Source organism: Aminobacter sp. J41 (genome assembly GCF_000526635.1).
Taxonomy (GTDB): domain Bacteria; phylum Pseudomonadota; class Alphaproteobacteria; order Rhizobiales; family Rhizobiaceae; genus Aerobium.
In genome coordinates this window covers 168,857-225,161 of record NZ_JAGL01000003.1, presented here as the reverse complement: position 1 = coordinate 225,161, position 56,305 = coordinate 168,857, and the positions used below count along the sequence as shown (strand labels likewise).

General features: G+C 63.9%; 54 protein-coding genes (2 of these 54 cut by a window edge). 22 read left to right on the top strand and 32 right to left on the bottom strand.

Annotated elements, in window-relative coordinates; genetic code table 11:
- Positions 1-570, top strand: the 3' portion of a protein-coding gene (locus tag L630_RS0103955) for a 4Fe-4S dicluster domain-containing protein (RefSeq protein WP_024846988.1). The gene continues 192 nt to the left of window position 1, outside the view; the window shows 570 of its 762 coding nt (coding positions 193-762); its start codon lies off the left edge, out of view; the stop codon is at positions 568-570.
- 3 nt (positions 571-573) lie between these two features.
- Positions 574-1,488, top strand: coding sequence for a DmsC/YnfH family molybdoenzyme membrane anchor subunit (locus L630_RS0103950; protein ID WP_024846987.1), 915 nt, complete (start codon positions 574-576; stop codon positions 1,486-1,488).
- A gap of 3 nt (positions 1,489-1,491) precedes the next feature.
- Here the strand turns inward: L630_RS0103950 and L630_RS0103945 are convergent, their stop codons facing one another.
- From L630_RS0103945 to L630_RS0103920, 6 genes are all read right to left on the bottom strand, one after another.
- Positions 1,492-2,439 (bottom strand): lipid A biosynthesis lauroyl acyltransferase, encoded by a 948-nt coding sequence (locus tag L630_RS0103945; RefSeq protein WP_051473089.1) that lies wholly within the window; start codon positions 2,437-2,439, stop codon positions 1,492-1,494.
- Positions 2,439-3,467 (bottom strand): zinc-binding dehydrogenase, encoded by a 1,029-nt coding sequence (locus tag L630_RS0103940; RefSeq protein WP_024846985.1) that lies wholly within the window; start codon positions 3,465-3,467, stop codon positions 2,439-2,441. Before L630_RS0103940 ends, L630_RS0103945 begins: the two co-directional genes overlap by 1 nt.
- A gap of 126 nt (positions 3,468-3,593) precedes the next feature.
- Entirely contained in the window at positions 3,594-4,868 is a 1,275-nt protein-coding gene (locus tag L630_RS0103935; protein ID WP_024846984.1) for a beta-ketoacyl-ACP synthase, read from the bottom strand.
- Positions 4,869-4,878: 10 nt separating this feature from the next.
- The gene (locus L630_RS0103930) at positions 4,879-6,066 is read right to left on the bottom strand and encodes a beta-ketoacyl-ACP synthase (protein WP_024846983.1); all 1,188 of its coding nucleotides are present in this window, start codon (positions 6,064-6,066) and stop codon (positions 4,879-4,881) included.
- 28 nt (positions 6,067-6,094) lie between these two features.
- On the bottom strand, positions 6,095-6,376 hold the full coding sequence (locus tag L630_RS0103925) for an acyl carrier protein (RefSeq protein ID WP_024846982.1): 282 nt from the start codon (positions 6,374-6,376) through the stop codon (positions 6,095-6,097).
- Between the two features lie 137 nt (positions 6,377-6,513).
- Entirely contained in the window at positions 6,514-7,074 is a 561-nt protein-coding gene (locus L630_RS0103920; RefSeq protein ID WP_024846981.1) for a histidine phosphatase family protein, read from the bottom strand.
- Positions 7,075-7,197: 123 nt separating this feature from the next.
- Between L630_RS0103920 and L630_RS0103915 the strand changes: the two genes are divergently transcribed.
- From L630_RS0103915 to L630_RS0103905, 3 genes are all read left to right on the top strand, one after another.
- On the top strand, positions 7,198-8,148 hold the full coding sequence (locus L630_RS0103915; protein WP_024846980.1) for an AEC family transporter: 951 nt from the start codon (positions 7,198-7,200) through the stop codon (positions 8,146-8,148).
- A gap of 91 nt (positions 8,149-8,239) precedes the next feature.
- Positions 8,240-9,697, top strand: a complete 1,458-nt coding sequence (locus L630_RS0103910; RefSeq protein ID WP_024846979.1) for an NAD-dependent succinate-semialdehyde dehydrogenase — start codon at positions 8,240-8,242, stop codon at positions 9,695-9,697.
- Between the two features lies 1 nt (position 9,698).
- Complete coding sequence (locus tag L630_RS0103905) at positions 9,699-10,718, top strand: aldose epimerase family protein (RefSeq protein ID WP_024846978.1); 1,020 nt, start codon at positions 9,699-9,701, stop codon at positions 10,716-10,718.
- On the opposite strand, the gene L630_RS0103900 is transcribed toward L630_RS0103905, so the two are convergent.
- A complete protein-coding gene (locus L630_RS0103900; RefSeq protein WP_024846977.1) occupies positions 10,719-11,639 on the bottom strand; it encodes a sugar kinase in 921 nt (306 codons plus the stop codon). It abuts the gene before it with no gap.
- 86 nt (positions 11,640-11,725) lie between these two features.
- Here L630_RS0103900 and L630_RS0103895 point away from each other — a divergent pair, with 86 nt between their 5' ends.
- Both L630_RS0103895 and L630_RS0103890 read left to right on the top strand, forming a co-directional pair.
- Positions 11,726-12,157, top strand: coding sequence for a FixH family protein (locus L630_RS0103895; protein WP_024846976.1), 432 nt, complete (start codon positions 11,726-11,728; stop codon positions 12,155-12,157).
- A 9-nt stretch (positions 12,158-12,166) separates the two neighbouring features.
- The gene (locus L630_RS0103890; RefSeq protein ID WP_024846975.1) at positions 12,167-13,354 is read left to right on the top strand and encodes a cytochrome c peroxidase; all 1,188 of its coding nucleotides are present in this window, start codon (positions 12,167-12,169) and stop codon (positions 13,352-13,354) included.
- Between the two features lie 4 nt (positions 13,355-13,358).
- Here L630_RS0103890 and L630_RS0103885 read toward each other — a convergent pair whose 3' ends face one another.
- Positions 13,359-13,811, bottom strand: a complete 453-nt coding sequence (locus tag L630_RS0103885; RefSeq protein ID WP_034329277.1) for an Lrp/AsnC ligand binding domain-containing protein — start codon at positions 13,809-13,811, stop codon at positions 13,359-13,361.
- Between the two features lie 139 nt (positions 13,812-13,950).
- Between L630_RS0103885 and putA the strand changes: the two genes are divergently transcribed.
- Entirely contained in the window at positions 13,951-17,547 is a 3,597-nt protein-coding gene (gene putA, locus L630_RS0103880) for a bifunctional proline dehydrogenase/L-glutamate gamma-semialdehyde dehydrogenase PutA (protein WP_024846973.1), read from the top strand.
- A gap of 21 nt (positions 17,548-17,568) precedes the next feature.
- Here the strand turns inward: putA and L630_RS0103875 are convergent, their stop codons facing one another.
- Entirely contained in the window at positions 17,569-17,883 is a 315-nt protein-coding gene (locus L630_RS0103875; protein ID WP_024846972.1) for an antibiotic biosynthesis monooxygenase, read from the bottom strand.
- Positions 17,884-18,062: 179 nt separating this feature from the next.
- On the opposite strand from L630_RS0103875, the gene L630_RS0103870 reads away from it, so the two are divergent.
- Complete coding sequence (locus L630_RS0103870) at positions 18,063-18,278, top strand: hemin uptake protein HemP (RefSeq protein ID WP_024846971.1); 216 nt, start codon at positions 18,063-18,065, stop codon at positions 18,276-18,278.
- Between the two features lie 93 nt (positions 18,279-18,371).
- On the opposite strand, the gene rirA is transcribed toward L630_RS0103870, so the two are convergent.
- The gene (rirA, locus tag L630_RS0103865; protein ID WP_024846970.1) at positions 18,372-18,833 is read right to left on the bottom strand and encodes an iron-responsive transcriptional regulator RirA; all 462 of its coding nucleotides are present in this window, start codon (positions 18,831-18,833) and stop codon (positions 18,372-18,374) included.
- Positions 18,834-19,067: 234 nt separating this feature from the next.
- Here rirA and L630_RS0103860 point away from each other — a divergent pair, with 234 nt between their 5' ends.
- The gene (locus L630_RS0103860; RefSeq protein ID WP_024846969.1) at positions 19,068-19,613 is read left to right on the top strand and encodes a GNAT family N-acetyltransferase; all 546 of its coding nucleotides are present in this window, start codon (positions 19,068-19,070) and stop codon (positions 19,611-19,613) included.
- A 77-nt stretch (positions 19,614-19,690) separates the two neighbouring features.
- A complete protein-coding gene (locus L630_RS0103855) occupies positions 19,691-20,971 on the top strand; it encodes a DUF445 family protein (protein ID WP_144708678.1) in 1,281 nt (426 codons plus the stop codon).
- 3 nt (positions 20,972-20,974) lie between these two features.
- On the opposite strand, the gene hpaR is transcribed toward L630_RS0103855, so the two are convergent.
- From hpaR to L630_RS0103835, 4 genes are all read right to left on the bottom strand, one after another.
- Positions 20,975-21,457 carry a homoprotocatechuate degradation operon regulator HpaR gene (hpaR, locus tag L630_RS0103850; protein WP_024846967.1) on the bottom strand — a complete coding sequence of 161 codons (483 nt, stop codon included), beginning with the start codon at positions 21,455-21,457 and terminating at the stop codon, positions 20,975-20,977.
- A 42-nt stretch (positions 21,458-21,499) separates the two neighbouring features.
- Positions 21,500-23,872 (bottom strand): aldehyde dehydrogenase family protein, encoded by a 2,373-nt coding sequence (locus L630_RS0103845; RefSeq protein ID WP_024846966.1) that lies wholly within the window; start codon positions 23,870-23,872, stop codon positions 21,500-21,502.
- A gap of 14 nt (positions 23,873-23,886) precedes the next feature.
- Positions 23,887-24,915: a deoxyribose-phosphate aldolase gene (deoC, locus tag L630_RS0103840; protein ID WP_024846965.1), complete on the bottom strand. Its 1,029-nt coding sequence runs from the start codon at positions 24,913-24,915 to the stop codon at positions 23,887-23,889.
- Positions 24,916-25,029: 114 nt separating this feature from the next.
- Entirely contained in the window at positions 25,030-26,832 is a 1,803-nt protein-coding gene (locus L630_RS0103835) for an adenine deaminase C-terminal domain-containing protein (RefSeq protein ID WP_024846964.1), read from the bottom strand.
- Between the two features lie 304 nt (positions 26,833-27,136).
- Here L630_RS0103835 and L630_RS0103830 point away from each other — a divergent pair, with 304 nt between their 5' ends.
- Both L630_RS0103830 and L630_RS0103825 read left to right on the top strand, forming a co-directional pair.
- Complete coding sequence (locus tag L630_RS0103830) at positions 27,137-27,526, top strand: group III truncated hemoglobin (protein WP_198019532.1); 390 nt, start codon at positions 27,137-27,139, stop codon at positions 27,524-27,526.
- A gap of 82 nt (positions 27,527-27,608) precedes the next feature.
- Entirely contained in the window at positions 27,609-28,043 is a 435-nt protein-coding gene (locus L630_RS0103825; protein ID WP_034329272.1) for a pseudoazurin, read from the top strand.
- A 33-nt stretch (positions 28,044-28,076) separates the two neighbouring features.
- Here L630_RS0103825 and L630_RS0103820 read toward each other — a convergent pair whose 3' ends face one another.
- From L630_RS0103820 to L630_RS0103805, 4 genes are all read right to left on the bottom strand, one after another.
- Complete coding sequence (locus tag L630_RS0103820) at positions 28,077-28,628, bottom strand: hypothetical protein (protein ID WP_034329317.1); 552 nt, start codon at positions 28,626-28,628, stop codon at positions 28,077-28,079.
- A gap of 126 nt (positions 28,629-28,754) precedes the next feature.
- The gene (locus L630_RS0103815; protein WP_024846960.1) at positions 28,755-29,819 is read right to left on the bottom strand and encodes a TIGR01620 family protein; all 1,065 of its coding nucleotides are present in this window, start codon (positions 29,817-29,819) and stop codon (positions 28,755-28,757) included.
- On the bottom strand, positions 29,816-31,264 hold the full coding sequence (locus L630_RS0103810; protein WP_024846959.1) for a YcjX family protein: 1,449 nt from the start codon (positions 31,262-31,264) through the stop codon (positions 29,816-29,818). The genes L630_RS0103815 and L630_RS0103810 overlap by 4 nt, the downstream gene beginning before the upstream one ends.
- Before the next feature lie 75 nt (positions 31,265-31,339).
- A complete protein-coding gene (locus L630_RS0103805; RefSeq protein ID WP_024846958.1) occupies positions 31,340-31,843 on the bottom strand; it encodes a histidine phosphatase family protein in 504 nt (167 codons plus the stop codon).
- 261 nt (positions 31,844-32,104) lie between these two features.
- Between L630_RS0103805 and dksA the strand changes: the two genes are divergently transcribed.
- Complete coding sequence (gene dksA / locus L630_RS0103800) at positions 32,105-32,521, top strand: RNA polymerase-binding protein DksA (protein ID WP_024846957.1); 417 nt, start codon at positions 32,105-32,107, stop codon at positions 32,519-32,521.
- A 182-nt stretch (positions 32,522-32,703) separates the two neighbouring features.
- Here dksA and L630_RS23350 read toward each other — a convergent pair whose 3' ends face one another.
- The gene (locus L630_RS23350; protein ID WP_245263652.1) at positions 32,704-32,904 is read right to left on the bottom strand and encodes a hypothetical protein; all 201 of its coding nucleotides are present in this window, start codon (positions 32,902-32,904) and stop codon (positions 32,704-32,706) included.
- On the opposite strand from L630_RS23350, the gene L630_RS23345 reads away from it, so the two are divergent.
- The 5 genes from L630_RS23345 (at position 32,891) to L630_RS22375 (ending at position 37,884) form a co-directional block, all read left to right on the top strand.
- The gene (locus L630_RS23345; protein ID WP_245263651.1) at positions 32,891-33,319 is read left to right on the top strand and encodes a hypothetical protein; all 429 of its coding nucleotides are present in this window, start codon (positions 32,891-32,893) and stop codon (positions 33,317-33,319) included. The two genes, L630_RS23350 and L630_RS23345, sit on opposite strands and share 14 nt — an antisense overlap.
- Positions 33,307-33,597 carry a hypothetical protein gene (locus L630_RS23570; RefSeq protein WP_348601511.1) on the top strand — a complete coding sequence of 97 codons (291 nt, stop codon included), beginning with the start codon at positions 33,307-33,309 and terminating at the stop codon, positions 33,595-33,597. The genes L630_RS23345 and L630_RS23570 overlap by 13 nt, the downstream gene beginning before the upstream one ends.
- Positions 33,598-33,855: 258 nt before the next feature.
- A complete protein-coding gene (locus L630_RS0103785; RefSeq protein ID WP_024846954.1) occupies positions 33,856-36,462 on the top strand; it encodes an ATP-binding protein in 2,607 nt (868 codons plus the stop codon).
- A 103-nt stretch (positions 36,463-36,565) separates the two neighbouring features.
- Positions 36,566-36,853 carry a hypothetical protein gene (locus tag L630_RS0103780; RefSeq protein WP_144703985.1) on the top strand — a complete coding sequence of 96 codons (288 nt, stop codon included), beginning with the start codon at positions 36,566-36,568 and terminating at the stop codon, positions 36,851-36,853.
- Positions 36,854-37,071: 218 nt separating this feature from the next.
- The gene (locus L630_RS22375) at positions 37,072-37,884 is read left to right on the top strand and encodes a L,D-transpeptidase (RefSeq protein WP_144708681.1); all 813 of its coding nucleotides are present in this window, start codon (positions 37,072-37,074) and stop codon (positions 37,882-37,884) included.
- Between the two features lie 17 nt (positions 37,885-37,901).
- Here L630_RS22375 and L630_RS0103770 read toward each other — a convergent pair whose 3' ends face one another.
- Positions 37,902-39,215 carry a DNA polymerase IV gene (locus tag L630_RS0103770; protein WP_144708677.1) on the bottom strand — a complete coding sequence of 438 codons (1,314 nt, stop codon included), beginning with the start codon at positions 39,213-39,215 and terminating at the stop codon, positions 37,902-37,904.
- A 66-nt stretch (positions 39,216-39,281) separates the two neighbouring features.
- Positions 39,282-39,590: a DUF3572 domain-containing protein gene (locus tag L630_RS0103765; RefSeq protein ID WP_024846950.1), complete on the bottom strand. Its 309-nt coding sequence runs from the start codon at positions 39,588-39,590 to the stop codon at positions 39,282-39,284.
- Positions 39,591-39,746: 156 nt separating this feature from the next.
- Between L630_RS0103765 and L630_RS0103760 the strand changes: the two genes are divergently transcribed.
- Positions 39,747-40,118, top strand: coding sequence for a response regulator (locus L630_RS0103760; protein ID WP_024846949.1), 372 nt, complete (start codon positions 39,747-39,749; stop codon positions 40,116-40,118).
- Positions 40,118-41,488 carry a PleD family two-component system response regulator gene (locus L630_RS0103755; RefSeq protein WP_024846948.1) on the top strand — a complete coding sequence of 457 codons (1,371 nt, stop codon included), beginning with the start codon at positions 40,118-40,120 and terminating at the stop codon, positions 41,486-41,488. The genes L630_RS0103760 and L630_RS0103755 overlap by 1 nt, the downstream gene beginning before the upstream one ends.
- Positions 41,489-41,834: 346 nt before the next feature.
- Here the strand turns inward: L630_RS0103755 and rpmG are convergent, their stop codons facing one another.
- The 10 genes from rpmG to L630_RS0103705 all read right to left on the bottom strand — a co-directional run bounded on the left by rpmG (position 41,835) and on the right by L630_RS0103705 (position 53,856).
- Complete coding sequence (gene rpmG, locus L630_RS0103750; protein ID WP_024846947.1) at positions 41,835-42,002, bottom strand: 50S ribosomal protein L33; 168 nt, start codon at positions 42,000-42,002, stop codon at positions 41,835-41,837.
- A 103-nt stretch (positions 42,003-42,105) separates the two neighbouring features.
- Positions 42,106-43,302, bottom strand: a complete 1,197-nt coding sequence (locus tag L630_RS0103745) for an MFS transporter (RefSeq protein WP_024846946.1) — start codon at positions 43,300-43,302, stop codon at positions 42,106-42,108.
- Positions 43,303-43,329: 27 nt separating this feature from the next.
- Complete coding sequence (locus L630_RS0103740; RefSeq protein WP_024846945.1) at positions 43,330-44,064, bottom strand: NUDIX domain-containing protein; 735 nt, start codon at positions 44,062-44,064, stop codon at positions 43,330-43,332.
- Between the two features lie 26 nt (positions 44,065-44,090).
- A complete protein-coding gene (locus L630_RS0103735; protein ID WP_024846944.1) occupies positions 44,091-44,525 on the bottom strand; it encodes a DUF983 domain-containing protein in 435 nt (144 codons plus the stop codon).
- A complete protein-coding gene (gene rnr / locus L630_RS0103730) occupies positions 44,525-46,807 on the bottom strand; it encodes a ribonuclease R (RefSeq protein ID WP_024846943.1) in 2,283 nt (760 codons plus the stop codon). Before rnr ends, L630_RS0103735 begins: the two co-directional genes overlap by 1 nt.
- A gap of 6 nt (positions 46,808-46,813) precedes the next feature.
- Positions 46,814-49,438, bottom strand: a complete 2,625-nt coding sequence (topA, locus tag L630_RS0103725; protein ID WP_024846942.1) for a type I DNA topoisomerase — start codon at positions 49,436-49,438, stop codon at positions 46,814-46,816.
- Positions 49,439-49,850: 412 nt separating this feature from the next.
- Positions 49,851-50,993, bottom strand: coding sequence for a DNA-processing protein DprA (dprA, locus tag L630_RS0103720; RefSeq protein WP_024846941.1), 1,143 nt, complete (start codon positions 50,991-50,993; stop codon positions 49,851-49,853).
- Entirely contained in the window at positions 50,990-51,577 is a 588-nt protein-coding gene (plsY, locus tag L630_RS0103715) for a glycerol-3-phosphate 1-O-acyltransferase PlsY (RefSeq protein ID WP_024846940.1), read from the bottom strand. The genes dprA and plsY overlap by 4 nt, the downstream gene beginning before the upstream one ends.
- A 24-nt stretch (positions 51,578-51,601) precedes the next feature.
- Entirely contained in the window at positions 51,602-52,894 is a 1,293-nt protein-coding gene (locus L630_RS0103710) for a dihydroorotase (protein ID WP_024846939.1), read from the bottom strand.
- On the bottom strand, positions 52,891-53,856 hold the full coding sequence (locus L630_RS0103705) for an aspartate carbamoyltransferase catalytic subunit (protein ID WP_024846938.1): 966 nt from the start codon (positions 53,854-53,856) through the stop codon (positions 52,891-52,893). Before L630_RS0103705 ends, L630_RS0103710 begins: the two co-directional genes overlap by 4 nt.
- A gap of 137 nt (positions 53,857-53,993) precedes the next feature.
- On the opposite strand from L630_RS0103705, the gene L630_RS0103700 reads away from it, so the two are divergent.
- On the top strand, positions 53,994-55,616 hold the full coding sequence (locus L630_RS0103700; protein WP_024846937.1) for an acyl-CoA dehydrogenase family protein: 1,623 nt from the start codon (positions 53,994-53,996) through the stop codon (positions 55,614-55,616).
- Here L630_RS0103700 and L630_RS0103695 read toward each other — a convergent pair.
- Positions 55,601-56,305: the 3' portion of an AEC family transporter gene (locus L630_RS0103695; RefSeq protein WP_024846936.1), read on the bottom strand. Its footprint extends 231 nt past the window's final position; the window shows 705 of its 936 coding nt (coding positions 232-936); its start codon lies off the right edge, out of view; it ends in the stop codon at positions 55,601-55,603. The two genes, L630_RS0103700 and L630_RS0103695, sit on opposite strands and share 16 nt — an antisense overlap.

Here is a 56,305-nt window from a genome sequence, read left to right as displayed (position 1 = left end):
TTCGAAGTGCTACCCGAAGGGGCGGAGGTGGCGGCGGAGAGGGGACACACGCGGCTCGTCCACTTCCCGAAGTCATGCCTGCATTGCGAGAACGCGCCGTGCGTGACCGTGTGCCCGACTGGCGCGTCCTACAAGCGGGCGGACGACGGAATCGTGCTGGTCGACGAGGACATGTGCATCGGTTGCGGGCTTTGCGCCTGGGCGTGTCCCTATGGCGCGCGCGAGATGGACATCGCCGCCGGTGTCATGAAGAAGTGCACGCTGTGCGTCGACCGAATCTACAACGAGACGCTTGCCGAGGAGGATCGCGTGCCGTCCTGCGTGCGCACCTGCCCGACCAACGCCCGCCATTTCGGTGACCTTGCCGACCCGAATTCGTCAGTGTCAAAAATGGTCGCCGAGCGCGGCGGGTTTGACCTGATGCCGGAGCAAGGGACGCTGCCGGTCAACAAGTACCTGCCGCCGCGCCCGAAGCAGCGCCTCGAGGACATCAAGCCGCTCGCCGCCACCGACACGTCGGGCGCGAAGGGCTTATTTGCATGGGTTGATTCCGTGCTGGAGCGGCTCTGACGCATGCATCCCGCCTACTCGATCATCTTTTTCACCACGTCTTCCGGGCTTGGCTATGGCCTCGCCGCGATGCTTGGCCTCGGGCTGCTCGATCCGTCGTCCGCCTGGGTGAAGTTCGCGCATGTGCTGGCGCTCGCGCTCATTGCTGGGGGCTTGCTCTCCTCGACCTTCCATCTAGGTAACCCGCAGCGTGCCTGGCGTGCGCTGTCGCAATGGCGCTCCAGCTGGCTGTCGCGCGAGGGCGTGCTGGCGATCCTTACTTTCGTACCGCTCGCCATTTCGGCTTGGTTTGCGGTGTTCGAGAGCACGCACCTGCCGCTGATTGGCCTCCTTGGCACCGCCGGCGCGATCGCGACTGTCTACTGCACGTCGATGATCTACGCCTCGCTGCGCTCGATACAGGCGTGGAACACGCCGCTGACGTCCACATGCTACCTGCTCTTTGCGGGTGCGGGTGGCAGTCTCCTGGCGGCTCTTGTTGCCGCTTGTGCAGGTCAGACAAGCTGGCACTTTGCGCTGATTGCCATCCTGCTGCTGGCGGCAACTTGGGTGGCCAAGACCCAGTGGCGCAATCGGCTTGACGAGGCACCTCTCTCCACGCCGGAAACGGCGACCGGACTCGGTCATCTCGGCAAGGTGCGGCTGTTCGAGCGCCCGCACACCAACGAAAACTACCTGACGCGCGAGATGGGTTTTCGCGTTGCGCGCAAGCACGCGGACAAGCTGTTCAGGATCGCGCTGGTGACAGGGGGCGCCATACCAGTCCTGCTACTGCTCGTTTCGCTGCTGTTGGGGCAGGGCGCGGCGGCAGTCGTGCTGGCGCTCGCCGTGCTGTTGCATGCGCTTGGGGTGCTGGTGGAACGCTGGCTGTTCTTCGCCGAGGCACGGCACGCCGTGATGAACTACTACGGCGGCTAGGGCCTACTTGATTTCCCAGCGCTTGTGGAACCACATCCACTGGCCGGGATCTTCGCGCACCCACTGTTCGACCACGTCATTGAGAAGCTGAGTTGTCGCGGCGACGTCGACGACGCCCTTCTCGTTGCGCGGTAGCTCAAGCTTTTCCTGAAGCTCCAGCCGGAAGCGATTGCCGGGGAGGCGGATAGAGCGCGCCGGATAGACGTCGCAGTCGTACTGACGCGCGAGCTTGCCAATCAGCGGGCTGGTCATGCACTCGCGCCCGAAGAAGGTCGTGCGCAGGCCGCGCGTAAACTTCTGGTCGACAAGCGCGCCGATATTGCCGTCGGCTTCCAGCACGCGCGCGAGCGTGAACGCCGCGCCGGTGCGCGAGGCTACCATGTCGCTCATGTGGTTCGAGCGGGTCGAAAACAGGTACTTTGCGATGTAGGGATTGTTCGGCGCGCGGAACAGCACCGAGATCGGCAGGCCATAGGCGGCCGCCGCGATCGGCAGCAGCTCGAAATTGCCCATGTGCGCGGTGAAGACGATGTGCGGCCGGTCGCTTTCCTCGCGGATGCGCAGGAAGATCTCCTCGCCGATGACCTCGACGCGACCCGGCTTTTCCTGGCCCGGCACGTAGTCGAACAACTGGTCGATGAAGATGTACTCGCCGAAAAGGCGGGCCATGTGGCCCCACATGTCGAGCGCGAGCGCCTCGACCTCAGCTTCGGTCTTTTCCGGATAGGCTTTGCGGATATTGTCGAGCGTGATCTGGTGGCGCTTGGTGAGCGGCCCGATGCGCTTCGCAACCCTTTCGGCGAAGGCAAGCGCCTTTTCCGGCGGCAGCAGGCGCAGCATGTAGAGCACGCTGCGCGCCAGCTGCGCGATCAGCCAGTACTGGGCAGTCTTCAGGCCCCGCAGGGTACGCGCAATGATGGGCCGCAGGAGCGGCGCGAGGCCGCCCGACATCAGGCGACCCGCAGGATGATCTTGCCGAACACGTCGCGGCCTTCCATGCGCTCAAGCGCACGGCCGATCTCGTCGAACGTGACTTCGGTGTCGATGACCGGGCTGACGAGGCCGCGAGCCATCTTCTGCATGGCATCGGCCATGTTTTCCATGCGGCAGCCGAACGAGCCAAGCAACTTCAGCTGCTGCTGGAACAGCTGCATCAGGTTGATCTGGGTCGAGACGCCCGAGGTCGAGCCGCAGGTGACGAGGCGGCCGCCGCGCTTGAGCGAAAGCATCGATCCCGCCCAGGTGTCCGCACCGACATGTTCGAAGACGACGTCGACGCCCTTCTTCTTCGTCAGCTTGCGGACGACGCCCTCGAAGCGGTCCTCGCGGTAGTTGATGACGTGGTCGGCGCCGAGCGCCTTCGCCTTCTCGATCTTGTCGTTCGAGCCGACGGTGGTAATGACCGTGCAACCCATGCGCTTGGCGAGCTGGATCGCGGCCGAGCCGATGCCGGAGCCGCCGGCATGGATAAGGATCGTCTCGCCGGGCTCGAGCTTGGCGTTGTCGAACAGCATGTGCTCGACGGTGCCGAAGGTGACCGGAGCAACAGCGGCACCGATCTCGTCCACTCCCGGAGGAGCGACGACCAGCAGGCGGGCTGGCAGGTTCACCAGTTCCTGCGCAAATCCGTCGAGATGAAAGCCGTGGACGCCGCCGACATGCTCGCAGAGATTGTCGCGCTTCTCGCGGCAAGCACGGCAATGGCCGCAGGTGCGCGCGCCGTAGATCGAAACCAACTGGCCGGGCAGGAGGTTGGCGACGCCGTCGCCGATCGCCTCGATGACACCCGACGCTTCGGCGCCGACCACGAGCGGCATCTTGCGCTTGGCGAATGCCATGCCGCGCCAGCCCCACACGTCAATGTGGTTGAGCGCCACCGCCTTGATCCGCACAGTGACTTCGCCGCGTGCCGGCGGCGGGGGCAGGGGCAGGTCAACGGCTTCGAGACGCCGGTCCTCGACGAGTTGCAATGCGCGCATGTTCTTTCGTCCTCAAGCAGCTCGGCCGATGCGGAACAGGTCCGCATCCGGAATTGCGATGATCAAGGCAGGAGGCGACGGCGCCTCTAATGGGCGCGATCGCTCCAGCCAAGTGATTGCAAGGGCCTAGCCGGGTTCGCGTGCCATGACAAGGCACGCGTTCTGGCCGCCGAAGCCGAAGGAGTTCGACAGCACCGTGCGAACCTCGGCCTCGCGCTTCACGTTCGGCACGACGTCGAGCTCGATGGCGGGGTCCGGATTGTCGTAGTTGATGGTCGGCGGGATGACGCCGTTCTGCATCGTCAGAACCGAGAACACGGCCTCGACCGCGCCCGCAGCCGACAGCGTGTGGCCGATCATCGACTTGTTCGACGAGATCGGCAGCTTCTTCATGCGCTCGCCGAACACGGTCGACAGCGACAGATGCTCCATCTTGTCGTTTTCCGGCGTCGAGGTGCCGTGGGCGTTGATGTAATCGATGTCGTCGGCCGAAATTCCGGCATCGGCAAGCGCCGCATTGACCGTAGCGATCGCCGGCGAGGCATCGGGCTTTGAGCGCGTGCGGTGGAAGTCATCCGCCTTTTCGCCGCAGCCGGCCATGATGCCAAGGACCTTTGCCCCACGGGCGAGCGCGCTTTCGAGCGACTCGAGCACCAGAGCTGCCGAGCCTTCCGCCAGTACGAAGCCGTCGCGGTCCTTGGAGAACGGCTTCGATGCCTTCTCGGGGAATTCGTTCTGGGTCGACAGGGCGGAAAGCAGCGAGAAGCGGATCAGCGCCTCGGCGGTTGCCGAGCCATCGGCGCCGATGGCCAGCGCACGGTCAGCTTCGCCACGGCGGATCGCCTCGACGCCAAGCTGGATCGCGGTGGCGCCCGATGCGCAGGCGGTCGAAAGCGTGATCGGCAGGCCGCGCGCGCCAAAACGGTCGGAGAGGCGGTCAGCGATTGCGCCGAACTGGGTGCTCTCGAAGGTTTCGCTGCGCAGCTGCTCGCGCGCCACGGCCAGGAGCCGCTCATAGGGCGGCAGGTCGTGGTTGGCGCTGTCATAGAGCGAGAAGCGGTCGCGCCAGTCGAGCTCGACCGGTGGCGAGGCCAGGAAAAGCGGGCCGCCGAAATCATTGGTCGAGAGACCCGAGCCGGAGATGGCTTCCAGCGCCGACAGTTCCGCGAGCTCGTAGGTGAGGGCGCTGGCGCCCTTGTTGCTCGACGGCAGGAAGTCGACGGTACCGCAGATCGTCGTGTTGAGGTGGTCCGTCGGGAAGCGCGTGATCGGGTGGATGCCCGAACGTCCGGCGGTCAGCGCAGCCCAGTTGTCTTCAACGCCCTGTCCGAGCGACGTGACGACGCCGATGCCGGTGATGGCAACGATAGGGCGGCCGAGGTGGTCGGTGGTCTTGGTCATCGGCCGTCTCCTAAGCCGCGACGACGAGGGCAGCGCCCTCGAAACGATGATGTCCAATGGCGGTGGCAAGCGCAGCCTTCGGCGCGCCGTCAAGTTCCGCCTCGTTCTCAGCGTCGAATGCCGGATACGACGCGCCGTTCTTTACCGCGAGCGCGGCAAGGGCGACCGCGAAGGGGAACTGCGCTTCGCGCAGATGTCCGGTGAGTGAAGAGAAGCCGCGAAGCGCGAAATTGCCGGCGGACTGCAAGGCCCGGCGCTCGGCGCCGGTCGCGACATGGGCGCCGGATGCACCCGAAACAGCAAGCATCTTTTCTGCCGGCAGGTCGAAGCGGCGGACAAGGCCGGAGATCGCCTCGTCGAGGTTGCCCTCAGCACGGCGGGCGCGGCCCGATGCGACGTCCTGGATGACAGCGTAGATCTTTGCGCCACGAGCTTCGGCGTGGGCACGCGATTCCAGAACCAGGAACGCAGCGCCCGAGCCGGAAATCACACCCCCGCCGTCGTTGCTCGCACGCGACCACACAGGCTTCCATCGCTTACGGTGCAGGAAGCCACCCAGTTCATACGTCAGCAGCATGTCGGGATGCTCGGTCTGGAACGCACCACCGACGAGGGCGTGCGTCGACTGGCCGGCACGGATGCGGGCTGCCGCCGTCTCAACGGCCGCAACGCCTGCGCCTTCCTCGCCCATGAAGGTGCGGGATGAGCCGGTCACCTTGTGAACGATGGAGATGTTGCCGGCGAGCAGGTTGGAAAGCTGCGCAAGAAACAGCGTCGGGCGAAGCTCGGTGGTGAGCTTCTCGTTGAGCAGGACCTCGCGGTCGTTGCGCTTGAGCCCGGCGTCGAGGATGCTCTGGTCGACGGCTTCGTCGCGTTCGCCGCCGCCTGCCGCCACGATCATGTCCATGGTCGTGACGAGAGCGTCGTCGCCCTTCATCCCGGCATCGTCCAGCGCAAGGCCAGCCGTGTAAGTGCCGAGGCGCTGCCAGGTTTCCATCTGGCGCTGGTCGCCACGCTTGGGGATCTGCTGGCCCCAGTCGATCGGCGGCAGCGGGTGGATGGTGTAGGGCGCAAAGCGCTCAGCATCGATCCGGGGAGCCTGGCCCGGCGTCGAAAGTACCTGCCAATGGCTGTCTGCCCCTTCGCCAAGGGACGACACCAGCCCGATGCCGGTGATGACGACGTCGCGCTCGCTCATGCCGGACTCTTCTGTCTTTAATGCGTTATCAGGCGTTCTTCGCCGCGACCAGCGCGTCGATTTTGGCGCAGAGGTTCTCCATGACGAAGTACTCCTCGGTGGAAGCCTTGCCGTCATTCACTTCCTGCGTCCACTTCTCGAGCGGGATCTTGATGCCGAACTCCTTGTCGATCGCGAACACGATGTCGAGGAAGTCCAGGCTGTCGATGCCGAGATCGTCAATGGTGTGGCTCTTCGGCGTGATCGTCTCGCGATCAATCTCGCTGGTCTCGGCGATGATGTCGGCGACCTTGTCGAATGTCGATGTCACTGTGCTTCCCTCTGACAACCGGGGCTGATCATATTACTATCGCGGCTGTCTAATCCGTTTTCTATGGCAGGGAAAGGGCAGCGGGGCAAAAATGCCGCCTTCTCCGCCGCGTCCGCCAGATGCGGTAGCCCGCGCAACTAGTTGAAAACGATCCGCCCGATCGCCTTCAGGCTGTCGCCCTCGGGTGCGACAATGACCGCTTCCGCCTCCCGAGGCTTCACGCCCGTCCAGGCCGCGACGTTTTCCCGGTGCGTGACCAAGACGAGGTTTCCGGAGCCGGAATAGTTCCGAATCATGTCGAGCACGATCTGGTGGCCCTTTTCGGCGAGTTCCGGCTCACGCTCCACCGAGTCGAGCGCCGGCAGCTCCTCTACGAGGCCCGGTCCGAAGGCAATCTTCGCCGTGTCCAGCGTGCGGCAGTAGCGGCTCGCATAAACCTTCTCGACCGGCTCGGCGCGCGCGGCGATCAGAGCTCCTAGCTTTCGGGCCTGCTGGCGGCCGCGCTCAGAAAGATTGCGCTGGGTGTGGCAGTTGCCAAGTGCGAAATTGGCAGGGTCGCCGGTGCCTGGCGCATTCGCGTGAACCAGCAGTACGACCTGTCCGCCCTCGCGAAGAAGCGCCCAGCCAGCTTCGGTAGCCTCTGCCGGTGCAACCGCCGCAAATAACAAACCGATGAGGAGAACCGCTGTCCGACGCATTCAGAATCCCGTTTCCTGGGTCATATAGGGAGGGGATCACGCAGCGAAAGGCAAGCAAGCATTACAAACGGCCGTGAACCGGGTCTGCTTGCAGGTGCGGAGGGATTAGGTTACGCGGAGGTCATGTTCGAGCTGGGCGAGACGATCGCATTCGTTTTTGGGGTGGTGGCGCTCGGCTACATTGCCGGCTGGACCGGACTGTTGCGATCTGCGAGCGGCGATGCGCTGACCGAGTTTGCCGTTGCTGTGGCGTTGCCCGCGCTTCTCTTCCGGACCATGGTGCAGATCGACCTGCATGGCGCGACACCCTGGCGGCTATGGCTCGCTTATTTCGCGGTGATACCTTTCGTCTGGACTGCCGGGCACCTCATAATTACCGGCTTGTTCGGCCGGGAGCGCCCCGCTGGTGTCGTCGGCGGCGTTGCGTCATCCTTCTCCAACATGCTTCTGCTCGGCTTTCCGCTACTGACCAGCGTCTACGGCCAGCCGGGGCTCGACGTCCTGTCGCTGCTGATCTCCATCCACCTGCCGGTGATGCTGGCTGCATCGATCGTCACTTTCGAATGGGCGCGAAGCGGGCAGGGCGGCTCCATATCGCCAGCGAGGATAGCGAAGGACTTCTTCGGGAAGCTGTTCTCCAATCCGCTGATCATTGGCATCCTCTGTGGCCTCGCCTGGAGAGTGACAGGCTGGCCGGTGCCGTCGCTCGCAATGCGTTTCATTGACGCCTTTGCTGGCATTGCAGGGATCATCGCGCTGTTCGCGATGGGGCTCGGGCTGCGCAAGTACGGCATCGGCGGCAATGTGAAGCCGGCAATCGTGCTGGCGCTGCTGAAGTTGTTTCTCATGCCAGCGCTGGCGCTGGTCTCGGCCTATCTTGCCGGGCTGCCAGTAGTCGCCGCGCAGGTGGTTGTCGTGGTTGCGGCGATGCCTACCGGGGTGAACCCCTATCTGATCGCTTCGCGTTTCGGCACCGGGCAGATGCTTGCGTCCAATACGATGACGATCTCGACGGCGGGCGCAGTCGTAACCACCGTGTTCTGGCTGGCGGTGGCACAAGCGGTTTTTACCTGATCCGCCTTGGCTTGCGCGCGGCAAACCCTATTCTACGGTTCAATTCACCGACATCCCGACGGCGCGATGCGCCGCAATTCAGGAGGAATTCATGCTTCAGAAAACGAGCCACTTCATGCGCCAGGCGAACCTGATCGACGGCGAATGGGTGCAGGCCGATTCTGGCGCTACCATCGACGTGATCAATCCGGCGACCGGCCTCAAGCTTGGTACCGTGCCGAAGGCTGGCCGCGCGGAAACCCGCCGCGCGATCGAGGCTGCCGAGCGCGCGTTCCAGACGTTCAAGAAGACGTCGGCGCTGGAGCGCTCCAAACTGCTGCGCAAGCTGCACGACGCCATCATGGACAACCAGGACGCGCTGGCGGAACTGCTGACCATGGAGCAGGGCAAGTCGCTGACCGAGGCCAAGGGCGAGATCGCCTCGTCGGCTGCCTATGTGCTGTGGTTCGCCGAGGAAGCGCGTCGGGCCTATGGCGACGTGGTGCCGAGCCCGTGGGCTGACCGTCGCATCCTCGTCACTCGCGAGCCGGTCGGCGTCATCGCGGCGATCACCCCGTGGAACTTCCCGTCGTCGATGCTGTCGCGCAAGATCGCTCCGGCAATCGCGGCTGGCTGCACGGCGGTGGTGAAGCCGGCCTCGCAGACACCGTATTCCGGCCTTGCCTGGGGCGCGCTGTGCGAGGAAGTCGGCATCCCGAAGGGCGTCATCAACATCGTCACCGGCTCTGCCGGTGAGATCGGCGACGAGCTTTGCGAGAACCCGATCGTCAAGAAGATCACCTTCACCGGTTCGACCGAGGTCGGCAAGCTGCTGATCGCAAAGTCCGCCTCGACCGTGAAGAAGGTATCGATGGAGCTTGGCGGCAATGCGCCGTTCATTGTCTTCGACGATGCTGATCTCGACCGAGCGGTCGAGGGCGCCATCGTTGCCAAGTACCGCAACTCCGGCCAGACCTGCGTCTGCACCAACCGCTTCTTCGTCCAGGCCGGCATCTATGACGAGTTCGTCGAGCGCCTTGCTGCTGCGTCGAACAAGCTCAAGGTCGGCCCGGGCCTGGAGGAAGGCGTGCAGCAGGGACCGTTGATCGATGAGCGCGCGGTCGAGAAAGTCGAGGAACTGATCGCCGACGCCAAGGCCAAGGGCGGCAAGATCGTTGCGGGCGGCAACCGCCACGAGCTGGGCGGATCGTTCTTCCAGCCGACGGTGATCGCGAACGCGACCCCCGAGATGAATTTCATGAAGGACGAGATCTTCGGCCCGGTGGCCCCGGTCTTCAAGTTCGAGACCGAAGAGGAAGCGATCAGCCTCGCCAACGACACTGAATTCGGCCTTGCCTGCTATTTCTACACCGGCGACCTCGGCCGCGCCTTCCGCGTCATGGAAGGCCTGAAGTACGGCATGGTCGGAGTCAACGAAGGCCTCATCACCACACCAGAGGCACCGTTCGGCGGCGTCAAGGAATCGGGCCTCGGCCGTGAGGGCGGTCATCAGGGCATCGATGACTATCTCGACACCAAGTATGTCTGCATCGGCGGCCTTGGGCTCTGACATGCAGCGCGAAGCGTTCGGCATCACCCTTGAAGGCGAGGTTGTCGAGCGCATCACTCTTGAGGGAGGCGGGCTGACTGCCCGCTTCCTCACCTACGGCGCGACCCTGCAGGATCTCCGCCTTGCGGGACATGATGCGCCGCTGGTGCTCGGCTTCGAGAAGCTCGAGCACTACGTTTCGCAGACCTACTATTTCGGCGCGACCGTCGGGCGCTATGCCAACCGCATTGCGGGCGGCAGTTTCCGCCTCGACGGCCAGCTTTACCAGACCGACCGAAACGACGGCCCGAACACGCTGCATGGTGGCTCGAAGGGCCTCGACCGCCGCGTCTGGCAGGTGGCCGACCTTGGGAAGGATTTTCTCACCCTGAAGATTGCCGACCCGTCCGGCACGATGGGCTTTCCGGGCAGCGTAGAGATATCCTGCACATTCTCGCTGAAGCAGGGCGGCAAACTTGCGATCGAAATGAAGGCGAAGACCGACCGGGCGACGCTCGTCAATCTCGCGCACCACTCCTACTTCAATCTTGATGATGGCGGAGAGGGCAGCATCCTCGACCATCGGCTCAGCATTGCGGCGATGGCGTATACGCCGACCGACACGGCGTGCATCCCGACAGGCGAGGTGCTGCCGGTTGCCGGGACCGATTCCGATTTCCTGCTGCCGCGAGCAATCCGTCTACGCGAGGAAAACCGTGTCGCTTACGACCATAATTTTTGCGTTTCTTCCGCTCGCGGATCGCTGCGGCGCGTGGCGTGGGCGCAAGGCAGCAAATCTGGCGTCGAGATGGAGGTGTGGTCGACGGAGCCCGGCCTGCAGTTCTTCGCCGGGCAGTTTCCGGATGTCGAGGTTCCGGGGCTGGGCGGCATGCATTACCGCACCCATGCCGGCTTCTGTTTGGAACCGCAGATATGGCCCGACTCGCCGAACCGGCCTTACTTCCCGCAGGCTGTGCTGCGCCCCGGCGAAGTCTATCGCCAGCTCACCGAATATCGCTTCCGTGGTCCGGACGAGGCCTGATCAGCCGGCGAAGGCCGCGCGCAGGGTCTCGAACGGCGCCAGGGCACCGCGCACCTGGACGACGGCGGCGGCCACGCGGTGGCCGTGCCGGGCTGCCTCGACAGGATCTTTTCCCTGCAGCCGGGCGGCGAGATAGCCGCCGTTAAACGAGTCGCCCGCACCGGTGGTGTCGACCGGGTTGATGACGTGCTGCGCAGCGACTGTCTGGCGCGTACCGTCGGCAACGACCAGCGCCGGCTCCTCGCCGTTCTTGACGACGATTTCCTTCACGCCGAGCGACGCGAGGCGGTTTGCCGTCGCTTCAAGGTTTGCATCACCGAACAGCGCCTGCTCGTCCGGGAAGGTCGGCAGGCAGATGTCGGCGAGCTTGCTTGCAGTCGAGATCGCCTCACGGGCCTCTTCGAGCGAGGGCCACAGGCGCGGGCGGTAGTTTGGGTCGAAGGCGACCAGGCTGCCGGCGGCGCGAGCGCCCGTGATCGCGGCGAAGAGGTTTTCCCGCGCGCCGGGCTCAAGAATTGCGAGCGTGATTCCGGAAAAGTAGATAAGTGCCTTGTTCTCAAGGCTTTTCTTCAAAAGTCCCGGTTCGTCGGCCAGCTTGCGGGCGGCGGAATCGGCGCGCCAGTAGGTGAAGGAGCGCTCGGCACCCGTCAGCGTGATGGCATAGAGGCCGGGCCGCGCGCCGGGAATGCGCGGGCTGGCTGCCGTGCGGATGCCGTTCTGCGCAAAAAAGTCGAGCTGCTGCTGTGAGAAGGGGTCGTCGCCGAAAGCGCTAACGTAGTCTGTCGCCTGTTCTTCGGGGAGCAGCGCCCGCAGAGCCCACATGACGTTGAACGTGTCGCCGGCGTGGTTCAGCTTCCAGTCGCCGGTGCCGGTCCCCGACAGTTCCAGCATGCATTCGCCGATCGACGCCGTACCCTTCATTTTGTCTTTCCTTGACTGGTTCGCGTGCTTGTCTACACCGCATTGGATATGAGGCAAAGGGTGCTGCACGCTTCCGGAGGGGGACGATGAAGAGGTGGATCGCAGGTCTGGTGGTCGTTGCCGCGCTGGCCGCTGCGGCCGTGTTCGGCATGCGGATGATGGCGCAGCCGCCAGAAGAGCTCGACCTTGCGAGGGATAAGCCCTCCGCGAACCAACTCTACCGAGTCTCGATCCAGCCGGAACTCGATCCGCCGGCGATCGGTACGCTGCACAATTGGATCGTCACCGTGCTGCTGTCGGACGGCGAACCGGTCGTGGACGCGAAGATTTCCGTCGCTGGCGGCATGCCGCAGCATGGCCACGGCCTGCCAACGGCGCCACAGGTAACCAAGCAGCTCGGTGAGGGGCGTTATCTAGTTGAGGGTGTACGCTTCAACATGGGCGGCTGGTGGGAACTGAAATTCACGATCGACGCGTCCGCCGGCAGCGACAACGTGACGTTCAACCTGACCTTCTGACGCTCACACATGTCGAAGCGGTTCCTCCTTGTCGTCCTCGCCGCCGGGCTGCTCTCCGCGTGCTCGCGCGAGCCATTCTCGGAGGAGGAAATGCAGGCCATCGCGCAGTTGCGTCTTTCCCAACTTGCGCCGCTAAAGCCCGATCCGAGCAACCGCTTTGCCGACGATCCGGCTGCCGCGGCGCTGGGCGAGGCACTTTTCTTCGACACGAGGCTGTCGCGCGATGGCACGGTCGCTTGCGCCACCTGCCACCTGCCGGACCGGCAGTTCCAGGACGATCTGCCTCGTGGGCACGGCATTGGCGTCAGCGACCGCCGCACCATGCCGCTCGCGGGCGTCGCGCATGGCCAGTGGTTCTTCTGGGACGGACGGAGCGACAGCCCGTGGGCGCAGGCGCTGACGCCGATCGAGGATCCGCGTGAGCATGGCTTTACCCGCGCTGCCGTGGCTGCCGTGATCGCGGAGGCGTATCGCGAGCAGTATGAAGCCGTCTTTGGTCCGGTGCCGGATGTCGAGGTGCACGGGGCCTCGCCGCTCGGCAATGAGGAAGAACAGGCGGCCTGGAAGGCGCTTGGGCCGGAAGAACAGGAGGCGGTCAACATCGTCTTCGCCAATGCCGGCAAGGCGCTGGCTGCGTTCCAGCGCACTATCGCCCATGAGGAAACCCGCTTCGATCGCTACGCGGAAGCGATCGTCAGCGGGCGGGAACCTGTTGCCGGGGACGCCTTTAACTCGCTCGAGATCGAAGGACTGAAGCTGTTCATCGGCAAGGCGGGCTGCATCAACTGCCACAACGGCCCGCGCTTCACCGACGATTTTTTCCATAACACGGGGGTGCTTACCCCGGAGGGGCTGCCGGTCAATCGCGGACGGATCGATGCGATAGACGAGGTACTGGCCGACCCTTTCAACTGCTTAGGCAAATACAGCGACGCCTCACCTGACGACTGCCGCGAGCTGCGCTTCATCGCCCGGGATGATGCGGCGCTCGTTGGCGCCTTTAAGACGCCGTCGCTGCGTGGGGCCGCCAGCCGCGCGCCGTACATGCACGCCGGACAGTTTTCGACTCTTGGCGAGGTCATCGACCACTACTCGACGGCGCCGGCCGCGCCCGTTGGGACCAGCGAGATCGGACCGGTCGCCTTTACCGACCGGGGCAGGGCGGCACTAATCGCCTTTCTCAAGACGCTCGACTGAGCCGCTAGTGGTCCTTCACCGTCTCCATCGCGACATAGGTCGACGTTTGCGCCACATGCGGCAGCGCCGAGATCCGCTCGCCAAGGACGCGGCGGTAGGCGGCGATGTCCTTGGTGCGCACCTTGAGCAGGTAGTCGAAGCTCGACGCAATCATGTGGCATTGCTCGACTTCGGGAATCGTCAGCACCGCCTTGTTGAACGCATCGAGCGCTGCCGAGCGCGTGTCTGACAGCTTCACCTGCACGAAGGCGACGTGGCCCTCGCCCATCCGCTCGCGGTCGACGATTGCCGCATAGCCGCGAATGTAGCCCTCGCGCTCGAGTCGCTTCACGCGCGCCTGTACTGGAGTCTTTGACAATCCCACCTTCGCGCCGAGCTCGGCCGCGGAAAGCCGGCCGTTTGCAGAAAGTGCGGCCAGGATGTTGCGGTCGATACGATCCAACTGGTCTTCAGCCATGGGAATACCTGGTTCACGTGCCCATCTATTGGTGATCTGAATAGATCGATCGACCTGCGGTGTCGAGCTGAACAGGAAAGCCGATGCGCAGCCTCGTGGTAAATTGGCGCGTCTCGCACAAGCAACGCCAGGGGCTGAAATGTCACCACTCGACCACATCCGTTACCGCATCCGCGACAACTACCTGGCCGACGAGGCCGAAGTGCTAGCGCGGCTGGTTGCGCAGGCGAATCTGACCGCCGAGGAACGCGCAGCGATCTCGCGCCGCGGTGCCGAGCTGGTGCGGGCGGTTCGCAACCAGACCAAGCCGGAGCTGATGGAGGTTTTTCTCGCCGAGTACGGCCTGTCGACGCGCGAGGGTGTGGCGCTGATGTGCATGGCGGAAGCACTGCTTCGCGTGCCGGATGCCGACACGATCGACGACCTGATCCGCGACAAGATCGCGCCGCATGACTGGTCGGTACGCTCCGGCTCGTCGGCTTCGATCTTCGTCAATGCTTCGACCTGGGCGCTGATGCTGACCGGCAAGGTGCTGGAAGAGGACCAGGGCGGCATTGAAGGCACGCTACGCGCGATGGTGCGACGGCTGGGCGAGCCGGTGATCCGCAAGGCGGTCTCCGCAGTTATGCGCGAGATGGGCGAGCAATTTGTCCTCGGCCGCACGATCGACGAGGCGGTTCAGCGCGGCAAGGCGTTTTCCCGCAAGGGTTATACCTACTCGTTCGACATGCTGGGCGAGGCGGCGCGCACGGAATCCGATGCGCTGCGCTATCACCGCGCCTATGCGGATGCCATCGCGGCCCTGAAGCCCGGAGCTACCGCGCCGGACATCGCACGCAACCACGGCATCTCGGTGAAGCTCTCGGCGCTGCACCCGCGCTACGAGGTGGCGCAGAAGGAAACGATGCTGCCCGTCCTTGCCGACCGGCTGCTGTCGCTGTGCGTTGCTGCGCGCGAGGCGCGCATGGGCCTCAACATTGACGCGGAGGAGGCGGATCGCCTCGATCTCTCGCTGGACGTCATCGAGCGGGTGCTGACCAACCCGGCGCTGGCCGGCTGGGACGGTTTTGGCGTCGTCGTCCAGGCCTATGGCCTGCGCGCGAGCCAGGTCATCGACTGGCTCTATGCGCTGGCGCAGAAGCTGGACCGTCGCATCATGGTCCGCCTCGTCAAGGGCGCCTACTGGGACACCGAGATCAAGCGCGCGCAGGTCATGGGGCTGGAGAGCTACCCGGTATTCACGCGCAAGCGGAACACGGATGTCTCCTACATCGCCAATGCGCGCAAGCTGCTCGGCATGACCGATCGCATCTATCCGCAATTTGCGACCCACAATGCGCACACCGTATCCGCCATCCTGTCGATGGCGTCTGACAAGAATACTTTTGAATTCCAGCGCTTGCACGGGATGGGTGAAGCGCTTCACGAGGTCGTTCGTCAGGCAGAAGGTACGCGTTGCCGCATCTACGCGCCGGTCGGCGCGCACTCTGATCTGCTCGCCTATCTCGTGCGCCGTTTGCTGGAGAACGGCGCCAATTCCTCTTTCGTACACCAAATCGTCGACAAGTCGGTGGCGCCGGAGACGATCGCGCAGGATCCATTCGTTGCAATTGCCGATGGCCCTGCGACCAATCCCGCGATCCCGCGCGCGCGCGACCTCTTTGGCGCTGGACGGGTGAATTCGAAGGGCTTCGACCTGACCGACACGACGACGCTGGCCGCGATCGAGGCGAAGCGCAGCTCGTTCGCCGATCCGCATCGCTGGACCGCGGGGAAGGGCAGGTCCGCGCGCACCATCGTCAATCCCGCCAACCCGGATGACATCGTGGGTGAAGTCTTTGAAGCAGACGCCGAGGCCGTAGAGGAGGCAGTCGGCGCAGCGCTTGAGGCCCAGCCCGCCTGGGCTGCACGCAGTGCGGCGGATCGCGCCGACATTCTGCGCCGGGCGGCCGACCTCTATGAGGAGAACGCGGCGGAGTTCTTCGCCCTGTGTGGCCGCGAGGCCGGCAAGACGCTGGGGGACGCGGTGGCCGAAGTGCGCGAGGCTGTCGACTTCCTTCGCTATTACGCGAGCGAGGCGGTCAACCACGAAGCGAGCACCCAGGCGCGTGGCGTGATCGCCTGCATCTCGCCGTGGAATTTCCCGCTGGCCATCTTCACCGGCCAGATCGCGGCTGCCCTCGTCACCGGCAATGCGGTGGTGGCCAAGCCCGCCGAGCAGACGCCGCTGATTGCCGAACGCGCGGTGGCGCTGCTGTATGATGCAGGCGTGCCGCAGGAGGTACTGCATCTGCTACCAGGCGATGGCCCGTCGGTCGGCGCGCCGCTGACGGCGGATCCGCGCATTTCCGGCGTCTGTTTCACCGGCTCGACAGACGTAGCGCGCATCATTGAGCGCCAGCTGGCGCAGACCGCCGCACCGGACGCGATGCTGATTGCCGAAACCGGCGGCCTCAACGCTATGATCGTCGACTCGACCGCTTTGCCAGAGCAGGCGGTGCGCGACATCCTGGCTTCAGCTTTCCAGAGCGCCGGCCAGCGCTGCTCGGCGCTGAGCATTCTCTACGTCCAGAAGGATGTCGAGACGAAGGTAATCGAAATGCTGAAGGGGGCGATGGCGGCGCTGAAGCTTGGCGACCCGTGGAAGCTTTCCACCGACGTCGGCCCGGTGATCGACGATGAGGCGCGCGATGCGCTGCTCGCCTACTGCCGCAAGATGGAAGGCGCGGGCCGGCTGATCGCGAAGCTCGACACCAACGAGGGCGGGCGGCTCGTTCCGCCGCACATTTTCCGCGTCAGCGGCATCGCCGAACTCGAACGCGAGATGTTTGGCCCGGTCCTGCATGTTGCGGCCTTCGAAGCCGACAGACTCAATGAGGTAATTTCCGACATTAATGCAAAGGGTTACGGGCTGACCTTCGGGCTTCACACGCGCATCGACGCGCGCGTCCAGCACATCGTTGATGGCATCCACGCCGGCAACATCTATGTCAATCGCAACCAGATCGGCGCTGTGGTGGGTTCCCAGCCGTTTGGAGGCGAGGGGCTTTCCGGCACCGGTCCGAAAGCTGGCGGGCCGCACTATCTGCGCCGCTTCCGCAAGCAAAAGGCGGTGCCGGCGGGGCCTGCGTCGGCAGGAGTGGAAATCCCGCTGCGCACGCTGCAGGATCATCTGCCCGATGCAAACAAGAGCGGCTGGGCCGAGCGACAGGACCGTATCGCCGTGCTCCGCAAGCATTTGCGTGGCAAGGGCGCTGAGGCGGTGGCGGCTGCGGCGGCACTCGACACCGGCCCCATCGACCTGCCGGGACCGACGGGCGAGGGCAACATGCTGCGGCTCTATCCGCGCGGACGTGTACTATGCCTTGGCGTCGAGCAAGACGTGCTCCTGGCGCAGGTGATCCAGGCGCTGGCGGTTGGCAATGCGGTGCTGGCGGTGGCGCCGGAGGCACGCAAGGCGCTCGATACGCTGACGGGCAAGGGCCTGCCGCTCGAAGTGCTGGATGGTGTCGTGGGGGGTGAGGCGCTGAAGGGCCTCGACATCCAGCTGGTCGCGCAGGTGTCCGATACCGCCACGCTGAAGGCGACGCGCCAGGCGCTGGCGTTGCGTGAAGGGCCAATCGTGCGGCTGCTCACCGAAGTGATCGATCCCGCAGCCTATACGGTAGAGCGGGCGGTTTGCGTCGACACCACGGCAGCGGGCGGCAATGCGAGCCTGCTGGCGGCCGCGGAATAGTTGGCGAAACAGGGAAGGGGCTCAGGCCCCTTCAACCACTTTGAAGCCCTCGAAGACCGGCGGCTCGAGATAGAGGGGCTTCTTGTCGCCGGCCTGGCGGTGTGAATCGCGAAAGTTCTGGGATCGCGTCCAGGCGAGGAAGGCGTCCTCGTTCTTCCAGATCGAATGGGAGACGTAGAGCGTGTAGCCTTCCTTCTCGTTCGCCGCCCCGCGCAGCAATCGGAACTCGCGGAAGCCCGGTGTCTCGTTGAGCCGCGAATCGCGGTTCTTCCAGACGGCCTCGAACTCCTCTTCCGCTCCGCTGCGGACCTTGAAGCGGTTCATGGCAAAGAACATGGCTGCATCCTTTTCAACACAATATCCCAGGGAAACGTGCAGGTTCAGCACGGCGGAAAATCATGAGTGTAACTCTCCGGTATTGCGCAAACACCAAAACATGATAATTTCACTCATGTAATCTCATGCAGCGGCGCAGAGCCGCGAGACAGAGCAACCGGCAAGAAAGGCACGGTCCCGTGAACAGCTTCACCCCGTCGAATCATCCGTCCTTCCGTCGTTCGTCCCCCGTTGAAGCAAGCCCGCGCTTCGTTCAGCGCCAGGTCCAATCGGTTGTTCGGGTCGTCTCCAGCGACAATCTGTTCCGCGGCACCAAGGAGATCGGCATCGAGCACGACGGCGCAATGTATCGTCTCAAGATCACCCGCCAGGGCAAGCTGATTCTCAACAAGTAACCCTCTGATCTCTCCAGATCGCAGAACGGGCGCGAAACCAGTTTCGCGCCCGCTTTGTCTAACGGAAAAGCTGCAGAGGAACCCGGGCAAGGCTCAGGCGTTGGCGACCGGTTGTGTGATGTCCGGAATGCCGAGCAGGTCTCGCATCGAAGGGCGGGCCTTTACGAGATCGTCGATGGAATATCCCTCGAGAACTTCGAAGAATGCACCCAGCGCCTTGCGCAGCGCCGCATTGAGGCCGCAGGAATCGATGAGCGGGCATTCGGTGGCGTCGGTCTCGAAGCACTCGGCCATGGCGAAGTTCTCTTCCGTCACGCGCACGACATCGAACAGCGTGATGTCGCTGGCGGGACGGGCGAGACGGACGCCGCCGTTACGACCGCGGACGGTCTCGACGATCTTGGCCTCAACCAGCGGCTGCAAGATCTTGAACAGGAACAGTTCAGATACCGAATAGGCGGCCGCGATTTCCGAAACTCGGCTCAGTCTGCCCTCATTGGCTGCGCAGTACATGAGCAGGCGGATTGCATAGTTGGTCTGACGGGTCAGCCGCATGGCAAGCCTTTCAAGTTGACGGAGAGCGCCTCCGCCTTAATGAATCGTAACTTAGAATAGTTCTAGATCGATGTCAAAAAACCTGACATCTGATTTCAGGATTTAGTGGCAGACGCAAGGCAGGCATGCGCCGCACGCAACGGTATCCGGGTTGAATTTTATGTTGCGCTGCACAATATCAATTCTGCAGCGATTTGAGGAATATCGCGGAGGACAAGAGCAGGGAACAGAGTGATGAACGGAACCGCAAAAGTCGAGAGGCCCCTTCAAGGGACAATCCGGCTGCTTCGCCGTTCGGAACTCCCGCAATTTCGCGACCACCTCCTGCGCCTCGACGATATCAGCCGCCGCGACCGCTTCAACGGCCCGACCAGCGACGCCTTCGTGATCTCCTACGCCGAACGCAGCTTCCAGAACGGAGCTCTGGTGATCGGCTATGTCGAGGACGGCAAGGTCCTCGGCGCTGCAGAGCTGCACGAGCGCCCGGAAGACCCGACGCCAACCGGCGAGATCGCCTTCAGCGTGGAACGAGAGCTGCAGCATCGCGGACTTGGCGCGCTCCTGTTCGAACGCCTAATCGAAAGCGCCCGCGCCTTCGGCTACGAACGCCTGCTCGTTACGACCCACCCGCAGAACCAGGCAATGAAGCGGCTTGCGCGCCGGTTCAACGCGTCGCTGCGGTTTGAGGATGGCGAAACTGTCGGCATCATCGAACTTGAGCCGGCTCCGCCGCTGCCCGCGCGCCCCGGCGCCGGCATGTTTGCTCGCCACGCCGCGTAGTTTCTTCTCTTCGGAAGGTGACGTTCCGGCCGGATCGTCCCACATAGGGTTCCGTGACCAGACCGTCAGGAACCGACATGGCCGTTGATACGACGACAATCCGCAGCGACGAACTTGCCAAGCGTCAGGCGCTTAACCGCACCAAGGCAATTGCCACGGCGTCTCTCGCCCTCTGCGTGATCGTGCTTCTCACCGCGCGGGCTTTCCAAGGCGATTATCCATTCCTTTCCTTCGTTGCGGCCTTTGCGGAGGCGGCGGCAATTGGCGGCCTCGCCGACTGGTATGCCGTGGTTGCGCTGTTCCGGCGGCCGCTCGGGCTTCCCGTGCCGCACACGGCGATCATTCCTGAAAACAAGGACCGCATTGCTGACAATCTCGGCCGTTTCATCGAGCGCAATTTCCTGTCGCCTGGCGCCGTGCGCGCCAAGCTGAAGGAAGTGGACTTCGCGATGATGGTTGCCGACTGGCTTTCAGCGCCTCATCGGTCGGCCACGCTTTCCAACTTTGCCACGCGCATTGCGCCCGAAGCGCTGGCAGCACTCGAGCACAATGACCAGCTGCGCAAGCTGGTCGCGGGCCGAGTCTACGCTCAACTGGAAAAGGTGCAGGTGGCGCCTCTTGCTGCCGACATGCTGAAGGCGATTACGGCCGACCGGCACCACCAGCGGCTTTTCGATGAACTGCTTCGCGTGTTCGGCGGCATGCTAAACGACGAAGCGGCGCTGGCGAGCGTGCGCGACAAGATCCGCACCGAATTGCCGAGCCTTGCCAACATGTTCAAGGCAGATGCTTACCTTCTGAGGAAGATCGTCGCCTCGGCCGGCGCGCTGATCGACGAGGTGCAGAACGACCTCGACCATCCGATGCGGCGCGAGTTCGACCGCTTCGTCGAGCGGTTCGTGGACGACCTTCGGGTCTCGCCGGATTATGCCGACCGGGCCGAGAAGCTGAAGCGCTCGTTGCTGGCCAGGCCGGAACTCGCCGACCTCGCGGGCCACTTCTGGGCTGGGCTGCGCAGCTTCGTCGAGCAGGACATGGCGAGCCCCAATTCGATGCTGCGAAATCAGCTGACGGCGATGCTGGTCGAAATCGGCAAGCGCCTGGCGGACGATCCGCAGCTGCGTGCCGAAATGAACCATGGCTTCGTCACCTCGCTTGGCGCCTTCGTCGAAAGCCAGAAGAGCGGCGTCGCCACTTTCATTTCCGAGCAGGTGCGTGGATGGGACATTGTCCAACTTACGCGGCTGATCGAGCTGAACATCGGTCGCGACCTGCAATACATCCGCTTCAACGGCATGATCGTCGGCGGCCTGGCGGGCCTTTGCCTTCACATTGGCGAGCGGCTCATTTTTGGCTGAGGCCTATTCGCGGGCCTTCGTCTCTTCGTGCTTCAGCGCCGCGAGGTCGCTGAGCATCTCGAGCAGCGCTTCGATCCGGTCGCGCCCGTAGCGCTCTTCGAGATCGGCGTAGACAGCACGGCTGGCAGGGCTGACGTTGTAGATGATCTCCAAGCCCTTGTCTGAGAGGGAGAGGAGAATGCGCCGGCCGTCACCCTGATCGCGCTCGCGCAAAACCAGTCCGCGCTCCTCCAGCGACCTGATGATGCGGGTCAGGCTCGGTGCGAGAATGCAGGCGCGGTCGGCAAGTTCCGTCGCGTCCAGCGGGCTCTGTTCCGCAAGTACGCGGATCACCCGCCACTGCTGCTCCGTCACGTCCTGCGCCTGCAGTACGGGTCGGAAGCGCGCCATCACCGCTTCGCGGGCACGCAGAAGCGCGATCGGGAGAGACCGGCGCGTGTCGCGCGGGAGCAGGGCGTCGTCAGGGAGCTTCCGGTTTTCCTTCATTTGAAAGATTTGGCTGAAATTGCCGTCTCGGGCAAGCCGTCCTCAATCTCCATACGGAACCCAGACGTTCTTTACCTCGACTGCTTTGCTAAGGAAGGTCTCCAGAGAACCTTGTTCGGAATTCCAGTCGACAGCATAACCCTGCGAGGTCCAGACGCGCTTGAGGTTGCCGGCTGATTCCGCTTCCGCGATCCGGCAGGTTTCCGCATCAGCCACGATCCAAAGCCCGTCGACGTCGTCGTGCCTTGCCAGCACGGCTGCCAGTTCGGACGGCTTACCGGTCACGATGTTGACGGCGCCCGCGGGAAGATCGGACGTTTCGAACACCTGATAGAGGTCTGTTGCGATCAGCGCATGGCGCGCTGACGGCACGGCAACGACGGCATTCCCCATGGCGAGGGCAGGGGCGATCATGGTGACGAGTCCCAGCAACGGTTGCTGGTCGGGCGCGACGACACCCAGCACGCCGACCGGTTCGTGCAGGGCAAGCGTCACCGCGCGCGATGGCGGCTGGTGGACGCGGCCCTCGAACTTGTCGGCCATGCCGGCGGCGGCGAAGATCCGCTCGACCGAGGCGTCAACTTCTGCCTGCGCAACCCTGCCTGAAGCTCCGGTCAGTGCTGAAATGCGTGCGCCGAACTCATCGGCCCGGACCGAGAGGTTTTCGGCGAGGAAATAGAGAACCTGTGCGCGGTTATAGGCCGTCGCTCCAGCCCAGCCCTTGGCGGCTCGGGCGGCGCTCACCGCGTCGCGGATGTCCTTGCGGCTGCCGAGGCCGACCTCGCCGATCTGGTTGCCCTTGCGATCGGGCACCGGGAAGGAATAGCCGCTGTCGGGCCGCACTTGCTTGCCGCCAATGAACAGTTTTGGGGTGCGATCGATGAAATCCTGCACGGCTTCTTCGCTCGCCTTAGCGAAGGGGAACGGCTCGATCCTCCCGGGCTTCGGCTTGACGATGGGCGCCAGATACTCGCGCAGGCCCTCGCGGCCGCCTTCGCGGCCAAAGCCGCTTTCGCGATAACCGCCGAAGCCGCAGGCGGCATCGAACATGTTGGTGGCGTTGATCCAGACGACACCGGCCTTCAGCTGCGGCGCGACATGCAGCGCCACGTTGACGTTCTCGCTCCAGACCGAGGCGGCGAGGCCGTAGCGGGTGTTGTTGGCAAGCTCCACAGCCTCCGCATGGTCGCGGAACGTCATTGCCGCCAGCACCGGGCCGAACACTTCCTCCTGAGCCAGCACATTGGCAGGAGCGACGTTGGCGGCCAGCACAGGCAGGTGATACCAGCCGGTCGCGGGAACATCCGCTTCAGGCCGCCAGCAGGACGCACCCTGGCGTTCACCCTCGGCGATCAGGCTCCGGACACGGTCGAGCTGCGTGCGGTCGACCAGCGGGCCAATGTCGGTGTTCTTGTCGAGCGGGTCGCCCAGTCGAAGCTTCGCCATGCGCGCGCGGACCCGGGCGAGGAAGGCCTCGGCAATCCCTTCCTGCACCAGCAGGCGCGAGCCGGCGCAGCAAACCTGACCCTGGTTGAACCAGATGCCGTCGACCAGTCCCTCGACCGCGGAGTCGAGATCCGCGTCCTCAAAGACGATGAAGGCCGACTTGCCGCCAAGCTCGAGCGATAGCTTCTTGCCGGAGCCTGCGGTTGCCTTGCGGATGATCTTGCCGACCTCGGACGAGCCAGTGAATGCGATCTTGTCGATACCGGGATGGTTGACGATGGCAGCGCCAGTCTCCGGCCCGCCCTGAACGATGTTAACCACGCCGCGCGGCACGCCAGCCTTTTCGCAGATCTCGGCGAACAGGATCGACGTTAGCGGCGTGAACTCGGCGGGCTTCAGGACAATCGTGCAGCCGGTGGCAAGCGCCGGCGCCACCTTCCACGCCAGCATCAGCAGCGGGAAATTCCAGGGAATGATCTGGCCGCAGACGCCGACGCCCTGCTCAACCGGAAATTCCTTCTCCAGCGACTGCGCCCAGCCGGCATGGTGGATGAAATGGCGGATGGCTAGCGGTACGTCGATGTCGCGGCTTTCGCGGATCGGCTTGCCGTTGTCGAGCGACTCTAGAACCGCAAATAGCCGCGAGTGGCGCTGCATGGCTCGGGCAATGGCGTAGAGGACGCGCGCGCGCTGGTAGCCGGAGGTGGCACGCCATTTTGGCAGGGCGCGGCGCGCTGCGGCTACGGCTGCATCGACGTCGGCGTTATTGGCCTCGGCGACATTCGCCAGCAGCTTCCCGGTTGCGGGCTCGTGGGTGGCGAAGGTGGCGCCGCCGGATGCCTTCCTCCACTTGCCGTCGATGAACAGCGCCTTCGAAAAATCATGAGCAGCGAGCCACGCATCGGCTTCCGCGCGGCTTTCAGGGGCAGGGCCGTATTCCATGGCGTGGTAGCGGTCGAGAATGTTCATGAAAAAAATCCCCGTCAGGCCATGGCGTGGCGATAAGCGGCCGAGTAACGGCCGGTGACGTGATGCTCGAGCTGTCGCTCGATGTCGGTGAGCAGGCTCGACGCGCCGAAGCGGAAGAGGTCTGGTTCAAGCCAGCGGCGGCCCAGCTCCTCCCGGATGAGGATCAGCCAGTCGAGCGCAGCCTTGGCGGAGGAAATGCCGCCGGCGGGTTTGAAGCCGATCTTGTAACCGGTGCGCTCCTCATAGGCGCGGATGGCGCGGGTCATGACCAGCCCGACCGGCAGCGTCGCGTTGACGCTTTCCTTGCCGGTCGAGGTCTTGATAAAGTCGGCGCCCGCCATCATCGCCACCATCGAGGCGAGCATGACGTTGCGCAGCGTGGTTAGGTCGCCGGTACCAAGGATGACCTTGAGGTGCGCCTCGCCGCAGGCTTCGCGGAACTGGCGTACCTCGTCGTAGAGCTCCTGCCAGTGGCCCCCGAGCACAAGGCCGCGGCGGATGACGATGTCGATCTCGTCGGCGCCGTCGGCGACGGAGGCGCGGATTTCTTCGAGGCGCGAAGAGAGCGGCGCAAGGCCGTGCGGGAAGGCGGTCGAGACGGCGGCGACATGCACACCCGAGCCTTCCAGCGCCTTCACGGCAGTGGCGACGAACGGGTGGTAGACGCAGACGGCGGCAGGATGGATGAGTTCGTCGCCGAGATCGAGTCCTTTGCGAAGATCCTCGCGCAAGGGATTGATTGCCTTGGCGCAAAGCCGGCGCACGCGATCGTCCGTATCGTCACTGTTCAGCGTCGTCAGGTCCATCAGCGAGGTGGCGCGTAGCAGCCATGCGGCCTGGTTGTCGCCTTTGATGGAGCGGCGCTTGGTGATGGTCGCGGCGCGGCGCTCAAGGGCGGAGCGATTGACGTGGCGTATTTCCTCCAGCCAACCGAGATCGAGCGCCACGCCGGGATTGCGCGGAATTTCAGGAGAAGGATTTGCAGCGGCGACCGGGAGCGGATGGACGCTCGCGCCTGCTGATTTTGACGGGATGCTCGACATCGCGCGCCTCGTTGTTTCGAGTGTCGAAGGTGAGGCTAGCTATCGCACGAAATCGGACCGAACGGAACCGAAGGGAACCTTCCGGCCGTGGAGGCCGGAAGGCATTTTCGTGGCTTACGCCGTCTCGACGAGCGGGACGATCTCCATCTCCGGGACCAGCACCAGACCCTTGTCGGTGATGCGGATTTCCGGAATGACCGAGAGCGGAATGAGGTTGAAGCCCATGTAGGGGATGGAGCAGCCGGCGGCTTCCCATTCCTTCTTGAGCAGCTTCACCTCTTCGGCGACCTCGGTGACGCGCTTGTCGGAGAGCAGGCCCGCGATTGGCAGCTCGACCATCGCCGTCACCTTGCCATCGACCACCACGCAGACGCCGCCCTGCTTGTCGGCGATCGCCTTGAGGGCGACCTGCATGTCCTCCTCGTTGCGGCCGGCAATAATGATGTTGTGGCTGTCATGGCCGACCGACGAAGCAACCGCGCCGCGCTTCAGGTTGAAGTTGCTGAGCAGGCCGTGGGCGACGTTGCCCTGCGACTTGCCATGGCGTTCGACAACTGTGACGAAGCAGAGGTTGTGGCGGTCGAAGTGCTCGGCCCAGCTGGAGGCCGGCTCGAGCGTGATCTTCTCGTGGCCGAGGGTAATGCCCGGCAGCTCGGTGCGGATCGCGTTGACGGTGACCTTGCCAGCCGGCAGGTCCGGAGTGAGCTTGCCCTTTTCCGGCAGCTTGACGGTCTTGTAGGCCGCGTCCGGGTAGCGGTAGCGGTCCGACAGTTCCTTGTCGAGCAGCGGGGTGATCTTGCGATCCTCAACGACCAGCTCACCGCCGTACCAGGTGTTGACCGGCTTCATCGCGTCATCGAGGAGCACCAGGTCGGCGCGGCGACCGCCGCCCACGCCGCCGATGTCGTTTTCGACGCCAAAGCGGGTGGCACCGTGGAGCGAACCCATAGCCCAGGCCTGTTCCGGGCTCATGCCGTTTGCGATCGCCTCGCGCACCACCCAGTCGAGGCCGAACATCAGCAGGTCGTCGGCGTCGCGGTCGTCGGTGCAGACGGCGATGCGCTTGTGCGAGGCGCCGAGCTCGGTGATCGTCTTGATGGCGAGCGGCAGGCTGTGCCACGGCGTCGTCGGAGGACCACCGCGCAGGAAGAGCCAGATGCCGGCTTCGAGCAGGTCATCGGCGATGTCGCGGTCGATCGCCTCGTGCGTGTCGGTAACGCCCGACGCCGCATAGGCGGCAACGAATTCGCGGCCGTAAACATGGCCGGAGACCGGGCGGCCGCGCTGCAGGGCGGCTGCGAGGATCGCATGGCTGCGCTCGTCGCCCATCGCGACTTGGACAAAGTCCATCTTCTCGCCGAGCGCGAGGGCTTCCGGCCACTTGTCGAACAGCGCGCCAATCTTTTCAGCCGTCAGGTCGCCACCGGCGGTTTCCAGCTGCGGCGAGGTCGCCGGCACGGTGCTCGGAACGGTGAGGAAGATCGACAGCGGTGCCTGACGTGCGTCCTCAAGCATCGCCTCGACGCCGGCGACGTCCATGACGTTGCCGATCTCGTGGCTGTCGCAGAAGATCGTGGTCGTGCCGTTGAGCAGGGCTGCTTCCGCATAAGCGCAAGCGGTGACCATGCTCGACTCAATGTGGATGTGCGGGTCGACCAGACCCGGGGCGATGATGCCGCCGCGCGCATCGTAGAGCTTCGCGCCGCTGCCCTTGTAGGTGCCGTTCGGCTTCACAGCCGCGATACGGCCGCCGGCGACCCAGACCTCACGGTCCGGCAAGATGCGCTCCGAATAGGTGGACAGGACGCGCGCATCGCGAATGACGAGGTCAGGCTCGGCGCGACCCGACGCGACTGCGGCGAGCTTGCGTGTCATAGCCGCCAGAGGCGCGACAGAAAAACGTGTGAGTGAACCCATGTGTTCGATTCCTTCATTAGGATCGGCGCGGATCGTACCAACAAGCAGCGGGGGCGGGAATGCCGCGGGATGAGAAGAGGGGCTCGGAGCAGCGCATTTCAGTGGAATGTCTCGTCTAACCCTACGTCACTGCGACGCTTTTGCGCGCAGCCGGAAACTGGCGGTCTGATAATATGATCACCATGTTCAACAAAGCGGATGCAGTTGCGGCCGCCGGAAAGGACTCAAGATGCAGGGACGACCAGCACCCTCACGAACGCCAGTCATCGACGGCAAACCGCTGCCGGAGGTGCTCGACGAGGACATGATCCGGGCCGTCGTGCATGGTTTCTACGACAAGATCCGCGACGATGACCTGCTCGGGCCGATCTTCAACTCGAAGATCGCACCGGAAGCCTGGCCTGTGCACCTCGCCAAAATGTGCGACTTCTGGTCGTCGGTGCTGCTGCGCACCAGCCGCTACGACGGCCGGCCGCTGCCGCCGCATCTTTCGATCCCTGAACTCGAAGAGCCGCACTTCCGGCGCTGGCTGACGCTGTTCCGCGACACCGTTCGCTCGATCTGCCCGCAGGAAGTCGCCGACCTCTTCATGGAGCGCGCCCTGCGCGTCGCGCACTCGTTCCGGCTGTCGATCGCGTTCCATCGCAATCAGGACTCGGTGGGGATTGTGCCGATAACCGAACGCAGCCTTTAGGACCATCCACAAGGACAGGACCGGAAAGCCCAGCCGGGCAGGCTCATGCCCGGCACATCATGATGCTTGAAAGGAAATGAGAATGAACAGGGCAATGGCAGTGATCGCACTGGCCGCTGCGACGGCGTTTGCCGCGCCGGCAATGGCTGCGGAGCACGAGGTCCTGATGCTTAACAAGGGCGACAAGGGCGCCATGGTGTTCCAGCCGGACTTCATCCAGGCGCAGCCCGGCGACACCATCCATTTCGTTGCCACCGACAAGTCGCATAACGTCGAGTCGATCAACACCATGCTTCCCGAGGGCGCCGAGGTGTTTAAGGGCAAGATCAACGACGACTACACCTACACGGTGACCGCCGAGGGCGTTTACGGCATCAAGTGCACGCCGCACTACGGCATGGGCATGGTCATGCTGGTCCAGGTCGGTCAGCCGACGAACCTGGAGAAGGCGAAGGCCGTAAAGCACGCTGGCAAGGCAAAGACCAGATTTGCCGAGCTGTTCGAGAACGTGAAGTAAGCGATTTTTCGCTGATCCGGATTGCCGGCGGGGTTACTTGCCGGCAATCGCCCCGATGGCTGAAGCGTCGACGCGCTTCAAGTTCATGCCAATGACCGGGACCATCTGCTTGTCGACCTTCACCGAGACGGTGACATGCAGCGTATCGTCATCAGGGAGGCTCGCGAGCATTGCGCCGTTGAGCTGATTGCGGTTGAGGGTCAGGGTGACCTTGCGGCCGTTGACCTGACCTCCGATCACATCGAGTCCTTCACCGACCGCGCCATCCATGAACGTGCCGCGATAGCCCTTGCGGCCCGCGAGCTCGACATTTGCCGACATCTTCTGCGTGAACAGGCCGACGCGGCAGCCGCCATCAAGCGTCATGCCGACCTTGTCCTTCGCCGTCATGCCGGTGAAGTTGCAGGTGAAGCGCGTGCCCTTGTACTTGCCGGCGACGATTTCGCCCGGACCGGACCAGGCACCCTCGACCTTGTTGAAGAACTTCTTGTCCTGCTCGGACGCCTCCGCGGGTGCCGGCAAGCTGAGAATCGCGGCCGCCGTTGCAACTGGCAGAAGCGCGGACAGAGCCTTGCGTGCGATCATTGGAACACCCGAGAACAGAACTGAGAACAGCTGCCAAACCATGTAGAAGAATGGTTAACGGTTCGTCTATTTCGGGTGACGTCTAGCAGATTGTGATCGAGGTTGTCACGCAAAGGTGCGGCCTGGTCACCGTCTTTCACCGGTCGCCGCTGTCGCACCCTTGTCCTTCGCAAACTTCGTTAGCGAAGCAAGGAAATCGCCCATGCCCGGCCGCTTCACGGCGGCAAAATGCATCGGGCGACAGGTCTCCATCGCGGCAACGCCAATGCGTGCCGTCATCATGCCGTTGACTACGCCTTCGCCTAGCTTGGCCGAGACGCGGGCGGCAAGCCCCTGGCCGAGGATCTGGTGGACAAATTCGTCGCCAGCCGCAACCACACCAGTGACGGCCAGATGCGCCAGCACATCGCGGGTGAGGCGGATGAAGCCGATGGAGCCGGGCCGGCCGCCATAGAGCTCGGCGAGGCGGCGGATGAGACGGCCGGCCTCGAACAGCACATAGGCGATGTCGAAAAGCGCGCGGGGGCTGACGGCTGTCACCACCGATACGCGTTTGGCCGCATCGAGAATAAGTTCCTGGGCGCGCGCGTCGAGCGGGGCAAGCAGCTCCGCCTCGGCGAGACGGACCAGATCGGCGCCGTCAATGATCTCGCCCTTGAGGTCCTGCAGGGCACGGCGGCCGGCTGCCGTTTCAGGGCGACGCGACACAAAGCCGGAAAGTTCCTGCACGAAAACGCGGGCACGGCGGGCATCGTTGCTGGCGATGGCGTCGAGGCCGCCTGCGCGCAGCTTCTCGACCGAGGCCAGGCGGGCAAGGCCAACCAGCTCGCGGGCGAGGATAACGATAAAGGCAAGTGCCGCGATGGCAGCGACAGCGGCGGCGAACCAGCCGAGCCAGTCCGAGCGCGAGAACAGGTCGCGGATCAGGCTGTCGACCCACAGACCCAGTGCCAGCGAAATCAGGATACCGATGGCTGCGAAGAAGATTCCGCCGAGTTTCGAGCGGCGCCGCGCGACGGGCGGGGGCGGAACGGTCAGCGCCTGTTCTTCCTCATCGAAAACGTCGATCTCAACCGGGGTTACCAGTTCAGGGGAAAGCGCGCGCGGGGCGCGGTTGTGGCGCTCAGCGTCCTTTGTCTCAGACTCTATCGGCGTCACCTTGAAGGCGGCGGGTTTGCGCGGCGGCATCATGCGAGCCTGTCCCCCAAGAGATATTGCAGCGCCCGGTCGAGGCGGATTTGCGGCAGCGAGAGCGTGACGCCTTCGGCGGTGCGCTCGAGCTTGGGCGGGCGGAAGCGCACGAAGCGGATCTGGTTGCCGTTGGGCTTCAGGATCGCGTCGGGCGAGGCGGGCAGGTCGCCCGGGAAGATCGCCGTCTCCGTCTCGCCGTCGAAGATTTCGCCATCGATGGTCTCGCCCTTGAGCGGCGTGCCGATGATGACCGGGAGCGTATCCTTGCCCTGGGTGACCGTGCCCTCGCGGGTCGCGCGGACCGCCGCCATCGCCAGCGCCTCGACCTCGGCTCCGGAGAGGCTGGCACGCTCGGAAGCACGAGATGCAAGCCGGCGGACGATCGCTTGCAGCCGGTCGTGGCTTTCGTGGTGGATGTGATCGGCCTTGGTGGCAGCGATCAGGATGCGGTCGATCTTCTTCGAGACGAGGCCGGTCAGCAGGCCGGTGCGACCCTGACGGAAACAGGCAAGGATTTCGGTCAGCGCCCTCTCGAGGTCGGCAACCGCCTCCGGTCCTGCATTGATCGCCTGCATGGCATCAACCAGCACGATCTGGCGATCGAGCTTGGCGACATGCTCGCGGAAGAACGGCTTTACGACGTGCGTCTTGTAGGCCTCATAGCGGCGCTCCATCATCGCCCGTAGCGAACCCGGCTTGGCCCTGCCTTCCGGCAGGTTCGGCAGCGGCGCAAAGGTGAGGGCAGGTGAGCCGTCGAGATCGCCCGGCATCAGGAAGCGGCCGGGCGGCAACGTCGACAGCGCGCGCGAATCGTCCTTGCAGGCTTTCAGATAGCGGGCGAAGGCCTCGGCGAGGTTTCGGGCCGTCACCTCATCGGCCGGAGCATCCGGATCTACGCTGGCTGCAAGAATGCGCCATTCGGCCGACAGATCCGCACGCACGGGAAGAAGCGACAGGTCATAAGCCTCGCGCGAAAACTGCGCAAAATCCTTAGCTAGGAGGGGAAGGTCCAGCAGCCATTCGCCCGGATAGTCGACGATGTCGAGTGCAAGCCTGCCGCGGGAAAACAGCCTGCCCCAGCCGGACGCCGACTCGTATTCGATCGTCAGGCGCAGCTCCGAGATCGCGCGCGTAGACTCAGGCCACTCGCGGCGCTCCAGCAGCGCGGCGACATGATCCTCGTAGAGGAAGCGCGGGACCGTGTCGTCCGGCTGGTGCTCCATGTAGGCGCGGGCGATGCGCCCGTTTTTCTGCGCCTCGAACAGCGGCAGCCGGCCGCCATGAATGAGATTGTGGACGAGCGCGGTAATGAAGACGGTCTTGCCGGCGCGGGAGAGGCCCGTCACCCCTAGGCGGAGCGTCGGATTGACCAGTCCCGTCGCGTGGCCAGCAAGCGTGTCGAGCGCGATCAGCGCGTCGTCGGTAAATGTCGTGAGGCTGGCCAAGTCGTCCCCGTCGCGGCTTCATCTGCGCCCGATATAGGACGTTGCCAGCATCCGCAAAAGAGGATGGTTAAACGCTCAGAGGCTGTGCGGCTTGAGGAAGGCTTCGAGATAGCCGTCTTCCGGTGCGATTTCCGCCAGCGCGCTCGAGAAGCGGATCACGGCAAGACCGCAGGCCGGAAAGCCGCGCCTGACCGCCGCCAGTGCCTGCTCCTCGCCCTCGCGGGAGAGGGCAACCGCCAGGTCCTCCATCATCGGATTGTGGCCGACGACCAGCACCGAACCGGTACTGTCTGACTCACGAATGATGTCGAGGTAACCGGCGGCATCGGAGCTGTAGAGGCCTTCTAGAAAGCGGACGTCATCTGCTTCGACATGCTGGGCAATTGCATTCCAGGTGTCACGGGCGCGCTTTGCGCCGGAGCACAAAACGAGGTTGGGGACGTACCCCGCCTCAAGCATGTCGATGCCCAGTTGCTCGGCATCCGCTTTCCCCGACGCATCCAGTCCGCGGTCGTAGTCCTTGACCCCGGGCTCGGCCCATCGCGCCTTTGCGTGTCGCAGAAGATAGAGGCGAGGCATGCGGATCCCCCAGCTAGACTGCCGCGCACCCGGGCGGCGCGGGATGGATGTTTAGCGGGACCGATTGGGGGAAGCAATGAGGTAAAACGTTGGTTGCAATGCACAATTAGGATGTAGCGCAAGGTAAAGATGCCCATGCCGTGCGCTAAGTGTCTAATAAATAGGCTTTAACAAGTGTGTGACTCTTCAAGTCTTTGACCTTGTGCAGGCTGGTCAGGGGGAATATATAGGCGCCGGATCGCAGCTTTGGGATTGAGTCGAATGTCAGATATCGTGCTTAACGATTACGTTCCCTCCGAAGACGAGCCCTTCATGAACGAGCGTCAGAAGGCCTACTTCCGAGCAAAGCTGATCGCCTGGAAGAACGAGATCCTTCGGGAGGCGCGCGAGACGCTGGAGATCCTCCAGCAGGAAAACGCCAACCTGCCGGATCTGGCCGACCGGGCTTCGTCAGAGACGGATCGTTCGATCGAGCTGCGTGCACGCGATCGTCAGCGAAAGCTGATCGCAAAGATTGACGCAGCGCTCCAGAGGATCGACGAGGGGACTTACGGGTATTGCGAGGAGACGGGCGAACCCATCTCTCTCAAGCGACTGGATGCCCGTCCGATTGCGACGCTCTCCATCGAAGCGCAAGAGCGCCATGAGCGACGCGAGAAGGTTTACAGGGACGACTAAATTTCTGCGGCGGCCTATGGCCGCATTTTTTTGGTCTTCTCAGAACCAGAGACGGCGCCCTCGCAAGCGGGCGCCGTTTTTCTTTGCGGACTACTGCTCGACGCGAACTGGTGAACGAAGCACAAGGCCGGGGCGAGCTTCGGCCTGATCTGTTCCAGGTGGGGCTGAAGAATCTCAGCGCTTCACTGCACCGAGGTCCCGAGCAGGCGGCTCATTTCATCGTCGAGCGCGCGATCGGCGTCGGTCTGCGATCCCGCTGGAGCCGGCGAGGCAGGCGCTGCGGACGTGTTCACTTCCTTGCCGATCGATTCTTCCAGTTCTTGAAGAAGGTTTTCGTCGAGCGACGGGCGCGGCGCTGTTTGAACTGGCTTGACCGGTTCCACGGCCGGAACCGCCGTGGTGGGCGTCGCAGGTGCCGCCGGCGTCACCGGAGGCAGGGAACGAGCCGGTTCCGATGCTGCCGAGCCAAACTTCGGTTCGACCCTGGCAATGGTTGAGGGAGCCGCGGGCGACGTGACTGTCGGTGCAGGTGCTGGTGCCGGTGCTGTCGACGGAGCGGGACGAGAAGTCAGCGAAGATACAGTCGGCGCGACCGTGGCAGGACGGGGCGTGACTGGCGGCATGGGAACGGTGGGGCCAGCCGGCGTCGCCGTTGGCTGGTACGCCGGAGCCGCAGGCGAAACGGGCGCGACAACTCGAGGCGCGGGGCGTGCTGCTGCTGGCGCTGCCATCGGCGCGGAGACAGGAGCCTGTACGGGCTGTGCCGGGGCTGCTGCGGGAGTATGGTGCTCGGCGTGATCGTCGGCCGGTACGGGCCGACGCGACGGTGGCACCATGCGGATATTCTGCTCGACGACGACATCGGTTGGGCCGCCGATGAGGAGCAGGTGTTCGACATCATCGCGGCGCACAAGGACCAGTCGCCGGTTGCTGTCGACTGCGGTGGCATCCATGACCGCAAGTCGCGTCTTGCGGTTGCGCCCTCCTGCCACGAAAGTACCGAAGGTGAGACCGCGAACGATTCGGATCGCAATCAAAAGGATCAGCAGTCCGATCAGTGCGGCCAGCGTCCATAACAACGCTGATCCGTATCCCGGCGCAACACTCTCTAGCCAAGCCTGCATCGCCCGCTCCCTCTAAGGCTATGGAGTATGACTGGGACAGTAGTCGTCGCGTTACGAGACGGCAAGCGGTCTGCGGCATCTGCCGCGCGTGAAGCTTGAGCGAGGCTGGCATGGCCATTGCCAGCATGCTTTGCGAGCCCGAAGCCGCGCTTGCGGACGCTGTTAAGCATGATGTATGCGAGGTTAACGTCGAGGTCAGGCAGGATAGGAATGGCGAAGGATACCGGCGGCGAAACCCGTCCCGCAGCGATCGTTGACCAGAGCGCACGTCCCGGCACGATCACGCGCCTCTTCATCTTCATCGTTGTCCTGATCGTTGCGGCGGTGGCGTTCACGCTGTTCCGCAACTGGTTCGGTGATCCGTTCCTCCTTGGCCTGCTTGGTATGCTGGCGATGATCGGCGTCGGCTTCCTGTTCACGGCTGCGATCGGCTTCATCCAGATTGCGCCGCGCTCCACGGCCGACGAGCTTGCGCGCTCCTTCGTCGACACGATGCGGCAGGGGCTGCTCGTCACCGACATCAAGGGTCGCATCGTCTACGCCAACAACGCCTATGCCGAAATGATCGGCGCGACGTCCGCCGCTGATGTGCGCACCATCGAAGGATTGCTTTCTGACAATCCGGAAGCGTCGCCTGTGGTCTACCGGCTGGCGTCGGGCCTGCGCGACGGAATTTCCGGTGACGGCGAATTTCGCCTCAATACCGCTATTCGTCCGGGGAGCGACACCGGCGCGCGCTGGTACCGGCTGCGCGCTCGCACCTTCAAGGTGCCGGGATACCGGCAACCGCTGTCGGCGTGGGAAATCGCCGACATATCGGTTGAGCGCGCGGAGCAGGAGCGCTTTTTCCTCGACTTGCAGAAGGCGATCGATCATCTCGACCACGCGCCCGCCGGCTTTTTTGCCGCCGATGCCGCGGGCCGCATCACCTATATCAATGCGACGCTGGCCGAGTGGCTGGGCATCGACCTTGCCGGCTTCACGCCAGGCTCCACCACGCTCTCACAGATCGTCGCCGGCGACGGCATGGCGCTGGTGCGCTCGGTGAAGGCCGATCCGGGCCAGACGCGCAACGCGGTGATCGACCTCGACCTGTCGACCGTAAATGGGGCGATCCTTCCGGTCCGCTTCATGCACCGCGTGACCGCCAGCCGCGACGGAGCACCCGGTCCGTCGCGCACGATCGTGCTCAACCGCAACCACGGCGAGGACGCGTCGGCAGACCTGCGCGCATCAGAAGTGCGCTTTACCCGCTTCTTCAACTCGACGCCGATGGCGATCGCGGGCGTCGATGGGGAGGGGCGCATCCTGCGGACTAACGCGCCGTTCCTGTCGCTGTTTGCAGCGGTCGTTGACCGCGACATGCTCGACCGGCGCGTCAAGCTCGAGGCGGTCATCCATCCGCGCGACCGCGACGCCTTCGAGGCGGCGCTGGCTAAGGCGCGCCAGCGGCAGGCCGATATCGCGCCGATAGATTCGGTGATTCCGGGCAACGAGGAGCGGCACATCCGCTTCTATGTGAGCGCGGTCGCCGATGGCGGCACTGGCGACGGCGCCGAGGAAGCGGCGATCGTCTACGCTGTCGAGACGACCGAGCAGAAGGCGCTCGAGGCCCAGATGGCGCAAAGCCAGAAGATGCAGGCGGTAGGCCAGCTCGCCGGCGGCATCGCGCACGACTTCAACAACGTGCTGACCGCCATCATCATGGCGTCGGACCTACTGCTTGCGAACCACCGTCCGTCGGATCCGTCCTTCCCGGACATCATGAACATCAAGCAGAACGCGAACCGCGCGGCCTCGCTCGTGCGGCAGCTGCTGGCGTTCTCGCGCAAGCAGACGCTGCGTCCGGAAGTTCTCAACCTCACCGACGTGCTTGCCGATCTGCGCATGCTGCTGTCGCGTCTCGTCGGCAACGAGATCAAGCTCACTGTCGAACACGGCCGCGACATTTGGCCGGTCAAGGCCGACATCGGCCAGTTCGAGCAGGTGATCGTCAACCTAACGGTCAATGCGCGCGATGCGATGCCGAACGGCGGCGCGCTGGCGGTCCGCACGCGCAACGTGCTTGCCTCAGAATGCGCAAGCTTCGGCTACCGCGAACTCGTGCCGGGCGACTATGTGATGGTCGAGGTCGAAGACACCGGCACCGGCATCCCGCCGGAAGTGCTGGAAAAGATCTTCGAGCCGTTCTTCACCACCAAGGAAGTGGGCAAGGGCACCGGCCTTGGCTTGTCGATGGTGTACGGCATCGTCAAGCAAACGGGCGGCTACATCTTCTGCACGTCCGAGGTGGGCAAGGGCACGGCGTTCCACATCTTCCTGCCGCGCCATGTCGTCGAGGCGCAAAGGCACGTCCACGAGGAAGCGCAGGCCGCAGCCGCCAATGGCGACGCAACTGCTGCAGCGGCGGCGCCAGCCCAGGAAAAGCCCGCGGCGAAGGACCTCTCCGGCTCCGCGACCGTCCTCCTCGTCGAGGACGAGGATGCGGTGCGCATGGGCAGCGTGCGCGCGCTGGTATCGCGCGGTTACACCGTTCACGAGGCGACCTCGGGCATCGAGGCGCTGGAGATCTTTGACGAACTAGGCGGCAAGGTGGACATTGTCGTCTCCGACGTCGTCATGCCGGAAATGGACGGACCGACGCTGCTTGGCGAGCTGATCAAGCGCCAGCCGGACATCAAGTTTATCTTCGTGTCGGGCTATGCCGAGGATGCCTTCGCCAAAAACCTGCCGCAGGAGGCGAAGTTCGGCTTCCTGCCCAAGCCGTTCACGCTGAAGCAGCTGGCAACAACCGTTAAGGACATGCTCGACGCGTAAGGTGTGGAACCTCGCATTTGAAACAAATTGCGAGGTGGCGGTTAAGCCCGCAGCGACATATGGAGGTTAGAAGCCCGGACAATTCATCGGGATGGATTCCTCCATGTACGTCGATTCTTCTTCTGCTGTAGTGGCTTACCTCTTCCCATCGTCGCAGACGGCGAGGGCTGGTGGTGCAAACACAGATTTTGGTGGCACGGAAGGACTGTACCGCAAGGAAATCTCCTCGATCAGTCCCGGGTCCCTCGTGACCGCCTACCAGGCGATCCGTTCCCTGGAAGTGGGAACCTTCACCGCGATGAGCGTGCCGACCCCGGAGAACGCCGCCATTCTGTCTGGCGTTGGCGTTCCGGGCGCACTCCGCGCCTACGACGAGGTTCTGGGTAACTAGCAGCTGTGGCAATTGCGCCACGGGAGCTTCTTGCCACTTTTCTGCCGCGAGATTCTCCCTTCGTCGCCATGTTTGGCGGGCATTGAGCATCAAGCACCATCTGGGTGGTGCACTCGCCTGCGTCCCTTGGCGCGTGTCAACAAGAACTAGTCTCAGGTCCGCTTATGTGTGTGAAGACCGATGCCGGTGAACCGGACACCCGCTCGACCCGCGCGGGTATGTCCCGGCGCTTTTTCCTTGCTTCCGTGCCGGTGTTTCTTGCCGGATGCACGACGACCGGAAAGGTCGTTCAGGCGGTAGCTCCCGGTCCGTCTCCCTATTACCTGGCCATGTACGGCCCGCTTCCCGACGAACGCTTTCCGATTCCCGCGACCGACATTTCCAAGGTCGAAGAACGCTTCCTGCGCCAGCAGGTCGATTACCATCGTTCCGAGCCTGCGGGGACGATTGTCATCGATACCGCCAACCGCTTCCTCTACCTCGTTCAGGAAAACGGCAAGGCGCTGCGCTACGGCATCGGCGTTGGCAAGGATGGCCTTGCCTTCGAAGGCGCCGCGAAGATCGGACGCAAGGCCGAATGGCCGCGCTGGACGCCGACCAGGTCCATGATAGAGCGCGATCCAGAGCGCTACGGCCACCTTGCCGACGGCATGGAGCCGGGGCTTACCAACCCGCTCGGCGCGCGTGCGCTGTACCTCTACAAGGACGGCCGCGACACGCTGTTCCGAATCCATGGCACAACCGAGCCATGGTCGATCGGCCTCGCGGTCTCGTCGGGCTGCATTCGTCTGTTCAACCAAGACATCATCGACCTCTACGGCCGCGTTCCGGTAGGCGCCAATGTCGTCGTGTTGCAGGACGAGCCGCTGATGTACCCGCAGAAGCAGCTGCCGGAATGGGTTGCCCGCCAGATCAACCCGCAGCCGCAACCGCAGCCTCAGCCGCCGGCACCGGACGAGCTAGGTCCGGTTCAGGAAGTCTCGGCGCCTCGCTCTGGCGGCTTCTTCCGCCGCCCAACTGTCGGCATCTGATTGCGTGGAGGGGGCGGCTAGTCGGCGTCGCGCTGCGGCCTGCCCCTTACAGCCTTGCCGAAGGTGTAGCCGGTCTCCACGGCCTTGCCTCCGAACTTTTCCCGAAGCGCGTCGATGGCGAGTTCCGCCATGGCGCGCTTTCTCGCATTCAGGTCGACGAGATCGGGAGGATCGGCGCGCTCGTCGTCGGAAAGGTCGCTGACGCCAATGCCGAGCAGGCGGTACTGCGTGCCGTCGGCTTCTTTGCGCAGCAGCTCGAGCCCGGAGGCAAAGATCTTGTCCGCAAGGCGCGTGGCGTCCGGCAGCTGGCGGTTGCGGGTGCGGATGCGGAAGTCGGCGGTTTTTAGCTTGAGCACCACGGTGCGCCCGGCAAGGCCTGCCTTCTTCAGTCGCCCCGAGACCGTTTCCGATAATGCGCGCAGGACCGGCACCAGATCATCGAGCGAAGAGAGATCGTCATCGAAGGTTGTCTCAGCCGAGACGCTCTTCACCTCGTGTTCCGGCTCCACCCGGCGGTCATCCTCGCCGCGGGCGAGGTAGTAGAGCCGGTTGCCCATCGTCCCGTAGCGGCGAATGAGCTCGTTGCGCTCCATCACCTGAAGCTGGCCGATGGTGCGGATGCCGTCGCGTTCCAGGGCCGCCGCGGACGCCTTGCCGACACCCCAGATCAGCGTGACCGGCTTGTCGGCCAGAAATTCCTTCGCCTCGGCCTGACCGATGACCGAATACCCGCGTGGCTTCTGCAGGTCCGATGCGATCTTGGCGAGAAACTTGCAGTAGGAAAGCCCGACCGACACCGTGATGCCGATCTCCGCCTCAACTCGCCGCGCAAAGTCGCAAAGGACGAGGGCCGGCGGCCTGCCATGAAGCTTTTCGGTCCCAGACAGGTCGAGGAAGGCCTCGTCGATCGAGATGGGTTCGATCAGCGGCGTCAGCGCGAGCATCATGTCGCGCACCTGCCGGCCAACGGCGGCATATCTCTCCATGTTCGGCTTGATAACGATGGCTTCTGGGCACGCCTGCAGCGCCTTGAACATCGGCATGGCCGAGCGCACGCCGCGGATGCGGGCGATGTAGCACGCCGTCGACACGACGCCGCGCTTGCCGCCGCCGATGATGACCGGCTTGTCGCGCAGTTCGGGCCGGTCTCGCTTTTCCACCGCTGCGTAGAAGGCGTCGCAGTCGATGTGGGCGATGCTCAGCCGTCCAAGCTCAGGATGCGAGGCAAGCCTGGGGCTGCCGCACTTGCTGCAGCGCGGACGCGGCGAATCATGCTGCGCGAGGCAGTCGCGGCAAAAGCCTTTCAGGACAGGGGCTGCAGAACCGCTCATGGCGCCGGACATTTCAGGAACAGGGCGACATTAGGCGAAGCCATTGCGCCCAGCAAGCCGACCGTGTCAGGTAGAAATGTCGAAGCGGTCGTCGCCGAAGGGCAGGGCGCGCAGAGCAGCACCGACGTCGGCGGGAGGCGTATTCGTCGCCTCGCAGAAGGCCTGCAGCGTCGGCTCATGCGCCATGATGAACTGGATCACCCCGGCAAAGAAGCCCGGTTCAGCGGCTGCCTGGCGAATTTGCGAAGCCTCGATGCCGCTGATGGCGAGGAAGCGAGGCATCAGCGCCGGGTCGCTGGCGATGAAGCCGAGGGCCGAGATCGCGATCTGCTCGGCAGCTTCGCGTGCGGAGGAATCTTTCGGGTGCGTTGCCATGGGAAGGATTTAGCGCCGGCAGCTCAAGCTGAGCAAGCCTCATCCGAACGGATAGCTCTCAAGCCGCCTATTTCGTTTGCCATTCGTCAATCTGATTGATGTAGCATCACCTGAATTCTTCTTGAGGGTGGTGCGCAAGTACCGGACAGGGTTGCAATGGCGAAGAAGGTTATGATCGTCGAGGATAACGAGCTCAACATGAAGCTCTTCCGCGACCTGATCGAAGCGTCGGGCTACGAAACCGTCCGGACGCGCAACGGGCTGGAGGCGCTCGACCTCGCCCGTACGCACAAACCCGATCTCATTTTGATGGACATCCAGCTGCCGGAAGTCTCCGGCCTCGAAGTCACCAAGTGGCTCAAGGAGGACGACGAGCTCCACACGATCCCGGTGATTGCGGTCACCGCTTTCGCGATGAAGGGAGATGAGGAGCGTATCCGGCAGGGCGGCTGCGAGGCCTACATTTCCAAGCCGATCTCAGTCGCAAGGTTCATCGAGACCATCAAGTCTTATCTGGGAGATGCGTAATGACGGCGCGTATACTCGTCGTCGATGACGTTCCTGCCAACGTCAAGCTTCTGGAAGCCCGGCTGCTCGCCGAATATTTCGAGGTGTTGACCGCCTCCAATGGGGCGGATGCGCTGGACATCTGCGAGCGCGGCAATGTCGACGTCGTTCTGCTCGACGTGATGATGCCGGGCATGGACGGTTTCGAGGTTTGCCGGCGCCTCAAGAGCGATCCGGCGACCCAGCACATTCCGGTCGTGATGGTGACTGCACTCGACCAGGTGAGCGACCGCGTACGCGGCCTTGAGGCCGGTGCCGACGATTTTCTCACTAAGCCGGCCAACGACCTCCAGCTGATGACGCGCGTGAAGAGTCTGGTGCGGCTTAAGAGCCTCACCGACGAGCTGCGTCTGCGCGCCTCCACCACTCGCGCAATCGGCATCGAGGAGTTGCTGTCACGCCGGGCCTCTATCGATGAGACACAGCCGACGGTGCTGCTGGTCGATGACAAACAGCATTCGGTCGACCGAATCCAGCGGATGCTGCGCGGCCGCTGTACGCTTATTTGCGAGACGGATCCGCAGGGCGCCTTCTTCAAGGCGGCGGAGGGTGATTTCGACTGCGTGCTGATCAGCACCGCTCTGACGGATTTCGATCCGCTGCGCCTTTGCTCGCAGCTGCGCACGCTCGACCGCACGCGCTTCGTACCAATCATGCTGCTTGCCGATCAGGGCGAGGACGCGCGGCTCGTGCGGGGACTGGAACTCGGCGTCAATGACTATCTCGTGCGGCCTCTCGACCAGCACGAAATGATTGCCCGCCTGGTCACACAGGTGCGTCGCAAGCGCTACAACGACCATTTGCGGGCCTCCGTGGCCCAGACCATAGAGATGGCCGTGACGGACCCTCTGACCGGCCTCAACAACCGCCGCTATCTCGATACGCACCTGCAGACCCTATTCGAGCGGGCACAGAACCGCGGAACGCCGCTGTCGCTGTTGATCGCCGACATCGACCGCTTCAAGTCCATCAATGATGGCTGGGGACATGACGCCGGCGACGCGGTGCTGAAGGAGTTCGCGGAGCGGGTGCGCCGGGGCGTGCGCGGCATCGATCTCGTCTGCCGCTTTGGTGGCGAGGAATTCGTGGTCGTGATGCCGGAAACCCCCGGCGAGATCGCACAGAAGGTCGCCGAGCGTATCCGCGGGCAGATTGCTGCGGCGCCGTTCGACATTCCGGGGCAGGGGACGCTGGACGTCACAGTCAGCGTCGGCGTGTCCTTCCTGCAGGGCCCTTCAGACAGCGTCAGCGCGATGTTGAAACGGGCGGATATGGCGCTCTACGAGGCCAAGAACGGCGGGCGCAACCGGGTGGTCGCCGCAGCTGCCTGAGCCGCCTTCGAATCGACTTTTCACTTGGCGATCACAGAATTTACCTCGTTGGAAGGAAAAATTGTCGCGTGGTTAAGAATTGATTGATTTTGCCACGAAGCTGCGCAAATCTTCCGCAGGGTCAGGGCGGGGCGAAACAATCACGTTCTGATTTCAAACACCCCATGATGCTCAGGTCCGCCGCATCTCCTGGGTCCGTGGGGTCGGCCGGCCGGCGCTGGCGTATAGCGGCCTCCTCGTACCGCTGTCAGCTGCTGGTCGGCCCCCAGTTCCAACTCCATAGCCGCACAAACGAAAAACGCCGCCCCGAAGGGCGGCGTTTTCGTTTTCAGCGCCGGAGCGAAGATTACTTGATCTTCGTTTCCTTGAACTCGACGTGCTTGCGCGCAATCGGGTCGTACTTACGCTTGGTCATCTTCTCGGTCATGGTGCGGCTGTTCTTCTTGGTAACGTAGAAGAAACCGGTGTCCGCGGTAGACAGGAGCTTGATCTTGATCGTCGTAGCTTTGGCCATGTTCTAGGTCCGCTCTTCTCGGGGTCTCGTTGCCGCATCAGTGCGGGCGGCGGCCCGGCCTGCGGAAAACTCGCGCGGAGACATAAACGACCCCGGGGAAATGTCAAGTCCGCGCAGCCCTTACGCCCATCCTGAACAGCGCCAAGAGCAGATAGGCACCGAAAAAGATGGCAAGGCCCCAGGAAAAGCCGTTCGGTCCGGCAATATCCATTGTGACGCCGATCGCCTGCGGGCCGATGAGCATGCCGATTCCATAGCAAAACACGAAGGCGGCGTTGGCCGAGGCGAGGTCGCGGCCGGAGAGTCGCGAGCCAAGATGGGCGAGGCCGACCGTGTAGAGGCCGGCGACAACGCCACCCCAAGCGAACAGCACTGCGGCGCTCAGGAGCCAGCTGTCGGCGATTGTGGGGAGAATCAGTACGCCGCCGAGACCAACAGCCGCGCAGATGACCAGCAGGACACGGCGGTCCTTCATGCGGTCGCTGACGATGCCAAGCGGGATCTGAAGGAGGACGTTGCCCAGGCCGACGGCGGTCAGGAGAAGCGCTGCGTCGGCCTCCGAATAGCCGATGCGGGTGCCGTAGACGGGAAACAGCGCGAAACCGCCAGTTTCAACCGCGCCAAACACCAGCACGGCAGCGGTCGCCATCGGGACCATCCAGATGTAGCGGACGAAGCCGCTGGAGGTGTGGTCGCACTCGGCACGCATGTCCGGCCCTTCCCTGCGCGCCGCCATCACGGGTAGGGCAGCGATGATGACCAGCACAAAGGCTATGCCGAAGGGCAGGAAGCCGGAGGAGCCAACCACTGAGAACAGGAACGGGCCGAAGGCGAATCCCAGCGACAGGACGGTTGCGTAGATGCCGAGCACCAGCCCGCGCTTGTTGGGCGGCGCCGAGGTTGAGATCCAGTACTCGGATAGGATGAACAGGGTCGTCAGCGCGAAATGAAGCGCGGCGCGCAGCGGGAACCACATCCAGAACGCCGGCGCGAAGTAAAAGCCGACGAAGGAGAGGCCGCCGAGCAGAATCATCGCGATCATTATCGGCACGACGCCGAATCGGGTCGCGAGCGGAGTTACGAACGGCGCGGCGACGATAGAGGCAATGCCGGCCACTGCCGTGTTGGCGCCGATCATCGTGGAAGAAAAACCGCGCGATTCCAGAATCACCGACAGAAGCGGGACGCCAAGGCCGATCGCGATGCCGACAACGCTGATGGAGGCGACAGCCGCCGAGACGGAAAGCCACCGTACGTGGGTAAGCACGTCCTCTTGAGCGGCCAGCGAATCTGGTGCCATGCGAAATGCCTTGCGATTGTGGTTCTGTTAGATCAGGTCGCGCTGGAAGCGATTGTGGCGCAGGTAATAGAACGGCACAGCGCCGCCCGGCGACAGGCCGGGGTCCTGCTTCAGCCGCTCCAGCAGATCGCCGAGAACTGTCCTGGTGATGCCGGGAATATCGGCTTCCAACGCTTCGGCCAATGGGAGCCAGACGATTTCCTCAAGCTCGTCCGTAGGTCCGCCTTCAGGCAATTCGAGGGCGACATCGTCCCGGAATGCGGCGAGAAAACGGGTGTCGTAGCGCCTGACTCGTCCGGGAGGGGTAATGGCGCGGGCAATGAAGCGCAGCGGTGCCAGAGAAGGGCAGACGCCGTTCTCGACAAAACCCTGCCAGTCTGGCTTGGCGGTCTCGAACGAGCCGCGTTTGCCGATCAGAATGCCCGCTTCCTCGTAAGTTTCGCGAATTGCGGACATGGCGATCGCACGCGCCCGTGTCGCGCTGGTGCGCGAATTAACGAGCTTGGCTTCTTCGCTCGGATGCAGCGGCGCAGCGAAAGGTACGCGCGCATCGGAGGGATCTGTGCGGCCGCCCGGAAAGACGAATTTGCCGGGCATGAAGGCATGGCGCATATGGCGCCGGCCGAGAAGAACGCGGATTTCGCTGCCCGACCGGTCAAGGAGAATGAGCGTAGCTGCGTCCTTCGGGCGGAGTGGCCCTGGACCCAGTGCTGCGTCCTTCAGTTCCGTCTTGTCAATTTCGGCGCGGCTCATGCCGGCCATCGACAGGCGCCTTGCGCCGCCTTCCGTCATGAGTTCTGCAGTTCCGGATGTGTCTCCAGTGCTTCCTTCTCACCGGAGAATCCGTGCATGCGGCAGGCCCACTGCAGACCCACGACGCCGCCCTTTACGGGCGGCAACATCGCCAGGGTCATGGCGAGGGTCAGTGGGCCGAGATAGGCGAGATGGGTCCAGATGCCCAGATCAAACATCTTCTCGAGGCCCATGTAGACGCCAACCATGATGTGGCCGACGATGGTCACGACGAGATAGGCTGGAAGGTCGTCAGCGCGATGGTGGTGAAAATCCTCGCCGCACTTGTCGCAGCGATCCGCTACCTTGAGGTAGCGGTTGAACAGCTTGCCTTCGTTGCAGTTGGGGCAGCGGCACATCATGCCACGGAAAATCGACTGGCCGATCGGGCGCTCGGCAGCGGCAGCCGCGCCGAATACTTGGGTTTCCATCATCGTCTCCTTGCTCCACGGCGTGGAGCCTTGGCCCGGGCGCGCTCCTTGGAACGGCGGGCCTTGTGGTAGGACTGTTTCGAGCCCGGGAGGGGCTTCGGATCACTAAGCATTTCAAAACGCATGGCGCCCGCTAGCGGCGCCACTTCGACAAGTTTCACGTCAACCGTGTCAGCTAGCTGATATCCCCTCCTGCTTCGCTCACCGAACAGAGCCCGGGCCGATTCGTCGAAGATATAGTAGTCGTCCCCAAGGGACGAAATAGGGATGAATCCATCTGCGCCAAATTGAGGCAGCTGAACGAACAGCCCCGCCTTGGTGACACCAGAGATTCGCGCCTGGAAAGACTCTTCAAGACGAGAGGCAAGATGTTCCGCTATGAGGCGATCGACGGTTTCGCGCTCGGCAGCCATCGCGCGGCGCTCGGCGGTCGAAATCAATGCCGAGATTTCTTCGAGCCGCGCTTCCTGCTCGTTGGTGATGCCGTCAGGGCCGAAACCATGCGCGCTGATCAGCGCTCGATGGACGATGAGGTCGGCGTAGCGGCGGATCGGCGAGGTGAAGTGCGCGTAGCGGCGCAGGTTGAGGCCAAAATGCCCGAGATTCTCAGGCGAATAGACCGCCTGGCTCTGGGTGCGCAGCACCACCTCGTTGACCAGCGCCTCATGCTCGCTGCCGGCAACCTGCGAAAGGATCCCGTTGAAGGAGGATGGCCGCAGCTGCGCGCCGCGTGCCAGCGACAGGCCGATGGTCTGCAGGAATTCGCGCAATGCTTCCTGTTTGGCGAGCGACGGCGCGTCGTGGATGCGGTAGACGAGCCGCTTGTGCTTGGCTTCCAGCGTCTCCGCCGCCGAGACGTTCGCCTGGATCATGAATTCTTCGATGAGCTTGTGCGCGTCGAGCCGGTCTGGGACGATGACCCGGTCGACGGTGCCGTCTTCCTTCAGCAGGATTTTGCGTTCAGGCAGATCGAGCTCAAGCGGTCCGCGATGGTTGCGGCCGCGCTTGAGAGCTCGATATGCGTCCCATAGCGGCTTCAGCACCGGCTCGAGGAGCGGTGCGGTCTTTTCGTCCGGCCTGCCGTCGACTGCCGCCTGCGCCTGTGGGTAGGCGAGCTTGCCTGCCGAGCGCATCATGATGCGGTGGAAGGAATGGCGGATCTTGCGGCCGTCCGCGGTGAACGTCATCCGCACGGCCAAGGCAGGGCGGTCCTCGCCTTCGCGCAGCGAACAGAGGTCGTTCGAGATCCGCTCCGGCAGCATCGGCACGACGCGGTCCGGGAAATAGACGGAGTTGCCGCGCTTCAGCGCTTCCTGGTCGAGCGCGGAGCCCGGCCGCACGTAATAGGCGACGTCGGCGATCGCGACGGTGACGATGTGGCCGCCCGGGTTCTTCTCGTCCGTGTCCGGTTCGGCATAGACGGCGTCGTCGTGATCCTTGGCGTCTGCCGGGTCGATGGTGATGAGCGGCAGCGAGCGCCAGTCCTCGCGGTCCTCCGTGCTTGCCGGCGCAGCTGCTTCTGCCTCAGCGAGAACGGATTGCGAGAAGATGTAGGGAATGTCGTGGGCGTGGATGGCGATCATCGAGACCGCCTTCTCGCTGCTCAGCGAGCCCAACACGTTGAGCACCTTGCCCTTCGGCAGGCCGTATCTGCCTGAAGTGACCTGCTCGACCTCGACCAGGTCGCCGGGCTTGGCGCCGCCGAGATAGTCGCGGTCCACCGTCAGCTCTGACTGCCGGCGCTCGACCGGCTCGATGCGATACGAGCCGTCACGCAGCTGGCGCAAAACGCCGAGGACCGCGTCCCGGCGCTTCTCGAACACCTTGATGACGCGGGCCGTGTAGGCCGGACCTTCATCAAGGTCGGTCGGGAAAACCTTGGCGAGCACACGTTCGCCGATGCCGGGAGTGCGGGCTGCATCGCGCGAGGGGCGGATCGACACGAGCGGAGCCGAGCCGTTCTCTTCCGGCCATTCCGCCGGGCGGGCGAGCAGGTTGCCGTCATCGTCACGTGAGAAGACGTCGAGGACGGAGACGTGGGGCAGGGCATCGGCGCGGGTAAACCGCTTGGACTGCTTCTTCAGCAGCCCCTCTTCCTGCATCTCGCGCAGCTGATCCTTCAGCCATGCGCGGTCGGCGCCCTTCAGGCCGAAGGCGCGAGCGAGCTCGCGCTTCCCGGCCTGATCGGGATTTTCCTTGATGAAAGCGAGGATTTCGTCGCGCGAGGGGCGGAAATCGCGTGTCTCTTCGCCAGTCTTGCGCCCGGAAATCCGTTTTGCCAAAGGGGATTATTCCTCTTTTTTCGCCTTCTTTGCCGGAGCCTTCTTGGCTGCAGGCTTTTTTGCCGCTGTCGTCTTGGTGGCCGCCGCCTTCTTCGGCGCGGCCTTCTTGGCGGTGCCCGACTTACCTGCCTTGGTCGCGATCAGTTCAAGGGCTTCCTCAAGCGTCACGGACGCCGGATCCTTGCCCTTGGGCAGGGTGGCGTTCACCTTGCCCCAGTTCACGTATGGGCCGTAGCGGCCGTCACGAACCGTAATGGCGCCGCCATCGGGATGTTCCCCGAGCTCCTTGAGCGCGGCGGGCGTGGAGCGGGTTCCTCCGCGTCCTCCGCGCGTCTGCTTCTCGGCAAGGACTGTCACAGCGCGGTTGAGGCCGACGGTGAATACGTCCTCGACCGACTCGAGGTTGGCATAGGTGCCGTCATGCAGCAGGAACGGACCGTAGCGGCCGATGCCGGCGGAGATCATCTTCCCCGTCTCGGGGTGCAGGCCGACGTCACGCGGCAGCGATAGCAGCTGCAACGCCTTCTCGGAGTCCATCATCGACGGCGTCCAGCCCTTCGGCAGGCTGGCGCGCTTGGCTTCCTTGCCATCGCCGCGCTGGATGTAGGGACCGAAGCGGCCGCTCTTAAGGGTAATGTCCTCGCCGGTCTCCGGATCCTGGCCGAGAACGCGGTCGCCGTTGTCGCCGCCGTCGGCCTCACCGTTGAGGCCCTCGCCGAGCTGGCGGGTGTAGCCGCACTCCGGATAGTTCGAGCAGCCAACGAAGGCGCCGAACTTGCCAAGCTTGAGCGAGAGGTTGCCGGAGCCGCAGCGCGGGCAGATGCGCGGGTTCGAGCCGTCCTCGCGTGCCGGGAAGACCAGCGGCGCCAGTTCCTCGTTCAGCGTGTCGAGAACGTCGGTTACGCGAAGCTCTTTGGTCTCGTCGACATGCGCCGAGAACTCTTTCCAGAAGTCGCGCAGCACGTCCTTCCAGGCGAGCTTGCCATCGGAGATCTCGTCGAGCTTTTCCTCGAGCTCGGCCGTGAAGTCGAACTCGACATAACGCTCGAAGAAGTTTTCGAGGAAGGCGGTGACGAGCCGGCCCTTGGCCTCGGGCTTCAGCCGACGCTTGTCGATCGTCACGTAGCCGCGGTCCTCGAGCGTCTTCAGCGTCGCTGCGTAGGTGGACGGACGGCCGATGCCGAGCTCTTCCATTTTCTTGATGAGCGAGGCTTCCGAGTAGCGCGGCGGCGGCTCGGTCGTGTGCTGGGTGACGGCGATATTCTTGCGGGTCAGCGTCTCGCCGGCCTTGATCTCGGGCAGGCGGCGGCTCTCCTCGTCGTCCGCGTCGTCGTCCTTCTGTTCAGTGTAGGCGGCAAGATAGCCGTCGAATCGGATAACGGAGCCGACGGCGCGCAGGCCGGCGGTACGGGAGCCATTGACGGCCTCGATCTCTACCGCGGTTCGTTCAATTTCGGCCGCGTTCATCTGGCTGGCGATCGCGCGCTTCCAGACGATCTCGTAGAGACGTGCCTGATCGGCATCAAGATACTTGCGAACGCTTGCCGGCGTACGGCGGAAGTCGGTCGGGCGGATAGCTTCGTGCGCTTCCTGGGCGTTCTTCGCCTTGGTGGAATAGAAGCGCGGCTTTTCCGGCAGGTAGCGGTCGCCGAACTCCGCCCCGATGGCCGAGCGTGCAGCAGCGATCGCCTCAGGCGCCATCTGAACGCCGTCGGTTCGCATGTAGGTGATGAGACCGGTGGTCTCGCCGCCAATGTCGACACCTTCATAAAGGCGCTGCGCGACCTGCATCGTGCGCGAAGCCGAGAAGCCAAGCTGCGAGGAGGCAGCCTGCTGCAGGGTCGAGGTGGTGAAGGGCGGCGCAGGGTTGCGCTTGGTGGGCTTTGCCTCGACCGAGAGGGCGCGGAAGGATGCACCTTCAAGCATCGTCTTGATGTCGGCTGCCTGTTCGGCGCTGCGGATGTCGAGCTTCTGTAGCTTCTTGCCGTCGAAGGCTGTGAGGCGAGCTTCAAAGTCGTCGGCGCGAGGCGTCGCCATCAGCGCTGCGATCTGCCAGTAATCTTCGCGAACGAAACGCTCGATCTCGGCTTCGCGGTCGCAGACGAGGCGTAGCGCAACCGACTGCACACGGCCGGCGGAACGCGCGCCCGGCAACTTGCGCCACAGGACCGGCGACAGGGTGAAGCCGACCAGATAGTCGAGGGCACGGCGCGCGAGATAGGCATCAACCAGTGCCGCGTCGATGTCGCGTGGGTTCGCCATCGCGTCGAGCACCGACTGCTTGGTGATCGCGTTGAAGACCACGCGGCGAACCGGCTTGTCCTTCAGGACCTTCTTCTGCTTCAACACGTCGAGCACGTGCCAGGAGATGGCCTCACCCTCGCGATCAGGGTCGGTTGCTAGGATGAGGGTATCGGCATCCTTCACCGCCTTGGCGATGTCGGACAGGCGCTTGGAGGAAGCCCCGTCGACTTCCCACGACATGGCAAAGTCTTCTTCCGGACGCACGGAGCCGTCCTTGGCCGGCAGATCGCGCACATGGCCGAACGACGCCAGGACCGTGTAGCCCGATCCAAGGTACTTGTTGATTGTCTTTGCCTTTGCAGGCGACTCGACGACGACGACGTCCATGTCTCGGTGAATTACCCCTCGTGCGGCAGCCCCTTGCCGCCGTTGCATCTCGGAAAACAGCCCGTCACATGGCCGCGCTTTCGTTCACGGTCAAGAGGCAGAGGCGATTTTGGCATCTCTGCAAAATTGGGGACAACCAAAAATTGCACGCAGCCGGATTGCAATTTCCTATAAGTTAAGTAATTACTAATGCCATTACTGGTTGTCCAAAAGTAGATGGGTACAACCACCGTGGCGGAGGCAAGTCATGCATACGCATACTAGGCGTTGACGCACGGACGCCCTTGATTACATGCAGGCAATGCTGGGCCAGATACGTACGATGGCCAAGGCAGAGCGTTGCGACATGCTCGCGTACCTGATCGAGATGGCCTATCTCGAGGTCAGCGACATCATACGCGGCGAGCGCCCGCTAAACATCAGGGACCATGAGCGAGACAGCGCCACCACCGTGGCGTTCAAGACGACCCGCAAGGTCAAGTTCCAGTAGAATCGTCATGAGTTGCGCCGGATGTATTCCGGTATGTCGCAGAACGTCATCTATCTGGGTCGGTGCCGGCCCAAGTGCTTCCAGTACTACTGACCTTTCATTGTCTAGAGGCGGGGGCGTGCTTGAGGAGATGGGCGGCTCCTCAAGCACCTCCAACTCGCGCCGTGGTCTCTGGGCCTGCGCGAGAGGCGTCAGATCTTCCAGGACGTCAGCTGCGCAGGTGACGAGAGTCGCCCCATTGCGGATAAGGCCGTTGGTGCCGCTGGCACGTGGGTCTAGCGGCGAACCGGGCACGGCGAAGACGAGTCGTCCCATCTCGGCAGCGAGGCGGGCTGTAATTAGTGAGCCGGAACGCTGTGCAGCTTCAACGACGACAAGTGCAAGGCCGAGCGCGGCGATCAGCCGGTTGCGGCGCGGGAAATCGCGGGAGCGCGGCTCCCAGTCGATCGGCATCTCGGAGATCAGCGCGCCCCTCTCCGCAATCGCTTCGCTCAACTGCTCGTTTTCAGGCGGGTAGGGCTCTTTCAGGCCGCCTGCGTAGACGGCGATCGTCCCGCTATCGAGGCTGCCCGTGTGTGCAGCTGAGTCGATGCCCCGGGCGAGGCCGGAGACGATCACGTGCCCTTCGCTGCCAAGGTCGCTGGCAAGCCGGCGGGCAAGGGCCAGGCCGTTCACGGATGCGTTGCGCGCACCGACGATCGAGATGGCGGGCCGCTGGAAGATTTCCGGGTTGCCACGAATCCAGACGAGGGGAGGCGGATGGTCTGCCTGACGCAGCATCGGCGGGTAATGACGCTCGCCATGGGCAATGAGCCGTGCGCCGATGCGGTCCCCCGTTTCAAGTTCGGCGTCGGCTTCCTGCTCGGTGCAGACGCGGATGGATTTTCCGGCGCCACCGGCTGCCGCAAGCCGGGGAAGTTCCGCAAGCGCGGCTTCGGCAGAGCCGAAGCGGTTGATGAGGTCGCGAAAGGTGGCGGGACCGACATTCTCGCTGCGGATCAGCCGGAGCCAGTGGAGCCGTTGCCGGTCGGTCAGCTGCAAGCTCTCCGCCGGCGACCGGTTCATCCCTTGGATCCTATCTTCGACTCGGTCCCTGCCAGCAGCCGCTGGATGTTGGGCCGGTGCTTGATGAAGACGATCACGCTCATCGCGGCGATGATCAGTGCGTGCGTGGGCAGGCCGATGAAGTAGAGGACGATCGGGCAGACGACGCAGGCGACGAGGGCCGAGAGGGACGAGTAGCGGCTGATGAAGGCGGTCGCGAGCCAGGCCACGGCAAACGCGAGAAAACCCTGCCAGGCAAAGGCGATCAGGACACCGAGATAGGTGGCGACACCCTTGCCGCCCTTGAAGCCGAGCCAGACCGGGAACAGGTGGCCGAGGAAGGCCGCAAAGCCAGCGGCGATGCCGGCTTCGGTGCCCCACTGGTAGCCGATGAGAACCGCGACGGTGCCCTTCAGCGCATCGCAGAGGAGGGTGAGCGCAGCCAGCTTTTTGTTGCCGGTGCGCAGCACGTTGGTCGCGCCGATGTTGCCAGAGCCGATCTTGCGCACGTCGCCGAGTCCGGCCGCGCGCGTGATGACGAGGCCGAACGGGATCGAGCCCAGCAGATAGCCGAGCACGAGCGCCAGGATGGTTGCGGTCGGCATAGTCGGATTGCTCCCCCGATGGCCCTAGCTGTCGGCCCGGTAGACTGTGCGTCCAGCGACGAGCGTTTGCAAGACCTTGCCTTGCATGCGCGCGCCCTCGAAGCAGGTGTTCTTGGAGCGGGAAAGGATGTCCTGCTCGCGAACGACCCACGGCTCGTTCAGGTCCACGACGATAAGGTCGGCAGCCGAACCGGGCTTCAGCGTCCCGCCGGGCAGGCTGAAACGTTTGGCCGGGGCAGTCGACAGCGCATCGATGAGGCGCAGCAGGGGGACCTCGCCGTTGTGGTAGAGGCGCAGGGCCGCGCCTAACAGCGTCTCGAGGCCGATCGCACCGGAAGCGGCGTCGCCGAACGGCAGGCGCTTGGTATCGACGTCCTGAGGATCGTGCGAGGAGACGAGGATGTCGATGGTGCCGTCGCGCAGGGCTTCGATCATCGCAAGGCGATCTTCCTCGGCGCGCAGCGGCGGCGTCAGGCGGAAGAAGGTGCGGTACTCGCCGACATCGTTCTCGTTGAGTGAGAGATTGGCGATGGCGGCACCCGCGGTGACGTTCGCGCCATCTGCCTTGGCGCGGCGGATGGCGTTGGCCGAAAGCTCGGTCGACAGCTTGCCGGCGTGATAGACGCCCTTCGTCAGTCGCGCGAGCATCAGGTCGCGCTCCAGCGGAATGGCTTCCGCCTCGCGCGGGATGCCGGCAAGGCCGAGCCAGCTTGCGTAGAGGCCTTCGTTCATGACGCCGGTAGCCGCGAGATGCTGGTCCTGGCCGGCGTGGTCAATGACGGCGCCAAAGTCGCGGGCGTAGGTGAGGGCGCGGCGCATAACCAGCGAGTTGACCAGCGTGTGGCGACCTTCGCTGAAGAAGACGGCGCCCGCCTCACGCAGCAGGCCGAACTCGGTCATCTCGCTGCCCCTGAGGCCGCGCGTGACCGCAGCGGCGGGCAGGACATTGACGACGGCGGTGTCGCGCGCGGCGCGCAGGACGAACTCAACGAGCGCGATGTCGTCGATGACCGGATCGGTGTCCGGCATCATGACAAGGGTGGTGATACCGCCGGCGGCCGCGGCGATGCTGGCCGAGGCGATGGTCTCGCGGTGCTCGGCACCTGGCTCACCAATGTGGACACGGGCGTCGACGAGACCCGGGAAAATCGCCTTGCCAGAGCAGTCGATGACCTCTGCGCCGGCGGGGATGCCCTGATTTAGTGCGTCAGCGCCTGCCGCAACGATCTTGTCGGCGTCGACGATGACGGTGCCGACTTCATCAATGCTGCGGGAAGGGTCGACGATGCGGGAGTTCTGGAAGACGGTGATGCTCATGCCGCTGCTCCTTCCGGATTGCGGCGCGGATCCAGCAGCGCCTCCATCACGGCCATGCGAACGGCAACGCCCATCTCAACCTGTTCCTGAATGACGCTCTGCGGCCCGTCGGCGATCTCCGAGGCAATCTCGACGCCGCGATTCATCGGGCCTGGGTGCATGACCAGGGCGTCTTCCTTTGCGACTTTCAGCTTCTCGGCGTCGAGGCCCCAGTAGCGGAAGTACTCGCGGACCGACGGAACCATTGCGCCTTCCATGCGCTCGCGCTGCAGGCGCAGCATCATGACGACGTCGGCGCCAGCGAGGCCTTCCTTCATCGTGTTGAAGACTTCGACGCTCATCTGCGCGATGCCCGCCGGCAGGAGCGTGCAAGGTGCCACGACGCGGACGCGTGCGCCTAGGGCGTTGAGAAGCAGGATGTTGGAGCGCGCGACGCGGGAGTGGGAAATGTCGCCGCAGATCGCGACCGTCAGGCCGGCGATGCGGCCCTTGGCGCGGCGGATGGTAAGCGCATCAAGCAGCGCCTGCGTCGGGTGCTCATGCGCGCCGTCGCCGGCATTCACCACCGAGCATCCGACCTTCTGCGCGAGCAGGGCTGCCGCGCCGGCCTGCGAGTGGCGGATGATCAGGATATCCGGCCGCATGGCATTCAGCGTCATTGCCGTATCGATCAGCGTCTCGCCCTTCTTTACGGAGGACGAGGCGACCGACATGTTCATCACGTCCGCGCCGAGGCGTTTGCCTGCGAGCTCGAACGACGATTGCGTGCGGGTCGACGCTTCAAAGAAGAGGTTGATCTGGGTACGGCCGCGCAGCGTCGAGGTCTTCTTCTCGGACTGGCGCGAAATGGCGACGGCCGCGTCGGCGCGGTCGAGCAGCATTTCGATGTCCAGCGGAGAAAGGCCCTTGATGCCGAGCAGATGCCGGTGCGGAAATAGGGGAAGGGCGGTGCGCTCAGTCATGTTAAAGCTGTGCTATAGGGAAGCGTCCGGTTCCCTGCAAGGAGCCAGCGAGAATTTCGGGGGATTTTCCTCGCAAATCGGCGTGCTTTGCCTGTAACAGTTTGGCTGCCGGATTCGGCGGAAAACGGAGTTTTGCTTTGACGCACGAGGTCACGAACCAGAGCCTGCCACTTACTGGCACCAGCGCGTGGCGCACTGATCCCCTGCTCGTGCAGCTCGCCGACGAATTTTCCGATGCGGTCCGCAAGGATCTCGACCAGCTCGGCCGCTACGTCCGCTCGGCCGAAGCGCAGGATCTGGCGCGACTTGCAAATACCGAGACGCCCAAGCTGCGCACGCACGACCGGCAGGGAAAGCGCATCGACCTCGTCGAATTCCACCCGGCCTATCACGCGCTGATGCGCCGCTCGATCCAGATCGGCCTGCATTCGTCGATCTGGGAGAACAACCCAGCCGAGGCGGGCAAGCGGCATCAGGTGCGCGCCGCACGCTTTTATTTGACCGCACAGCTCGAGTGCGGGCATCTGTGCCCGATCACGATGACCAGCGCCTCGCTCGCCGCGCTGATGGCAAGCCCGCAGCTGTTTCGCGAATGGGCGCCGCGCATCACCACGCGCAAGTACGACCCGGCTCAGAAGGCTCCGGTCGAAAAGGCTGGTCTGACGCTCGGCATGGGAATGACCGAGAAGCAGGGCGGCACGGATGTTCGCACCAACACCAGCCGCGCGGTGCGCGAAGGCAATTTTTATCGCCTCACCGGCCACAAGTGGTTCATGTCCGCGCCGATGTCGGACGCGTTCCTCATGCTGGCGCAGGCAGACGAGGGCCTGTCCTGTTTTCTGGTCCCGCGCCTGCTGAAGGACGGGGTTGACAACGGCCTCCGCTTCCAGCGGCTGAAGGACAAACTCGGCAACCGCTCCAATGCCTCGTCCGAGGTTGAGTTTGATGGAAGCCTGGCCGAAATGGTCGGCGAGCCGGGCGCCGGCGTGCGCACGATCATGGACATGGTGACGCTGACACGGCTGGATTGCGCGGTGGCCAACTCAGGCATCATGCGCGCCGCACTTGCCGAGGCGGTGCACCACACGCGCTACCGGCACGTCTTCGGCCGGCCGCTGATCGACCAGCCGCTGATGACTCGCGTGCTGGCCGACATGGCGCTGGATGTGGCTGGCGCTACCGCCCTGTCGATGCGCCTTGCCCGCTCGTTCGACGAGGCCGCCAACAACCCGGCCGAAGCCGCATTCGCGCGGGCGATGACGGCTGTCGTGAAATACTGGGCATGCAAAATCGCTCCGGCGCTCGTCTACGAGGCGATGGAGTGCGTCGGCGGTAACGGCTATGTTGAGGACGGCCCGCTTGCACGCCACTACCGCGAGGCGCCGGTCAACGCGATCTGGGAAGGTTCCGGCAATGTGATGGCGCTCGACGTGCTGCGGGTGCTGGGACGCGCGCCGCAGTTGTTCGAGGAAGTGCTGGCTGGGATCGGCCGCGATCTCGGCCCGGCCGGCAAGGGAACTGTTGGCGTGCTCCGCGCCGCCCTACAGGTCGCTGGTTCCGACGAAGGTTCGGCCCGCATTCTGACCGAGCAGCTGGCGATTTCGGCTGCCGCTGCCGAGCTGCGGCGAATGGGGGCAGGGCGCATTGCCGATGCTTTCGTGGAAACGCGGCTCGCGGGCCAGTGGCGCACAACCTACGGCATGCTCGATGCGCGGCATGATGCCCGCGCGATCGTCGACACGCTTTATCCGAGCGACTGAGCCGCGACTGAGAGCACCAGCGGCATTGTCAGGAACGACAGTGCCGTCTGCAGCGTCTTGACCTCGGCATAGAGCTCTGCGTCGCCGCCGAGCAGGCGAGCGAGCAGGTAGCCGTTGGCCGCTGTCGGTACGGCGGCGCAGAGGACAAGGTACTGGATCTCCAGCCCCGACACACCAATGCACCAGGCGATGATGGCAATTACCGCCGGGTAGACGAGCAGCTTGGCAATTACGGGCGGCCAGATCGAGCTGCGCTTCAGCGACAGGCGCTCGGTTCGCAGCGCGGCGCCTATTGCCATCAGTCCGATGCCGAGCGCCGAGGTGCCGGCCAGCTTCAGCGTCACCCTGACCGGCTCGTAGATCTCGAACGGCAGCATACGAACCAGAACCGCGGCGCCGGTCGAGATGATGAAGGGGTTCAGCGCCATGCGGCGCAGCAGGATGCCGATGCTCGCGTCGCGGTCGGCAAAGCGCGTGATGACCAGCACGACAACGATATTGATCGGAATGATGATCGAGGCCATCGCAAGCGCCACGACCGCAGCGCCCTGCGGGGGAAAGATTGCCTGTGCGACGGGAAGGGCGATGAAGCCGTTCCACCGGATCGAGGTCTGGAACACCGAAGAGAATTCACTGTGGGCGACCCAACCGGTCTTCTGGAAGATGGGCCAGGCGGCCAGCAGCAGCAC

Coding starts and splice junctions, on each gene's coding strand:
- plsY (WP_024846940.1), bottom strand. CDS start 51,577: ATGCCGACCGCAACCATCCTGGCGCTCGTGCTCGGCTATCTGCTGGGC.
- L630_RS0103920 (WP_024846981.1), bottom strand. CDS start 7,074: ATGCGTCGGACAGCGGTTCTCCTCATCGGTTTGTTATTTGCGGCGGTT.
- L630_RS0103860 (WP_024846969.1), top strand. CDS start 19,068: ATGAACGGAACCGCAAAAGTCGAGAGGCCCCTTCAAGGGACAATCCGG.
- L630_RS0103760 (WP_024846949.1), top strand. CDS start 39,747: ATGGCGAAGAAGGTTATGATCGTCGAGGATAACGAGCTCAACATGAAG.
- L630_RS0103875 (WP_024846972.1), bottom strand. CDS start 17,883: ATGTTCTTTGCCATGAACCGCTTCAAGGTCCGCAGCGGAGCGGAAGAG.
- L630_RS0103950 (WP_024846987.1), top strand. CDS start 574: ATGCATCCCGCCTACTCGATCATCTTTTTCACCACGTCTTCCGGGCTT.
- dprA (WP_024846941.1), bottom strand. CDS start 50,993: ATGAACCGGTCGCCGGCGGAGAGCTTGCAGCTGACCGACCGGCAACGG.
- L630_RS0103885 (WP_034329277.1), bottom strand. CDS start 13,811: ATGGCTGAAGACCAGTTGGATCGTATCGACCGCAACATCCTGGCCGCA.
- L630_RS0103845 (WP_024846966.1), bottom strand. CDS start 23,872: ATGAACATTCTCGACCGCTACCACGCCATGGAATACGGCCCTGCCCCT.
- L630_RS0103940 (WP_024846985.1), bottom strand. CDS start 3,467: ATGCGCGCATTGCAACTCGTCGAGGACCGGCGTCTCGAAGCCGTTGAC.
- putA (WP_024846973.1), top strand. CDS start 13,951: ATGTCACCACTCGACCACATCCGTTACCGCATCCGCGACAACTACCTG.
- L630_RS0103805 (WP_024846958.1), bottom strand. CDS start 31,843: ATGCCTCGCCTCTATCTTCTGCGACACGCAAAGGCGCGATGGGCCGAG.
- L630_RS0103820 (WP_034329317.1), bottom strand. CDS start 28,628: ATGATCGCACGCAAGGCTCTGTCCGCGCTTCTGCCAGTTGCAACGGCG.
- L630_RS0103910 (WP_024846979.1), top strand. CDS start 8,240: ATGCTTCAGAAAACGAGCCACTTCATGCGCCAGGCGAACCTGATCGAC.
- rpmG (WP_024846947.1), bottom strand. CDS start 42,002: ATGGCCAAAGCTACGACGATCAAGATCAAGCTCCTGTCTACCGCGGAC.
- L630_RS0103835 (WP_024846964.1), bottom strand. CDS start 26,832: ATGGGTTCACTCACACGTTTTTCTGTCGCGCCTCTGGCGGCTATGACA.
- topA (WP_024846942.1), bottom strand. CDS start 49,438: ATGGACGTCGTCGTCGTCGAGTCGCCTGCAAAGGCAAAGACAATCAAC.
- L630_RS0103945 (WP_051473089.1), bottom strand. CDS start 2,439: ATGTCGGGCGGCCTCGCGCCGCTCCTGCGGCCCATCATTGCGCGTACC.
- dksA (WP_024846957.1), top strand. CDS start 32,105: ATGTCAGATATCGTGCTTAACGATTACGTTCCCTCCGAAGACGAGCCC.
- L630_RS0103890 (WP_024846975.1), top strand. CDS start 12,167: ATGTCGAAGCGGTTCCTCCTTGTCGTCCTCGCCGCCGGGCTGCTCTCC.
- L630_RS0103735 (WP_024846944.1), bottom strand. CDS start 44,525: ATGGAAACCCAAGTATTCGGCGCGGCTGCCGCTGCCGAGCGCCCGATC.
- L630_RS0103830 (WP_198019532.1), top strand. CDS start 27,137: ATGATCCGGGCCGTCGTGCATGGTTTCTACGACAAGATCCGCGACGAT.
- L630_RS0103895 (WP_024846976.1), top strand. CDS start 11,726: ATGAAGAGGTGGATCGCAGGTCTGGTGGTCGTTGCCGCGCTGGCCGCT.
- L630_RS0103915 (WP_024846980.1), top strand. CDS start 7,198: ATGTTCGAGCTGGGCGAGACGATCGCATTCGTTTTTGGGGTGGTGGCG.
- L630_RS0103815 (WP_024846960.1), bottom strand. CDS start 29,819: ATGATGCCGCCGCGCAAACCCGCCGCCTTCAAGGTGACGCCGATAGAG.
- L630_RS0103755 (WP_024846948.1), top strand. CDS start 40,118: ATGACGGCGCGTATACTCGTCGTCGATGACGTTCCTGCCAACGTCAAG.
- L630_RS0103710 (WP_024846939.1), bottom strand. CDS start 52,894: ATGAGCATCACCGTCTTCCAGAACTCCCGCATCGTCGACCCTTCCCGC.
- L630_RS0103905 (WP_024846978.1), top strand. CDS start 9,699: ATGCAGCGCGAAGCGTTCGGCATCACCCTTGAAGGCGAGGTTGTCGAG.
- L630_RS0103780 (WP_144703985.1), top strand. CDS start 36,566: ATGTACGTCGATTCTTCTTCTGCTGTAGTGGCTTACCTCTTCCCATCG.
- L630_RS0103785 (WP_024846954.1), top strand. CDS start 33,856: ATGGCGAAGGATACCGGCGGCGAAACCCGTCCCGCAGCGATCGTTGAC.
- L630_RS0103740 (WP_024846945.1), bottom strand. CDS start 44,064: ATGGCCGGCATGAGCCGCGCCGAAATTGACAAGACGGAACTGAAGGAC.
- L630_RS0103900 (WP_024846977.1), bottom strand. CDS start 11,639: ATGAAGGGTACGGCGTCGATCGGCGAATGCATGCTGGAACTGTCGGGG.
- L630_RS0103705 (WP_024846938.1), bottom strand. CDS start 53,856: ATGACTGAGCGCACCGCCCTTCCCCTATTTCCGCACCGGCATCTGCTC.
- hpaR (WP_024846967.1), bottom strand. CDS start 21,457: ATGAAGGAAAACCGGAAGCTCCCTGACGACGCCCTGCTCCCGCGCGAC.
- L630_RS0103930 (WP_024846983.1), bottom strand. CDS start 6,066: ATGAGCGAGCGCGACGTCGTCATCACCGGCATCGGGCTGGTGTCGTCC.
- L630_RS0103855 (WP_144708678.1), top strand. CDS start 19,691: ATGGCCGTTGATACGACGACAATCCGCAGCGACGAACTTGCCAAGCGT.
- L630_RS0103825 (WP_034329272.1), top strand. CDS start 27,609: ATGAACAGGGCAATGGCAGTGATCGCACTGGCCGCTGCGACGGCGTTT.
- rirA (WP_024846970.1), bottom strand. CDS start 18,833: ATGCGGCTGACCCGTCAGACCAACTATGCAATCCGCCTGCTCATGTAC.
- L630_RS0103765 (WP_024846950.1), bottom strand. CDS start 39,590: ATGGCAACGCACCCGAAAGATTCCTCCGCACGCGAAGCTGCCGAGCAG.
- L630_RS0103745 (WP_024846946.1), bottom strand. CDS start 43,302: ATGGCACCAGATTCGCTGGCCGCTCAAGAGGACGTGCTTACCCACGTA.
- L630_RS0103770 (WP_144708677.1), bottom strand. CDS start 39,215: ATGAGCGGTTCTGCAGCCCCTGTCCTGAAAGGCTTTTGCCGCGACTGC.
- deoC (WP_024846965.1), bottom strand. CDS start 24,915: ATGTCGAGCATCCCGTCAAAATCAGCAGGCGCGAGCGTCCATCCGCTC.
- L630_RS0103935 (WP_024846984.1), bottom strand. CDS start 4,868: ATGACCAAGACCACCGACCACCTCGGCCGCCCTATCGTTGCCATCACC.
- L630_RS22375 (WP_144708681.1), top strand. CDS start 37,072: ATGTCCCGGCGCTTTTTCCTTGCTTCCGTGCCGGTGTTTCTTGCCGGA.